The organism is Blautia sp. DFI.6.71 (assembly GCF_020593585.1).
GTDB lineage: Bacteria > Bacillota > Clostridia > Lachnospirales > Lachnospiraceae > Blautia_A > Blautia_A wexlerae.
The window spans coordinates 1-57,671 of sequence record NZ_JAJDMJ010000012.1; the positions used below are offsets into that span (position 1 = coordinate 1).

The 57,671-nt window shown below is 42.5% G+C and carries 44 protein-coding genes and 1 pseudogene (1 of these 45 running past the window's edge); 9 read left to right on the forward strand and 36 right to left on the reverse strand.

The window, feature by feature from the left end:
* Nucleotides 1–177: 177 nt before the first annotated feature.
* From tnpA to LJE12_RS07305, 3 genes and pseudogenes are all read left to right on the forward strand, one after another.
* Nucleotides 178–581: pseudogene (gene tnpA / locus LJE12_RS20565) on the forward strand (IS200/IS605 family transposase).
* A 194-nt stretch (nucleotides 582–775) separates the two neighbouring features.
* Nucleotides 776–1,939: an aminotransferase class V-fold PLP-dependent enzyme gene (locus LJE12_RS07300; RefSeq protein WP_227226601.1), complete on the forward strand. Its 1,164-nt coding sequence runs from the start codon at nucleotides 776–778 to the stop codon at nucleotides 1,937–1,939.
* An 81-nt stretch (nucleotides 1,940–2,020) separates the two neighbouring features.
* Nucleotides 2,021–2,917, forward strand: a complete 897-nt coding sequence (locus tag LJE12_RS07305) for a selenium metabolism-associated LysR family transcriptional regulator (protein ID WP_055201543.1) — start codon at nucleotides 2,021–2,023, stop codon at nucleotides 2,915–2,917.
* 3 nt (nucleotides 2,918–2,920) lie between these two features.
* Here LJE12_RS07305 and LJE12_RS07310 read toward each other — a convergent pair whose 3' ends face one another.
* The 4 genes from LJE12_RS07310 to cobI form a co-directional block, all read right to left on the reverse strand.
* Nucleotides 2,921–5,722 (reverse strand): two-component system response regulator, encoded by a 2,802-nt coding sequence (locus tag LJE12_RS07310; protein WP_172678319.1) that lies wholly within the window; start codon nucleotides 5,720–5,722, stop codon nucleotides 2,921–2,923.
* A gap of 269 nt (nucleotides 5,723–5,991) precedes the next feature.
* Complete coding sequence (locus LJE12_RS07315) at nucleotides 5,992–6,723, reverse strand: ABC transporter permease (RefSeq protein WP_008706312.1); 732 nt, start codon at nucleotides 6,721–6,723, stop codon at nucleotides 5,992–5,994.
* Nucleotides 6,724–6,796: 73 nt separating this feature from the next.
* On the reverse strand, nucleotides 6,797–7,639 hold the full coding sequence (locus LJE12_RS07320) for an ABC transporter ATP-binding protein (RefSeq protein WP_062808112.1): 843 nt from the start codon (nucleotides 7,637–7,639) through the stop codon (nucleotides 6,797–6,799).
* Nucleotides 7,636–8,331: a precorrin-2 C(20)-methyltransferase gene (gene cobI, locus LJE12_RS07325; protein WP_227226600.1), complete on the reverse strand. Its 696-nt coding sequence runs from the start codon at nucleotides 8,329–8,331 to the stop codon at nucleotides 7,636–7,638. Before cobI ends, LJE12_RS07320 begins: the two co-directional genes overlap by 4 nt.
* A 245-nt stretch (nucleotides 8,332–8,576) precedes the next feature.
* Between cobI and LJE12_RS07330 the strand changes: the two genes are divergently transcribed.
* A complete protein-coding gene (locus tag LJE12_RS07330) occupies nucleotides 8,577–9,095 on the forward strand; it encodes a hypothetical protein (RefSeq protein WP_022380025.1) in 519 nt (172 codons plus the stop codon).
* Between the two features lie 81 nt (nucleotides 9,096–9,176).
* On the opposite strand, the gene LJE12_RS07335 is transcribed toward LJE12_RS07330, so the two are convergent.
* The 12 genes from LJE12_RS07335 to LJE12_RS07390 form a co-directional block, all read right to left on the reverse strand.
* The gene (locus LJE12_RS07335; RefSeq protein ID WP_022380024.1) at nucleotides 9,177–10,487 is read right to left on the reverse strand and encodes an alpha-L-fucosidase; all 1,311 of its coding nucleotides are present in this window, start codon (nucleotides 10,485–10,487) and stop codon (nucleotides 9,177–9,179) included.
* 127 nt (nucleotides 10,488–10,614) lie between these two features.
* On the reverse strand, nucleotides 10,615–13,116 hold the full coding sequence (locus LJE12_RS07340) for a transglutaminase domain-containing protein (RefSeq protein ID WP_173696602.1): 2,502 nt from the start codon (nucleotides 13,114–13,116) through the stop codon (nucleotides 10,615–10,617).
* Nucleotides 13,116–13,862 carry a copper homeostasis protein CutC gene (locus tag LJE12_RS07345; protein WP_118616818.1) on the reverse strand — a complete coding sequence of 249 codons (747 nt, stop codon included), beginning with the start codon at nucleotides 13,860–13,862 and terminating at the stop codon, nucleotides 13,116–13,118. Before LJE12_RS07345 ends, LJE12_RS07340 begins: the two co-directional genes overlap by 1 nt.
* Nucleotides 13,863–13,960: 98 nt before the next feature.
* Nucleotides 13,961–14,722, reverse strand: coding sequence for a DeoR/GlpR family DNA-binding transcription regulator (locus LJE12_RS07350; RefSeq protein WP_118616819.1), 762 nt, complete (start codon nucleotides 14,720–14,722; stop codon nucleotides 13,961–13,963).
* Nucleotides 14,723–14,824: 102 nt separating this feature from the next.
* Nucleotides 14,825–15,799, reverse strand: coding sequence for an ABC transporter ATP-binding protein (locus LJE12_RS07355; RefSeq protein ID WP_022380022.1), 975 nt, complete (start codon nucleotides 15,797–15,799; stop codon nucleotides 14,825–14,827).
* A 3-nt stretch (nucleotides 15,800–15,802) separates the two neighbouring features.
* Nucleotides 15,803–16,792, reverse strand: a complete 990-nt coding sequence (locus tag LJE12_RS07360) for an ABC transporter ATP-binding protein (RefSeq protein WP_022380021.1) — start codon at nucleotides 16,790–16,792, stop codon at nucleotides 15,803–15,805.
* 12 nt (nucleotides 16,793–16,804) lie between these two features.
* Nucleotides 16,805–17,704 (reverse strand): ABC transporter permease, encoded by a 900-nt coding sequence (locus tag LJE12_RS07365; protein ID WP_025578854.1) that lies wholly within the window; start codon nucleotides 17,702–17,704, stop codon nucleotides 16,805–16,807.
* Between the two features lie 13 nt (nucleotides 17,705–17,717).
* Nucleotides 17,718–18,638: an ABC transporter permease gene (locus LJE12_RS07370; protein ID WP_055054016.1), complete on the reverse strand. Its 921-nt coding sequence runs from the start codon at nucleotides 18,636–18,638 to the stop codon at nucleotides 17,718–17,720.
* Nucleotides 18,639–18,850: 212 nt separating this feature from the next.
* Nucleotides 18,851–20,461, reverse strand: a complete 1,611-nt coding sequence (locus LJE12_RS07375) for a glutathione ABC transporter substrate-binding protein (RefSeq protein WP_022380018.1) — start codon at nucleotides 20,459–20,461, stop codon at nucleotides 18,851–18,853.
* A gap of 391 nt (nucleotides 20,462–20,852) precedes the next feature.
* Nucleotides 20,853–21,713 (reverse strand): mechanosensitive ion channel family protein, encoded by an 861-nt coding sequence (locus LJE12_RS07380; protein WP_008706292.1) that lies wholly within the window; start codon nucleotides 21,711–21,713, stop codon nucleotides 20,853–20,855.
* A 306-nt stretch (nucleotides 21,714–22,019) separates the two neighbouring features.
* Entirely contained in the window at nucleotides 22,020–22,313 is a 294-nt protein-coding gene (locus LJE12_RS07385) for a DUF1294 domain-containing protein (RefSeq protein ID WP_044996436.1), read from the reverse strand.
* Nucleotides 22,314–22,341: 28 nt separating this feature from the next.
* Entirely contained in the window at nucleotides 22,342–22,575 is a 234-nt protein-coding gene (locus LJE12_RS07390) for an HPr family phosphocarrier protein (RefSeq protein ID WP_025578847.1), read from the reverse strand.
* Nucleotides 22,576–22,738: 163 nt separating this feature from the next.
* Between LJE12_RS07390 and LJE12_RS07395 the strand changes: the two genes are divergently transcribed.
* Nucleotides 22,739–23,632, forward strand: a complete 894-nt coding sequence (locus LJE12_RS07395) for a LysR family transcriptional regulator (RefSeq protein WP_008706289.1) — start codon at nucleotides 22,739–22,741, stop codon at nucleotides 23,630–23,632.
* A gap of 87 nt (nucleotides 23,633–23,719) precedes the next feature.
* Here LJE12_RS07395 and LJE12_RS07400 read toward each other — a convergent pair whose 3' ends face one another.
* The 8 genes from LJE12_RS07400 to dapF all read right to left on the reverse strand — a co-directional run bounded on the left by LJE12_RS07400 (nucleotide 23,720) and on the right by dapF (nucleotide 34,010).
* Nucleotides 23,720–25,879 (reverse strand): Tex family protein, encoded by a 2,160-nt coding sequence (locus tag LJE12_RS07400; RefSeq protein WP_008706288.1) that lies wholly within the window; start codon nucleotides 25,877–25,879, stop codon nucleotides 23,720–23,722.
* A gap of 323 nt (nucleotides 25,880–26,202) precedes the next feature.
* Entirely contained in the window at nucleotides 26,203–27,483 is a 1,281-nt protein-coding gene (locus LJE12_RS07405; protein ID WP_227226599.1) for a M28 family metallopeptidase, read from the reverse strand.
* A gap of 106 nt (nucleotides 27,484–27,589) precedes the next feature.
* Entirely contained in the window at nucleotides 27,590–28,612 is a 1,023-nt protein-coding gene (locus LJE12_RS07410; RefSeq protein WP_227226598.1) for a DUF975 family protein, read from the reverse strand.
* 14 nt (nucleotides 28,613–28,626) lie between these two features.
* Nucleotides 28,627–29,835: an aspartate kinase gene (locus LJE12_RS07415; RefSeq protein ID WP_062808119.1), complete on the reverse strand. Its 1,209-nt coding sequence runs from the start codon at nucleotides 29,833–29,835 to the stop codon at nucleotides 28,627–28,629.
* A 163-nt stretch (nucleotides 29,836–29,998) separates the two neighbouring features.
* Nucleotides 29,999–31,213, reverse strand: a complete 1,215-nt coding sequence (locus LJE12_RS07420; RefSeq protein WP_008706280.1) for a homoserine dehydrogenase — start codon at nucleotides 31,211–31,213, stop codon at nucleotides 29,999–30,001.
* Between the two features lie 6 nt (nucleotides 31,214–31,219).
* Nucleotides 31,220–31,675 (reverse strand): ACT domain-containing protein, encoded by a 456-nt coding sequence (locus LJE12_RS07425; protein WP_008706279.1) that lies wholly within the window; start codon nucleotides 31,673–31,675, stop codon nucleotides 31,220–31,222.
* A 156-nt stretch (nucleotides 31,676–31,831) separates the two neighbouring features.
* Nucleotides 31,832–32,942 (reverse strand): peptide chain release factor 2 gene (gene prfB / locus LJE12_RS07430; protein ID WP_096788358.1). Its coding sequence is split into 2 segments (ribosomal slippage): nucleotides 31,832–32,866 and nucleotides 32,868–32,942, totalling 1,110 coding nucleotides; the frame shifts between segments, so codons are not numbered across the junction.
* A gap of 219 nt (nucleotides 32,943–33,161) precedes the next feature.
* Nucleotides 33,162–34,010 (reverse strand): diaminopimelate epimerase, encoded by an 849-nt coding sequence (gene dapF, locus LJE12_RS07435; protein WP_331466099.1) that lies wholly within the window; start codon nucleotides 34,008–34,010, stop codon nucleotides 33,162–33,164.
* 675 nt (nucleotides 34,011–34,685) lie between these two features.
* Between dapF and LJE12_RS07440 the strand changes: the two genes are divergently transcribed.
* On the forward strand, nucleotides 34,686–35,546 hold the full coding sequence (locus tag LJE12_RS07440) for a helix-turn-helix domain-containing protein (RefSeq protein WP_008706276.1): 861 nt from the start codon (nucleotides 34,686–34,688) through the stop codon (nucleotides 35,544–35,546).
* A gap of 129 nt (nucleotides 35,547–35,675) precedes the next feature.
* On the opposite strand, the gene LJE12_RS07445 is transcribed toward LJE12_RS07440, so the two are convergent.
* The 6 genes from LJE12_RS07445 to LJE12_RS07470 form a co-directional block, all read right to left on the reverse strand.
* Nucleotides 35,676–37,142 carry a sodium-dependent transporter gene (locus tag LJE12_RS07445; RefSeq protein WP_227226596.1) on the reverse strand — a complete coding sequence of 489 codons (1,467 nt, stop codon included), beginning with the start codon at nucleotides 37,140–37,142 and terminating at the stop codon, nucleotides 35,676–35,678.
* Nucleotides 37,143–37,424: 282 nt separating this feature from the next.
* The gene (gene secA / locus LJE12_RS07450; RefSeq protein ID WP_025578833.1) at nucleotides 37,425–40,001 is read right to left on the reverse strand and encodes a preprotein translocase subunit SecA; all 2,577 of its coding nucleotides are present in this window, start codon (nucleotides 39,999–40,001) and stop codon (nucleotides 37,425–37,427) included.
* 384 nt (nucleotides 40,002–40,385) lie between these two features.
* On the reverse strand, nucleotides 40,386–41,858 hold the full coding sequence (malQ, locus tag LJE12_RS07455) for a 4-alpha-glucanotransferase (protein WP_008706270.1): 1,473 nt from the start codon (nucleotides 41,856–41,858) through the stop codon (nucleotides 40,386–40,388).
* A gap of 375 nt (nucleotides 41,859–42,233) precedes the next feature.
* Nucleotides 42,234–42,761 carry a ribosome hibernation-promoting factor, HPF/YfiA family gene (gene hpf, locus LJE12_RS07460; protein ID WP_008706266.1) on the reverse strand — a complete coding sequence of 176 codons (528 nt, stop codon included), beginning with the start codon at nucleotides 42,759–42,761 and terminating at the stop codon, nucleotides 42,234–42,236.
* Nucleotides 42,762–42,963: 202 nt separating this feature from the next.
* Complete coding sequence (hisA, locus tag LJE12_RS07465) at nucleotides 42,964–43,731, reverse strand: phosphoribosylformimino-5-aminoimidazole carboxamide ribotide isomerase (protein ID WP_008706264.1); 768 nt, start codon at nucleotides 43,729–43,731, stop codon at nucleotides 42,964–42,966.
* A 324-nt stretch (nucleotides 43,732–44,055) separates the two neighbouring features.
* Nucleotides 44,056–44,568 carry a hypothetical protein gene (locus LJE12_RS07470; RefSeq protein WP_227226595.1) on the reverse strand — a complete coding sequence of 171 codons (513 nt, stop codon included), beginning with the start codon at nucleotides 44,566–44,568 and terminating at the stop codon, nucleotides 44,056–44,058.
* A 254-nt stretch (nucleotides 44,569–44,822) separates the two neighbouring features.
* Here LJE12_RS07470 and LJE12_RS07475 point away from each other — a divergent pair, with 254 nt between their 5' ends.
* Nucleotides 44,823–46,082, forward strand: coding sequence for a D-alanyl-D-alanine carboxypeptidase (locus LJE12_RS07475; RefSeq protein ID WP_227226594.1), 1,260 nt, complete (start codon nucleotides 44,823–44,825; stop codon nucleotides 46,080–46,082).
* 147 nt (nucleotides 46,083–46,229) lie between these two features.
* Here LJE12_RS07475 and dapB read toward each other — a convergent pair whose 3' ends face one another.
* The 4 genes from dapB to LJE12_RS07495 all read right to left on the reverse strand — a co-directional run bounded on the left by dapB (nucleotide 46,230) and on the right by LJE12_RS07495 (nucleotide 49,582).
* Entirely contained in the window at nucleotides 46,230–46,991 is a 762-nt protein-coding gene (gene dapB / locus LJE12_RS07480) for a 4-hydroxy-tetrahydrodipicolinate reductase (RefSeq protein ID WP_008706259.1), read from the reverse strand.
* Nucleotides 46,992–47,056: 65 nt separating this feature from the next.
* Nucleotides 47,057–47,950, reverse strand: a complete 894-nt coding sequence (gene dapA / locus LJE12_RS07485) for a 4-hydroxy-tetrahydrodipicolinate synthase (protein ID WP_008706258.1) — start codon at nucleotides 47,948–47,950, stop codon at nucleotides 47,057–47,059.
* Between the two features lie 79 nt (nucleotides 47,951–48,029).
* Nucleotides 48,030–48,521, reverse strand: coding sequence for a cob(I)yrinic acid a,c-diamide adenosyltransferase (locus LJE12_RS07490; protein ID WP_020993654.1), 492 nt, complete (start codon nucleotides 48,519–48,521; stop codon nucleotides 48,030–48,032).
* Between the two features lie 434 nt (nucleotides 48,522–48,955).
* Nucleotides 48,956–49,582: a single-stranded DNA-binding protein gene (locus LJE12_RS07495; protein ID WP_008706256.1), complete on the reverse strand. Its 627-nt coding sequence runs from the start codon at nucleotides 49,580–49,582 to the stop codon at nucleotides 48,956–48,958.
* 425 nt (nucleotides 49,583–50,007) lie between these two features.
* Between LJE12_RS07495 and typA the strand changes: the two genes are divergently transcribed.
* Both typA and adhE read left to right on the forward strand, forming a co-directional pair.
* Nucleotides 50,008–51,840, forward strand: coding sequence for a translational GTPase TypA (typA, locus tag LJE12_RS07500; protein WP_227226593.1), 1,833 nt, complete (start codon nucleotides 50,008–50,010; stop codon nucleotides 51,838–51,840).
* A gap of 504 nt (nucleotides 51,841–52,344) precedes the next feature.
* Nucleotides 52,345–55,002, forward strand: a complete 2,658-nt coding sequence (adhE, locus tag LJE12_RS07505; RefSeq protein WP_227226592.1) for a bifunctional acetaldehyde-CoA/alcohol dehydrogenase — start codon at nucleotides 52,345–52,347, stop codon at nucleotides 55,000–55,002.
* 89 nt (nucleotides 55,003–55,091) lie between these two features.
* On the opposite strand, the gene LJE12_RS07510 is transcribed toward adhE, so the two are convergent.
* The gene (locus LJE12_RS07510) at nucleotides 55,092–56,180 is read right to left on the reverse strand and encodes a class II aldolase/adducin family protein (RefSeq protein WP_055201049.1); all 1,089 of its coding nucleotides are present in this window, start codon (nucleotides 56,178–56,180) and stop codon (nucleotides 55,092–55,094) included.
* A gap of 80 nt (nucleotides 56,181–56,260) precedes the next feature.
* Nucleotides 56,261–57,671, reverse strand: partial view of a cardiolipin synthase gene (gene cls / locus LJE12_RS07515; RefSeq protein ID WP_055053772.1) — the 3' portion only. 149 nt of this gene lie beyond the right edge of the window; the window shows 1,411 of its 1,560 coding nt (coding positions 150–1,560); its start codon lies off the right edge, out of view — the gene reads right to left on this strand; its stop codon occupies nucleotides 56,261–56,263.

Genomic DNA, 57,671 nt, shown 5'->3' on the forward strand with positions numbered 1-57,671 from the left:
ATCACAATAAACAGACATTGTTTTATTAAGCAAAACTTTATCTGTATCAGTTGCAACTATCTGAACTTTTGCAGTTATAGTTATCTGTTCCATAAAATTTATTCCTCTCATTGATACTTCACTAGCAATAGTGTATACTAATATTTAGTGAACGTCAATAACTATCAGAGGTGATTTATGGATAATAGATATTATCGTCATAACAGACGAAAATACAGTCTGAAAGTACATATAGTTCTTGTAACCAAATACCGCAAACAACTACTACAAGGCTCTATTGCTGATGATGTGAAACAAAAGATTCTCGATATAGCTAATACTCGTGGCTACGAAATAATTGCTATGGAAACAGACAAAGACCATATACATTTTTGTTAAGTTATGATGCAACGGATAGAGTATGCGACATTGTTAAAATTGTAAAACAGGAAACAACATACTACTTATGGCAAAAGTATAATTCGGTCTTATCAAAACAATATTGGAAGAAAAAAATATTTTGGTCAGATGGTTATTTTGCTTGCAGCATTGGAGAAGTGTCATCAGCAACTATACAAAAATATATTGAGAGTCAAGGATAATAGATAACAATTTACAAGGCTCCTCCCACCGCCTAAAGGGACGCCACTGAAAAACTATTTTTATACACATTATATAGTAGATTAAAACAAATAAAAACACTTTATATTGTACTGCTTTATGCAAAATAAAGACTTTTTCAGTGGCGTCCCTAAAGGCAGTGGGAGGAGCCCATGACAAACGAAAGGATTTATTTATGAATAAAATATATCTGGATCAGGCCAGTACGTCTTTTCCAAAAGCACCATCTGTGGCACAGACAGTTTATGATTATCTGTCAGGCTCTGCTGTGAATGTGAATCGTGGAGGATACCGGGCAGCTTATTCTGTGGAGGAGCAGATTTTCGAGACAAGAGAACAGCTTCTGAGGCTCTTTCACTTTACTTCCGGAAAGGGTAAGAATGTTATTTTTACAGAAAATATCACTGCAAGTCTGAATGTTCTTCTGAAAGGACTTTTGAACCCCGGCGATCATGTACTTGTAACTGCCATGGAGCATAATGCAGTGATGCGTCCTCTTGTACAGCTGGAGAAACATGGAATTTCTTTTGACAGGATCCCATGCGCTTCTGACGGCAGTCTTCTGCTTGATAAAGCGACCGCACTCCTTCGTCCTGAGACTAAGCTTGTGGTCTGTCTTCATGCTTCTAATGTATGCGGAACTGTCATGCCAGCACAGGAAATCGGAGATTTCTGCAAAGAACATGGGCTTCTTTTTATTCTGGACACTGCACAGACGGCAGGAACCATTAACATTGATATGGAGAAATGTCACATAGACGCACTGGCATTTACAGGTCACAAGGGACTCAGAGGGCCACAGGGAACAGGTGGCTTTCTGATCCGCAATAAACTGGTAGCGCAGATTGAGCCTCTTATCAGCGGTGGAACAGGAAGCGCCTCTCATTCTGAAGAAGTACCGGCATTTCTTCCTGATCGTTTCGAGCCCGGAACTCCCAATATACCTGGGATTCTGGGACTTCATGCCGCACTCTGTGATCTGGAGAAACAGTCCATGGAAGAAATCCGCCAACATGAATTAATGCTGACACAATACTTTATAGATGGTATCCTGAATCTGGATCCTGAAGAAAAATTTCTGCGTATTATCGGTAAAAAAAATATTGAAAACCGTTGTGCAGTTGTATCCGTCCAGACCTTACATATGGACATGGCTCAGGCCGCCTTTGAGCTGGACAGTACTTACGGAATTATGACAAGAGTTGGCCTTCACTGTGCACCAAATGCCCATAAAACCCTTGGAACATATCCGAAAGGTACTCTCCGGTTTTCTTTCGGATCCGAGAATACAAAACAGGAACTGGATATTGCTTTAGATGCATTATCTGCATTACTATAGCAATCCCCGCAAATGATGCATTTATAGTAATCCTCTTAAATGCATTATTTAAGAGGATTACTATAAAAGGAGAGTTTCACAATGGAATTTAAACAATTAGAAGCATTCGTCGCTGTCGTGGACTACGGCAGCTTCTCAGAGGCAGCCCGCCGCCTCTATCTGACACAGCCTACGATCAGTGCGCATATACGTTCCCTGGAAGATGAACTGCATATGAAACTGATCATCCGTACTACAAAGAAAACAACGATCACAGCCAAAGGCTACCAGCTTTATGACAGTGCAGTCCGTATGCTGGAAATCAGAAATAACCTGCTTGAAAATTTTACAGGTGCCCACAAACATATGATAGATCTGGCTGCATCTACCATTCCTTCTTCTTATCTTTTGCCAGAACTGCTTGCTGCTTTCGGCAAAACGCACCCTGATGTTTATTTTCACTCCATACAGTCAGACAGTTCTGAATCCATCAGCCGGGTGCTGGACGGAACTGTAGATCTGGCTCTGGTAGGCCAGAATACACGTGATGAGAGCTGCGTATTTATTCCTTTCTGCCATGATGAGCTGGTCATAGCAACTCCTGTAACAGATCACTATCTTGCACTCAAGGACAGAGAAACACCCGCTATTTTTCATGATTTCCTGAAAGATCCTATTATCCTCAGGGAAAAGGGCTCCGGCACAAAAAAAGAAATGGACCTTTTTCTGGAGCGCACAGGCATCACAACAGGCAATCTGAATGTGATCGCCCGCATGAATGACCTGGAAAGCATCAAAAAGTCCATTGTTAATGGTCTGGGAATCTCTATTCTTTCATCACGCTCTGTCAATGACCTGCAGAAGACAAAGCAGATTCTTGTCTTTCCGCTGGAGGAAGCTGCCCATAAGCGCAGTTTCTATATAGTCTACAGCAAAAACAGGATTCTGAAACCCCATGTGAAGCAGTTTGTACAGTTTGTGCGAGACTATTTTATGTAACTGTTATCTGCCGGCATCCAGCAGTTTCACAAACTCTTCCTCCGGCATCGGTTTGTAAAAATAATAACCCTGGATATAATCACAGCCGTTGTCTCTTAAGAACTCGACCTGCTCTTTAGTTTCAGCACCTTCCGCTATAATCTTTATCTCCATAGTATGTGCCATTTCAATGATGAAGCGGATAATACTGCGTGTTTTGGTATTGGTTTCTATCTGCCGCACAAAACTCATATCAATTTTCATAATATCAAAGTTGTAATTCTGGAGCATTCCAAAGGAAGAATATCCGCTTCCAAAATCATCCAGGAGTAGCAGAATCCCTGCTTCTCTTAATGCTTCCAGAGTTGCATTTCTGTCTGCCTCAATGGCAGCATAGGAAGTTTCTGTAATCTCCATTCTGCACAGACCGGACGGCATGGAAGCATCTGCACATTTCTTCTCCAGCCAGTTCATGATCGTCTCATCATAGAAATCCATCCATGACAGATTAGTTGATACCGGAACTGTGATCTTATCGGACTGATAACGTTTCTTCTGAAATTCATTAACCGAATCCAGCACATACAGATCCAGTTCGGAAATATGTCCGCTTTCCTCCAGTGCAGGAATAAATACACCCGGCGAAATAAATCCCTTTTTCGGGTGGAACCACCGGATCAGAGATTCTGCTGATGCAATTTTTCCGGTCATTGCATCCACAACAGGCTGAAAATATACTTTGAACTGTCCCTGCTCAATCCCTTCCTCCAGTTCACCTGCTAATGTTGCTTTATCTATATATGTATTCTTCATGGAAGAATCATAAATCTTATATGACTGGACAAACTCATCTGTAATATATCTCTGGGCAATCTTTGCCCTGTCAATCATTCCATTCACAGACATTTTTTTCTTTTCAAGCATAAAAATCCCACATTTGACAGACAAATGAAGTGTTTTTCCTCCCCGGGTAAGTTTCTTCTGACACATTCCGGTAAGCATATCCAGATTGAGATTCTTACGTTCTACCAGACAGATAAAATGATCTGCGTCCTCACGTGCCGATACCAGAGGCTTCAGCTCTGATTTCCGGACATCTTCGTACACTTTGCGCAGCATCATATCTCCGATTTCTGTTCCAAAAAGTTCATTGACTGCCTTGAAATTCTTAATATCGAAAAATACAACCGCATATCCGGTTCTGTCTTCACTTTCTTTCAGGATCCGTTCCACATGACGGATAAAACCCTGTCTGTTATATCCGCCCGTCAGAATATCCTGTTCAAATTTCTCCGTAATATCCTCAACTGTAGCTACAATAATGTCAAAAAATTTATTGAGGTAAAAAAATGTATAGTTCTTTAAACATTTCTCCCCTTTTTTATTAAACTGATGAACAGAGAAAGAATATCTATCTTTCTCCTGCAGTTCTTTCCGAATGGTATCAAGACGCACACATTTTTCATATACAGATTTCTCATCATCCGGAACAAATTTCTTCATAACTTCAGTAACATAACCGGAATAACTGATCTCTTCTGCCAGAACCATCTCCATGGCACAGATACCCGGATGATCCAGTCTCACACAGTCTCTCTGCCCGTCAATAATCTCTATTCTGTCAAAATTCTTTCTGTACAGCATATGCGGAATCTGCTCTGAAAAATAGTTCTCTGTAATATCAGAAAAATAGATCAGTGCTTCCAGCCTGTCATAAGAAACGTTCCGGACCATCTCAACTGTGGTTCTGATCATCCTCAGACTGATTCCTTTTGCGGCATACACAGGACATTCCCATTGGATCATATCTTTTCCCTGTGTCAGACACTCCCTCAGATTATCTACACAAAATACCTTTCTGTACTGAGTTCTCACTTCTCTCTGCGGAATAGACTGACTGATCCGCTCAATATAAGAATCCAGTGGTTCATTTACATCTTTCAGCTCCAGTGAAGCAATCCTGCTGTTTGCCATAATACAGCTTCCATCCGAAATATTTACTGTAACTGAGGCAAACGCATCTTTTGCATGACGTATGATCTTATCCAGCTGTTTCAGATATTCATCATTGATATCCCGGATATACATCATGGCAATCTGGTCATCCGGTTTATATTCTGCACTTCTGATGACTTCCATACATACCCAGCGGTACTCCTGTTTTATCAGAGTTCTGTAGTTCAGGTAAATGCGTTCTCTGCCTTTCGCAAGTTCTCTTCTCAGATTATCTATACTGCAGAATTTCAAATATTCTTCCTGATCCTCTTCATAAATATACTTATAATCAGCCATCATTTTAAGGCTTTCAGAAAGACTTGGAAGCATGGAAACAGTACTGTCTTTTCCTCTTATAACTGTATAAGTATCTGTCGAGAGATTAATCTTGAGTATCCGGTGAAAAATAGATGATAACATTTTCATCGCATCCTGCAGGTCTCCCGTCATCTTATCATGCAGCTCAATCGTACTCTCAACACGATGAAAGACCGTCATTGTATCAAAGGGACGTGTGAAGTAATCACTTGCTCCCAGCCCATAAACCCGACGGATGCTATCTTCGGAAGTCTCTGATGAAATACAGATAACAGGCAGCATATCCAGCCATTGCTTTTCCTTCATAACAGCAAGTACCTGATAACCATCCATTACCGGCATGATCAGGTCAAGGAGCACCAGCTTAAAATCCTTATGGCATCTTTCAAGGATTTCAACTGCCTGCTTTCCATTTTCAGCTTCACAGATATTATATTTATCTTCCAGCATACAGGAAAGGATTTCTCTGTTTAATTGTGAATCATCAACGATTAATATCTTTGGCTTACTCATATAATGTATGCCCTTTCTTCTGTTATTATGGCTGTGTGAAAATTTAACCGGACAGATGTCAAAAACAGCTGCTCGGTTATGCATAATTCAAGTATATCATTCAAAGGATAAAAGTCAATAATTGGAAATATCGTTTTATCGCTGTTCACCGGTAATAATCGGATATACTACCAGTATATGATTCCCTGTTTTCTCTTTACAAAAATTCACATTGATATATAATACATAAACAGATCAAGGAGGAGCACAGGCTCCTCCTTGTCAGTCAGTTACAGATTTTTCTTCTTATAAATAAACCATGATGCTGCTACAGTAAACACCAGCAGATAAAGAAGCAGAATCCCAATACCGGTGTAATTCACCGCCTCACCTGATGAAATGCTTCTCATCAGATGGCTAGTCTGGGATAATGGCAAGGCTGATACAAACTTGCCTACAAATCCCGGAAGTTTCTCTGTTGAGAAAAAGGTGTTACACAAATATGCCATAGGCATAATGATATAATTGGAAAACCTCGGCACGTCTGCGTGGTTTTTTGCCAGAAAGGAGACCACCACGCCGATGGCTGAGAATACCGCTCCGTTCAGAAACATCACCAGAAAGGACCATCCGTTGAAGATCAGTCCTGTCTCAATAGGTGCTGTAAGAAGCAGTATGATTCCTCCTGCATACAGACCGCGCAGACTTCCCCCGATGATCTGTCCGGCAATAAACTGCCATAATGGTGTGGGGGAGATCATCACCTGATCAAAAGCCTTCTCATACAGTCTCTGTACGTTTAGGTTCTGCGCAATGGCGTTGAAGCTTCCGTTCATAGTTGTCAGTGATACCACACCCGGAATCAGAAAGTTCAGGTATGGCTGTCCATGAGAAGTGGTCTGGATTCCCATTCCGAATACGATCAGATACATTAGCGGTGCAATCATTGCCGCCAGTGTGATTTTATAGAAATCCCGGCGGAATTCTACCCACTTCTCCCATAATATTGTTATAATTCCCATACATTTTTCTCCAGATTATTCTAACTTTTTTCGCAACCTCCGCAGGGGACTTCCCTGATTCAGTTAATATCTGCTATTTTGAAATCAAATGCTTCCCGGCTCTTTCTACAAAGACATCTTCCAGTGTTGTCTCGCGAAGAGACGCCTGCCCTGTAAGCTCTTCCAGATACCGGATTGCTTCCTGTCGTGTATGGAAATAGTGATTCTGTGTTCCATCTGCTGTCATCTCGTCTACTGCATAAGCACCAAGACTTTCGATCAATGCTTGCGGAGTACTTACCTCCTCCAGCTTTCCATGGTCCATCAGTGCCACCCGGTTACAGAGGTTCTGGGCTTCTTCCATATAGTGAGTGGTCAGAAGGATCGTCAGATTTTTCTCATTAAGCTTACGCAGAAGATTCCACATCTGTCTTCTGGAAAGAGCATCCATACCTGCTGTGGGTTCATCCAAAAGCAATATCTCCGGATCTGTCAGTAATGCCCGACAGACCATCAGCTTACGCTTCATTCCGCCGGAAAGCTTACGGACTGTACGTTTGCGAAACTTCAGCAGGTCACAGAACTCCAGAAGTTCTTCTGTTCTTTCTTTTATCTGCTTTCGCGGCATAAAATAGAGCCGTCCCTGGTATTCCATAATCTCATCCATATTCATATCCTGACGCATAGAATATTCCTGGGTGATCACACTGATTTTTCTTTTCAGATCAGGACGTTGTCTCGTAAGCTGCTGACCGTCTATGAGGATTTCTCCCTTTGTCGGAAGAAGAAGGGTTGAGAGCAGGCTGATGGTCGTTGTCTTGCCTGCTCCGTTTGGTCCGAGAAGACCAAAAAACTCACCTTTTTCAATTTTCAGATTCAGGGAATCCACTGCTGTAAAATTGTCAAAAGTTTTCGTCAGATCTTTTGTCTCTATCATTTCTCTTCGGCTTTCTCTTTAGCAATGATCAGGGAATAATATCCTGCATCATCCGGAATTTCCTCTACACCGTTGTAAATATGTTCATCCGGCATACCACAATTCTCTACCATACGGACTTCGCGACCGCTTCTTTCAAGGATTTCCTTTACCTGATTCATTTTTCTGCCTGATTTCATCAGTACATAGGTTCCCGGCTGATCAAGTTCACTGTCAAGGCGGTGAACTGCAGGCTGTACATGAAGAGGCTGGTTCCACTCTGTAAGCGGGATATTCAGGCGTGCTGCTGTTGCGCAGAAGGAAGTGATGCCGCTTACCAGTCTTGTCTTATATCCATCTGCTTCTACTCTCTTCTGCACATATGAAAATGTTGAATAGATAGTCGGATCTCCAAGTGTCAGAAATACTACATTCTTACCTGTATCAAGTGCTGCTTCCAACGCCTTGGCTCCTTTTTCATGGTTCAGTTCCAGTTCTGCCTTATCGTGTGTCATTGGCATATAGATTGGCAGAAGTTCTTTGTCTGCAAGCTCAGGTACTGCCTGTACTGCGATCTTATATGCAACTGTTTCACGCACCTCTGCGCCCGGTACTGCAATAATATCATTCTCTTTGATCAGGCGCACTGCCTTTAATGTCATAAGTTCCGGATCTCCGGGGCCAACTCCTACTCCGTATAAAATTCCTCTCATTACCATATCCTCCTGTGATTTGCATATACATTTTTATGATATCAGAATTGCAGAAGCTGCTTCGCAGCAAAGCAATTCACAGATATTCATTTATTGTGCTCACTGTTCACTACGTTCTCAATGATGTTGCGTGCGGACAGTACTTTTTATTATACTAAAACAGGATAACTTTTTCAACAAAGTATTGACAATTAATTTCAATTGTGGGATGATGAAAATTATCGAATTTAAGTGAGGAAAGAAATATGAGAAAGATTTTTGCAGTTCTGGCAGCTTTGATCTGCTGTCTGTCAGTATGGACTTCTGTTCCTGCTGCACAGGCTTTCACTCTTGATAAAGAAGATGGGGAGTATTCCATCCAGGTAGAGCTGGAAGGCGGAAGCGGCAAAGCCAGTGTCACTTCACCGACTTTGATCACTGTGAAAAACGGCGAAGTAACTGCCGATATCCAGTGGAGCAGTTCTAATTATGACTACATGATCGTTGACGGTAAAAAATATCTCCCTGTCAATGAGGAGGGAACGAATTCTGAATTCCAGATCCCGGTTACCATTATGGATGAGAGCATGCCGGTAATCGCAGACACTACCGCCATGGGTACCCCTCATGAGATCAATTATACCCTGACTTTCTATTCCGATTCCATCGGTTCCAAAAGCCAGATGCCGCAGGAAGCAGCGAAACGTGTTGTTGCTGTTGCACTTGTTATTATCGTAGGCGGTGGGATTCTGAATTATTTCGTAAACAAGAGAAACCGATGCTGAACCAGGCAGACACCTGCATCTCAATTCGGTTAAGAAATACAAAAAAGCTGCCATACGGCAGCTTTTTTGTATTCTATAGCTTTATTCAGCCATCTCCACTTCCAGCACATAGTCTACAGGATCCGGCAGTACAGGATCCGGACCAAGGTCAACAAATGCGATATCCGGATAATCGCTGTGCACCCATAAAGTAGAGATTGGCACTTCATGTCCGTCATCCAGGGCACGTACTTTCACAATCTTATTCTTATCAAATCCAATCAGCGGCAGTGGTCCTAATGTATTCTCATAAATATGGACATAATACTTGTTTCCATTTCTGGTGATACGTCCGTAATCCGGTTTCGGGATATCTGCTGCCGGAGCGCATCCATAGATACTGTCATGGTTCTTATCCATCCAGCGTCCGATTTCCGCCAGGATCGCGGAGGATTCTTTCGGGAATTTACCTTTCGCATCAGGTCCTACATTCAGGATCATATTTCCACCTTTGGAAACACACTCTACCAGCTTCTTGATCAGCATGGAAGCAGGTTTGTAATAGTGGTCATTTGCACAGTAGCCCCAGTTATTGTTCATGGTGAAGCATGCTTCCCATACCATCGGATTCCCTTCTTTGTCACAGATTCCTTCCGGCGGGATGATCTGTTCCGGGCTTATAAAATCGCCATGATACGGTGTCGGATCGCATTCATACAGAGATCCTCTTCCCTCACCACTGACTTCCAGACGGTTATCAATGATGATTCCCGGCTGTAATCTGCGGACCATATCTATCAGTCTGGTTGCTCCCCATTTCTCGCCTCGCATATCGTCATAGGAAAAGTCAAACCACATAATATCGATTTTTCCATAATTTGTGCAGACCTCTTCCACCTGATTGTACATATACTCTATATAACGAGAAAAATCTCTGTTTTCATTACTGCATTCCGGATGGTTTCTCATAGGATGGATGCGGTCTCCGTAATGAGGATAGTCCGGATGATGCCAGTCAAGTAAGGTGAAATACAGACCGACTTTCAGACCTTCTTCGCGAAGAGCTTCCACATATTCTTTGATCAGATCTCTTCCTGCAGGTGTATTGGTAACTTTATAATCTGTGTATTTACTGTCAAATAAACAGAAACCATCATGGTGTTTTGCAGTCAGAACCACATATTTCATACCTGCTGCCTTTGCCTCTTTTGCCCACTGTTTCGGATTATAGTCTCTGGCATCAAATTCTTTCATAAACGGAAGGTATTCTTCCTCAGGCATCTCCTCTGTACTGCGTACCCATTCTCCTCTTGCAGGAATAGAATATAATCCCCAGTGGATAAACATTCCGAAACGGGCATCCTGATACCATTTCATACGTTCTTCATATTCTTTTCTGTTAAACTGATACATGATTTTTATCTCCTTTATGTAAATGCAAATTCAATATCCAATCCTTTACATCTATACAATAATGTAATCCGGCAATACCAGAAGATGCTCACAGGTGTCATCTCCGGGCATCTTATTTATCGCTCTGTTACATTAATCTAAGCAGCATATCCCCGGTTCCTACATTGTAACCGCTGGTCGCATAAATCCCATTCAGGGTTCCATTCGTCACAATAATCAGCGGAAGTTTGTCCGGATCTACGTACATACGCCTTCCCAGAGTATTGATAATCTCTGAGAAATCATCATAATAAATCTGAATATTTTTTAACTTTGCAAGTGCTTTGGACAGTGTCGGTGTCTCCAGTGCTTCTTTGCTTCTCACTACAAAAATAATCTGCTCTGCATATCCTGCGAAAGCCTCTTCCTGCTCCATCATTTCATTTAAAATATGCTCAGTAGGCTCTTTTTCTTCTTCCAGAAACATAAGGATATGTTTTCCGTCTGCTGTAAGATCAGATGCTTTCACTTCTGTACCATCCTCAGTTTTCAGCATGAATTCCGGCATGGAAATATTCTCCAGCATATCCTCCAGATCTGCTTCCCTGAGTACCAGCTCGATCTCCTTTGTCTCTCCGGGCTGAATTTCAAAATGATATTCATTTGCAAACATATTTCCATTTGGAAGTCTGTTTGAAGTAAGAATCCTGTAGTTTCCGGATTCCAACGGCAGATTCAGGATCTGATCTTCGAAATTCTCTGCTCCCAGTTTCAGTGATGTATATCTTCCATTCTCCAGTTTTGCAATACTCCAGTTCTGGAAATATTTCCACTGTACAGTCTCTCCTGCTTTCAGGATCAGAGTACAGTTCTTCTCTGTTCTTGCAAGCACAGGAACAAATCTTCCGTTTTTCATATATTCCATAGAACGATCATGTGGATTCAGTCTTGCCGCTACTCCAAGGGTTCTCGCTATTGCAACAAACAGGATTTTCTTTGACAGGAAGCTTCCTGTACAGGTCCTTATGCATCCTGCCGGTGTTGTGATCACACTGGAACGCTCTTTCTCCGGTCTGGAAACAATTGCCTTCTCGATCAGATTCCAGATTCTGGAAGGATCATCTCTCAGCTCCTGTTTCTCAGTTCTGGAAAAATGCTTCTTAATCTCTCTTCTGTATTTCTGAAGAACTTCATCATCTACTCTTGGATTTAACACATAAGATACAAAGGTATCCTTTTTCATCATACCATGATATGGGATTGCCAGCTCCAGGTGTTCCTCCAGAACGTCACTGATACAGTCAGTTCTGTCTTTCTCTGTGAGAACCCTCAGGAGATCTTCTCTGTATGAGGCAGCAATGGCTTCTTCTATCCTGTTTACCTTTTTTTCCAGGAAACGTTCACATTCCGGATTTGACCAGTTTCTTACTTTCTGCTCTCTGTGTGCATTGGCTGCTGTCAGACGCTTATTTCCCTTCGCCTTCTGTTCTAAAGTCGGCATGTCTGTGTTTACAGGTGCATCATGAGGAGCAAATATATCTGCTGCTGTCCACTTTTCTGATTCGCCGTCATTTCTTTTATCCTGCGATACCAGACAAAGTTCACAGTTATCTTCTTTCTCAGTGTTCATAACTGTTTCCGCATAGAACCACTCGCCGTCAGAACACATTCTTGCGGAAATATGCAGACTCCCAAGTCCTGTTGTCAGTCTGGCGGTTCCCTTACTGTCTGTTTTCTTCTCTGCGATCGGTGCATACTCTGAATAGTTCAGCACCTCAAAGGAAACCTCAGCTCCCTCTGAGGGTAACCCCTGCGCATCCTTTACTGTTACTGTAATTTCTTTGGTTACTGCATACCTCTTCAATTCATTCAGCATGGTCACCATACCATCTGTGCCGATCACCTCACCTTCCGGGATTTTGGTGTCAAACACACGTGAATGGATCATCATTGCTCTGGAAGAAGCGTTTGTAAACCATCCTTTATTCAGGATTTCTTCGGGCTCACAGGCTCCGAGGAAGTACCATTTGCCGTCACACCAGATCTCTACCCAGGCGTGATTGTCATCGCAGTGAGACCACTTCGGCGCATATACCTGACGGGCAGGTACGCCTACGCTTCGCAGTGCATTTACAGTGAATACAGACTCTTCACCACATCTGCCATTTCCTCTGCGGTATACAGAAATCGCAGATAAAGTACGGTCATCTGTACAATGATAAGTAGCTTCTTCGGCACACCAGTAATTCACTTCTAACGCTGCTTCTCTGAAGTTCATTCCCTGTATTCTGCTTCCGATTTCTGCGCGGAAATAAGTTCTGCACTGTGCGATCTCCTCCTCATTTACTCTGTGAAACAGCACATAATTCAGGAAGATTTCTTCAGGAAGGTCTGCGACCTGCGGATTCTCTTTCCAGAGCCTCACACCATTCTCCGCATAGTCCAGAAATACTTCAAACGGATAATTGCCAATGTCACTGTACGGCATAAACGCATATAAATATTTACATGCAAGTGCCACTTCCTCTGTACATTTCTGTAATTTTTCGTCTACAGGCGCAAAAACCCGGGGCAGGTTCTTTGCCTGCTCCAGGTAGTTCTCTTCAATTCGGCCCCTGTTCTCTTTTAAAAAAACTCTCGGTTCTGCCATTATAATTCCTCCAGAACTTTCTTTGCGGCACGGATATTATCTACATCCGTACGCCATATCTCATATTCACTCAGCATCGGAAGTCCCATATTGACCCCATCCTTGCGAAACTGCATCTCACTGTCAATGACTCTCTTTCCGGTCATATGATAAGCCCTGACTCCTGTAAGCGGATAAAGCTGGCGGATCACTTCTGCTCCCACGCCGCTTCCTGCCTGGATCGTGATACGTCCCTGACTCTTCTCTACCAGTTCCTTCAGCAGATCTGCCCCCTGCAGACATACATTACGCTGACCTGAAGTAAGGATCGTATTGATTCCCAGTGAGATTGCCTGTTCCATTGTTTCTATTGGATCCACACATACATCAAAAGCTCTGTGAAGAGTCACCGACATATCCCCTGCCGCCTCCATCAGCTCTTTCATCTGTTCCATGTTTAATGTGCCATCCGGCCTCAGCACCCCAAATACAACACCTTCGGCACCCATTTTCCTGAAATCTTCCACTGCATGCTTTATCAGGGAAAATTCTGCATCTGTATAGCAGAAATCTCCAAAACGCGGACGGATCAGAGCATGGATCCTGATATCCGAACGCTTTCTTATTTCATCAAAAAGCCACGGTCCCGGAGTGGTTCCGCCGATGATCAGGTTACCGCAAAGTTCCAGTCTGTCTGCGCCTCCTTCAACCGCTGCCATAGCAGATTCTACAGAATCTACACAGGCTTCCAAAATATATTCTTTCACGTACTTGCCTCCATCTTTTTTCATTTAAGCCAGACAGATCATCCTTTCTGCTGACTGATTTAACCAGATCAGATAAGTCCCCCGAAGACTTACCTGCATCAGAACAATTTCACCCCGGCTCTCTCCAGTGTACTCACGATCGTATCATCTGGAAATTCATCCGTAACAATTCCGCTGATATCATCGAAGTATGCATATTTATAGGAATCATTGAAATAGAATTTATCCCTTTCCATAACAACATATTTATGTCTGCTGCTGTGCACGGCTGCTTTCTTTGTCAATCCGTCCTCTACCCCCAATGTAGTAATTGCACAATCAGTCATATCCACACCGCAGCTTCCTATAAATGCACGGTCAAAGCTATACTGTTTGATCACTTCTATCGTTGCAGCTCCCATAAATCCGTTTACTGTCTGGTACATTGTTCCCCCTGTACCGATTGCGGTAATGGATGGATTTGTGGCAAGGATCTGCAGGATATCTATCATATTGCTTACCACTACCACACGCATATTTGACGCAGCAAGAAGCTTTGCCAGTTCAATATTTGTGGTAGAAATATCAAGGAAAATCGTTTCGTTATTCTTGATCAGTTTAAATGCTTTGGCTGCAATTGTTCTCTTTTTGTCAAGGTTAAACTGGCGTCTGTCTACTACGTCTCTTTTCAGCGGATAATCCTGTGAAAGGATTGCGCCGCCGTAAGTTCTCTTTAACTTACCGGCGTTTTCAAGAGTCTTAAGATCTTTTCGGATACAGTCTTCTGTGACCTGAAACATTTCACTCAATTCCTTAACCTTGACTTTTCCGTTTTCACGAAGGCATTTCTCTATTGCGCTTTGTCTTTCCTCAGTAAACATAGCCCCCTCTTTCCTCATCCATTCATGATAACCTGTATCTTTCAGTGAATCCTGTTTTCTTCACTGTTCATCTTCAGGTGTAATATTGTTATTTCGGAATTCCTATTCTGTAAGTTCCGGATAATGACATTTTACAATATGGCCCGGTGCAATTTCAACAGGTGTCGGCACCTGTGTCTTACATTTTTCTGTACAATGTGGGCAGCGTGTATGGAACAGACATCCGCTTGGCGGATTACTCGGACTTGGAAGATCACCTTTTAATGTAATACGCTCTTTCTTCACTTCCGGATCCGGGATCGGAACTGCGGAAAGAAGTGCTCTTGTATATGGATGTCTCGGGTTTGCATACAGTTCTTTCTTCGGAGCTGTCTCTACGATCGTACCCAGATACATAACACCGATCCTGTCTGAAATCATCTCAACGACACTCAGGTCATGGGAAATGAACAGATAGGTAAGATTAAAGTCTTTCTGTAACTGCTGCAGAAGATTTAATACCTGCGCTTGGATAGAAACATCAAGGGCAGATACCGGTTCATCTGCAATGATCAGCTTTGGCTGCACTGTCAGTGCTCTGGCAATTCCGATACGCTGGCGCTGACCACCAGAGAATTCATGTGGATAACGCTCTCCATGAGACGGACTTAATCCTACAGTGCCGAGAAGTTCATGTACTTTCTTAAGACGCTCTCCTGCACTCATATTTGTGTGGATCAGAAGTGGCTCACCGATGAGATCCTGAACTTTCATTCTCGGATTTAGGGAACCGTACGGATCCTGGAAAACCATCTGAATATCAGAACGCAGCGGACGCATTTCTTTCTCGGAAAGTCTGGAGATTTCTTTTCCTTCAAACCAGATCTCACCGGAATCCGGTGTGATCAGATGATCGATCAGTTTACCTGTCGTAGATTTCCCGCATCCGGACTCACCTACCAGAGAGAAAGTTTCACCCGGATAGATATCGAATGATACATCATTTACAGCATGGACAAATTTCTTCTTGCTGAACATTCCTCCGTTTGCCTGGAATGTTTTCTTCATATTCTTTACTGATAATAACGGCTCGCTCACAGGTTACGCCTCCTTTCCAGTTTTGTTGAGCAGATGGCATCTGCATTTTCTGGTGCCTGCTTCGTTGATATCTGCAAGCTCCGGCTCCTGCTGATGACAGATATCCATTGCATATTTACATCTCGGTGCAAACTTACATCCTTTCGGCATTACGGACAGATCCGGTACGCTTCCCGGAATAGACGGAAGAGATTCCACACCACTTCCAAGTTTCGGTACAGAACCAATCAGCCCCTGTGTATATGGATGTTTCGGATCTGCAAAAAGTTCCTGCACAGGCGCTTCTTCTACAATTCGGCCGGCATACATAACAACAACTCTGGAACACATTTCAGCAACAACACCAAGGTCATGTGTGATCATCAGAATACCTGTATTCTTCTTTGCCCTGATGTCCTCCATCAGCTCCAGGATCTGTGCCTGAATGGTAACGTCAAGGGCTGTAGTCGGCTCATCCGCAATAAGAAGCTCCGGCTCACAGGACATTGCCATAGCAATCATAACACGCTGGCACATACCGCCTGAAAGCTGGTGCGGATAACTCTTTAATGTCATATCCGGTTCAGGGATACCTACTGATTTCAGTACTTCGAATGCTCTGTTGTGCGCTTCTTCTTTTGAGAAATTGTTATGGAGCAGGATTGCTTCTGTCAGCTGTTTCTCAATTCTCATACATGGGTTCAGAGAGTTCATCGGCTCCTGGAAGATCATGGCAACTTCACGTCCTCTGATCTTTCTCATGCCTTTTTTATCTTCTTTGAGAAGATCCTTGCCATTAAGCAGGATCTCACCGTTGGAAATCTTACTGTTACGTGCCAGAAGTTTCATAATGGAAAGGGAGGTTACGGATTTACCGCATCCGGACTCTCCTACCAGACCAAGAATCTCACCTGGCTGAATGGAGAAACTTACATTATTAACTGCTGTCACCCATGTTTTATCTCTTTTAAACTCCGTACGGAGGTTTTTTACTTCTAATAATTTTTCTGCCATGGTTTCTTCCTCCTAGTTCATCTTTGGATCCAGGGTATCTCTGAGACCGTCGCCCAGCAGGTTGAATGCCAGAACTGTAAGGAAGATCAGAATACCAGGGAACAGTACCATGTGAGGAGCTGTATTCAGATAGTTACGTCCTGTGGAAAGCATGGAACCCCAGTCAGGCTCTGTAACATTTGCACCGAATCCCAGGAAGCTTAAGGATGATGCAGCAAGGATTGCAGTGCCTACACGCATGGTAAAGTTAACGATCATAGACTGGATCGTACCAGGGAAAATATGTACAAACAGGATTCTTGTGTTTGAACATCCCAGGGAACGGGCAACCTCTACATAAGGAGCCTGCTTTACGGAAATCGTCGCGCTTCGTATGATTCGTGCGAAGGACGGCACTGTAAATACCGCAACTGCGATCATAACGTTTACCATACCCTGTCCGATGATGGCAACAACTGCGATAGCCAGCAGGATATCAGGGAAAGCGAAAAGTACATCACAGCATCTCATAATCAGGGCATCGATAATTCCGCCGTAGAAACCTGCGATCAGTCCGAGAACAACACCGATAGCCGTACCAATGATCGTCGCTGTCAGCGCGCATGTAAGAGAAAGTCTGGTACCAACCATCAGACGGGAGAAAACATCCTGTCCGTATTCATTGGTTCCCCAAATGTGGGCTGCGCTTGGCCCCTGCATCATAGCTGTGTAATCCGGTGCCTGCGGATCATACGGAACTACATATGGTCCAATGATCGCCATTAAGATAATAAAAACTATAAATGCCAGAGAAATCACTGCTGTTTTTCTCTTCATGAATTTCTTGACAAATTCTTTGAACTTGCTCTGTGCCTTAGGGAGTTCTTCGGCAGCAGCAAGGTTAATATTTGATGTTGTGTTCTTATCTGCCATCTTCTCTCCTCCTCTACTCATAACGTACTCTTGGGTTAATCACGCCATAAAGAACATCTACGATCAGGTTGATCAGGATATATTCTGTAGCAAAGAACAGCAGTAATGCCTGAACAACTTTGTAATCTCTCATCTGGATGGAGTCTACCAGAAGACGTCCAAGCCCGGGGATGGAGAATACTGTCTCTGCCATAACAGATCCGGAAAGGAGACCACCGATCTGAAGTCCGGCTACTGTTACGATCTCGATCAGAGAGTTCTTAAATGCATGGCGCATAACAACCAGTGATTCAGAAAGACCTTTGGCGCGTGCGGTACGCACATAGTCCTCACGCATGGTTTCAAGCATGGAAGATCTGGAAAATCTGGCAAGTACGGCCATGATTCCTGCTCCCATTGTAAGTGATGGAAGAATATAGCTCTTCCAGGTTTCCAGTCCACTGGTTGGAAGCCATCCCAGGCTTACTGAGAAAAGCTGGATTAATTCCAGACCTAACCAGAAACTTGGAACAGATATACCTGCGATTGCTATGATCATACCTACATAATCAAGAATTCTGCCATGAAATACGGCAGCGATAATACCAATCGCAATACCGATGATCGCAGCCCATATCATGGATGAGAATGTCAGCATGATAGTTGGTTTCAGTCTTGGTGCGATTGTCTCTGTTACGGTTTTACCGTTTTTGATAGAGCTTCCCAGATCTCCTGTAAAAAGACCTTTCATATATTTGCCATACTGTACAAGTAGTGGCTCATCCAGTCCCAGCTGTTCACGTACAACTGCCACATCTTCCTTTGTTGCATCCTGACCGGCTACCAGTCTTGCCGGATCACCGGGAATCATATGGATAAACATAAATACTACGAATGAGATAACCAGAAGCAGCGGGATCGTGCTTATCAAACGTTTACCTAAATAACGTCCCATATTTTTCCTCCTTATCATTTTCTTACCTGTTGTTTATATTTGATGCTTTATAGTCGGAGAACTGCCATAGTGAATCTTATGGCAGTTCTTCGGTTTGAACATCTTTGTCCTGTATTCACACTGCTGTATCGGCAGTATTTTTATGGAATTGCTGCAATTTCAGATCAGGCCGCCAGATTTATGTTCTTCGCAGCCTGTTCTCAAACAAATTACTACTGTGCTAAAGTTGCATTTGCGAAGTTAAATGCTCCATCCGGAGATACATATACGCCAGACAGATAAGATTTTGTAGAATAGATGATCTGGTCATTGCCAAGGAATAACCATGGGCATGCTTCCCATGCGATCTTCTGAGCATCGCCGTAGTATTTAGCCTGCTCTTCTTCGTTAGCTGTTGCAAGACCTTCGTCCATATCTTTATCAAAATCAGCATCGTTGAAGTATGCTGTGTTTGCACTTGTAGGAGGGCACATTGTGCTGTAAAGCAGGGAACGTAAAGAACCATCCATTGTGAAGTCAGATGCAGACCAGTTTACATACCACATATTGATCTCAGCATCTTCTTTGTCAACATAAATCTTGTCACTTACAGTTGCAGGCTCCATTGGCTGAACGTCAACTTCGATACCGATCTGAGCAAGCTGCTGGGAAATAAATGTCATACCTTTGATTTCCTGTGTTGTGTTATCGCCCCACAGAGTAAGTTTGAATCCGTCTTCGTATCCGGCTTCTTTCATAAGTTCTTTTGCTTTGTCTACATCATATGTGTAAGCTTCCTGCTCTTCATATCCGCCGATGATAGATGGAACTACAGATGTAGCCGGTTTTCCGTATCCGGAATACATTAACTGGATGTATGCATCTTTGTCAATCGCATAGTTCATAGCCTGACGTACTTTTACATCAGAAAGCTGTTCCAGATCCATGTTCAGAGTTACATATCTCATGATGTTAGAGTCTGTTGTAAGGATATTTACATCGTCTGTTCCTTTGATTGCTTCGATCTGGTCAGACGGTGTAGGATAGATGAAGTCTGCTTCACCTGTCTGAAGCATAGCTGTACGTGCACCTGCTTCCGGAACCTCTTTGATTGTTACAGTGTCAACGCCCGGTTTGTCTCCCCAATAATCATCATTGCGCTTAAAGCTTGTGTGGTCTCCCTCTTCCCATTCTGTACATACATATGGGCCGGTTCCGCATGGATGGTTCATGATATCATTGCCATACTCTTCAAGAGCTGCAGGGCTGATGATACAGAACTGTGTCAGACGGTTGATAAATGGTGCCCATGCCTGTGTCAGTTTGATAACCAGTGTGTAATCATCCGGTGTTTCAATGCTGTCTACACGAGGTGTTTCAGATCCGTCTTCGTTAGTTACGATAAATGTTCTTCTTTGGCGAAGGTTGTTGTCTTTGTTAACTACACGATCGTAGTTTGCTTTAACTGCTGCTGCATTGAAGTCTGTTCCGTCCTGGAATTTAACGCCCTGACGAAGTTTGAAAGTATAAGTAAGAGAGTCATCGGAAACTTCCCATGATTCAGCAAGTTTGCCTGTTAATTCCTGGTTCTCATCAAAAGAAACCAGTGTCTCGTATACACCACGTGTAGCAGAGATTGCGTTTGTATCCGGAATGTTTGCCGGATCCATGGAGCTTACGCTTCCTTCGATTGCGATCACCAGATCATTGTCGGATGATTTGGAATCTTCATTTGTGGCTTTGAGAATATAGCCGTCATCATCTGCTGCAAATGCTGTAGCGGACATGGAAACTGTCATTACTCCTGCAAGAGCTGCTGCCATAACTTTTTTGTACATTTTCATAGTTTTCTCTCCTTTTCTTTCTGTACATTGTTACTTAGTTACAATCACGAAGTTAATTTTGGGTACAAAAAAAGTGTTTTTATATTTTTGCGTCTTTGCAATGTATAAAAATCGTGCAGCAATCCATTTACTTACATGCGCCTTTGCATCTTCATAAAAACACTTAGTTGTTTAACTTGACTCCAGTATAGCAATCTGTTGTCCTATTGTCAATTATTTTGTCGTATTTTATATTATTTTGGTGGTATTATACCAATATCTGACAGTGAAATTGGTATAAATCACCATCGTTCAAGGATTATTTATTCTTGTTTGGTATTATTTGGCTATAATCTGTACAAACAATAAATCCTCTAAACCTTATAGTTGGTTCAGAGGACTTATGTTGTTATCATATCTGTTTCTTCACATGAACCTGTAACTGATTGTACGGGATTTCAATTCCGTTTGCATCAAATGCTTCTTTGATCAGTTCATTAAGCCGCCACCTGGCAGGCCAGTATTTCTCCGTAGCCACCCACACACGCAGGCCCATGACCACTGCGCTCTCTCCAAGCTCATCTACAAACACCACCATTCCCTGGTCGTCTTTCGTATCTTCATCATTATGAAGGATTTCTTCTAGGATTGCTTTTGCTTTCTTAATGTCTGAATCATAAGAAATTCCTACTTTGATCTCCAGCTTACGAAGATCTCTGGCAGTTACATTTGTAATAATGCTGCCGGACAGCGTTCCATTTGGGATTACAATGTGTTTGTTATCTATGGAAATCAGAGTTGTATAACAGATTTCTATTTTGTATACAGTTCCTTCGCACCCATTCTGCTGTGCGATAATGATATAATCCCCCACCTGAAATGGTTTGAAGATCAGAAGCATGATCCCGCCTGCGATATTTGCAAGGCCGCCCTGCAATGCAAGACCTACCGTTACACCGGCAGTACCAAGCAGTGCTGCAATAGAAGATTCCTTTACACCAAAATGAGTGGCAATGCTAAATACCAGCAAAATGTAAAGTACAATTCTCAACAGCGACCCTGTAAACTGGATCACACCTTTGTCTACAGACGCACGCTCCATGGACTTCTTTATGAAAGAAACAAACCACTGGATCACTTTGCGCCCGCCCACAAATACCAGCAATGCCATTACTACTTTCAATCCCAGTTTCGTCAAAGCCGGAAGATAGTCTGAAAAATACTGCTTATAGCTGTAATATAAACTTTTTGCCTCCTGAATTTCCTGTTCCAATATTTTTCACCTGCTCTCTTATATTTTGTCATGTATTATTTTTCTGCCCTGCTTTCACTTAACAGGCAGCTTTTCATATAATATCAGGGTTAAAAGATGTCTTTCCCCTGACTTGATATCTACGAATTACTCCGCTGCTTTGCAGATCCCGCAATTCTCATATAAGAGTAGCATAACATACCTCATTCTCTGTAACAATCAATTTTATTCGGGCAAAAAAAGAAAGTGGACAATATATCCGCTTTACTGACACAGGATTTCACGCTCTGATGAGCTAAAATCAATATGCATTATTTATAAGGATTGCTATAAGCGCAGAATAATCCCCTCATTTCCCAAAAACAGAAAATAAATAATTAGTTGAATAATCAGTATCGCCGGAACTCCTGTCTTAAATTTCGGCTTTCTTGTTTTATGATGAAATACCTTCATACCGGCCAGAGCTCCCACCGACCCTCCGATCACCGCCAGAAATATCAGCTGCGCTTCCGGTATGCGCCACTGTCCGGCTTTTGCCCTGCTTTTATCCAAGCCATAGATAAAAAATGTGACTATATTAATGATAATCACATAAATATATAGAAGATTTGTAGATGTCATCTGCACCTGTGAATTCCTTTCTTTAATCTTAACATGCCAGACCTGCGATCACTGATTCAAAATCTTCATCATAGCCATCATATTTAAGTTCCAGAGGTTCTTCCACGCCAAGACTTAATACTCCGAGAATAGATTTGGCATCAATAAAAATTTTTCCTTTAAATACAATATCAATATCAAATGGACATCTGACTGCCGCACTGACCAGTTTCTTTGCTGCCTCCACGTCATTGATCTTAATTGTCTTATTCGCTGTTGTCATATTCGGTAATCTCCCTTTCCTTTTGGTCTCCGTCCTATTGTCAGGACTTTTATATTGATTTTTTGACCCAGTCGTATTATACTGATTCACACATTGATATACAAACGTTATTTTTCTATATCAGATATTCTATTTTTATATAGCATAAGGAGCCGACTGTATCATGATTCTTGATTATTATCGTATTTTTTACTATGTTGCCCAGTATAAGAGTTTTTCCAAAGCAGCCGACGTTATGGGAAACAATCAGCCTAACATTACCCGGTGTATGAATATTCTGGAGAATGAGCTGGGATGTAAACTTTTTATCCGTTCCAATCGCGGAGTACAGCTGACCATTGAAGGAGAAAGACTTTTTGAACATGTATCAATTGCAATAGAACAGCTTGTATCAGGAGAAAATGAACTTCTCAAAGATAAAGGTCTGGAAAGCGGACTTGTAAATATTGGTGCCAGTGAAATCGCACTGCGTTTATTCCTGCTGAACGAACTGGAAGTCTTTCATCACCGTTATCCACATGTAAAGCTGAGGATTTCTAATCATTCCACACCACAGGCAGTTCAGGCACTGGAAAACGGTCTGGTAGACTTTGCAGTAGTTACCACACCTGTCGCTCTGAAAAAACCACTTCAGAGAATTCCCCTCTATTCTTTCCGCGAGATTCTTATAGGCGGAGAGGAATATGCAGAAACAGCTTCCAACAAACACTGTCTTCAGGATCTGCAGGATATCCCTCTGATCGGGATTGCTCCCGGAAGCAGTACAAGAGAATTATATACACAGTATTTTATGCGCCATAATCTTCCCTTCTCACCTGATATGGAAGTGGCAACTACTGACCAGATCTTCCCTATGGTGCAGCACAACCTGGGAATCGGATTCTTCCCTGAAGAGCTTGCTGCTGAACATATTGCTCAGGGGAAAATCGTCCAGATTCCCATTGAAGAGCCTCTTCCTGAACGAAAGATCTGTCTGATCCGCAATGTAAAAAGGCCACAGAGCATTGCAGCACGCAGCCTTGAAGAACACCTCACATCACACCGGGAAACAGAATAACTGTTACTGCAGACAGCAGTACCCCCAAAAACAGGGATCACTCCTGCAGATATCCGGTCTGCAGTGGTAATCCCTGTTTTATTGATGTTATTTATTTAATCCTTTCATGGATAAGCTGATACGTTTTTTCTTCATATCAACTCCGATTACTCTTACATCTACGATATCCCCTACACTCACCGCTTCCAGAGGATGTTTGATAAATCTCTCTGTCATCTCGGAAATGTGCACCAGACCGTCCTGATGTACACCGATATCTACAAATGCACCGAAATCAATAACATTACGGACAGTTCCCTTCAGCACCATTCCTTCTTTCAGATCTTTCATTTCAAGAACGTCTGAACGAAGGATCGGTTTCGGCATGTCATCACGAGGATCACGGGCCGGTTTCTCCAGTTCCTTTACAATATCACGAAGTGTGATCTCACCGATTCCCAGTTCTGCTGCCATTTTCTTATAGTCTTTTACCTGCAGGGAAAGTCCAAGGAGATTTCCTGCCACAACATCATTTGGCTTATATCCAAGTTTTGAAAGAAGTGCAGATGCTGCTTCATAGCTTTCAGGATGTACACTTGTTGCATCCAGAGGATTCTTTCCACCGGAAATACGCATGAAACCTGCACACTGTTCAAATGCCTTCGGTCCTAGTTTCGCTACTTTGAGAAGTTCTTTTCTGTCTGTAAACTGACCGTTCTCTTCTCTGTAAGCTACGATATTTTTGGCAATTGCTTTGCTGATACCGGAAATATACTCAAGCAGAGATGCAGATGCTGTATTTAAATCTACACCAACTTTATTTACACTGTCTTCTACAACGCCGCTTAATGCTTCATCCAGTTTCTTCTGGTTCATATCATGCTGATACTGACCCACACCGATAGATTTCGGATCGATCTTAACCAGTTCTGCAAGCGGATCCTGTACACGTCTTGCAATGGAAGCTGCACTTCTCTGTCCTACATCAAAGTTCGGGAATTCCTCTGTAGCCAGTTTGCTTGCAGAATACACAGATGCTCCTGCCTCATTTGTGATAACATACTGCACCTTTTTTTCCGGGATTTCTTTGAGCATATCTACGATCACCTGCTCGGATTCACGACATGCTGTACCGTTTCCTACTGAAATAAGGGATACACCGTATTTTTCGATCATACCTTCCACTGTATCCTTGGCAGCACGGATCTTTTTCTCAGTAGTCGGAGCTGTGGGATAAACAACTGTTGTATCCAGAACTTTACCTGTTGCATCTACAACTGCCAGCTTACAGCCTGTACGGAACGCAGGGTCCCATCCAAGTACGACTTTGCCAGCGATTGGAGGCTGCATCAGAAGCTGTTCCAGATTCTTGCCGAATACATGGATCGCGCCGTCTTCTGCCTTATCAGTAAGGTCACTGCGGATTTCTCGCTCGATAGCCGGTCCGATCAGACGTTTGTAACTGTCTTCTACAACTGCTTTCAGAATCGGAGTTGTATTCGGGTTATCTTTTTTGATCACTCTCTTATTCAAATAACGAAGGATGTCTTCCTCCGGTGCATTTACTTTAACAGTGATAAATTTCTCTTTCTCACCACGGTTTAACGCAAGAATACGGTGTCCTGCCAGTTTCCTGACCGGCTCCTCGAATTCATAATACATCTCATATACGGACTGAGTTTCCGCATTCTTTGCTGTGGAAGAAATACTTCCGTTCTTTGTTGTCAGGTTACGGATGTAGATACGATAGTCTGCTTCATCGGAAATACGCTCTGCAATAATATCTTTAGCTCCATTCAATGCTTCTGCAACATTCTTAACACCCTTTTCTTCGGAGACATACGCCCTGGCTTCCTCTTCTACCGGCTTGTCTGTCATCTGCAGAAGAATGATATCTGCCAGTGGTTCCAGACCTTTCTCTTTGGCAATTGTCGCACGGGTACGACGTTTCGGGCGATATGGTCTGTATAAGTCCTCTACTACAACCAGTGTCTGGGCATCCAGAATCTGTTTCTTCAGTTCCTCAGTCAGCTTGCCCTGGTCTTCGATGCTCTTTAATACCTGATTCTTCTTATCTTCCAGATTTCTCAGATACGTCAGTCTCTCAAAGAGTGCACGAAGCTGCTCATCATTAAGGGAACCTGTTGCTTCTTTTCTGTATCGGGAAATGAATGGGATGGTGTTGCCTTCGTCAATTAATTTGACTGCGGCTTCTACCTGCCATTTCTCCACCTTCAATTCCTGTGTGATTACCTGAATAATATCCATTATTTGTTTCTCTCCTCTTGTTGCTTGTGTGCCAACAAGTTGATTTCTCGAACAATCTTGCGTCTAAATTTCTTATTTCCGCGTTGTCGTCGGTCGCCGTAGCCACCGCTACGCCTCCTTCCTCCGCCTTGAAATAAAAAAATTTATCCTGCAAGATTGTTTCAAGAATCAACTTGTCGGCACGCTTGTCAGAATTCAGATTGATTTTTTATCATCAAAAACGCTCTTGTGATAGGGTATCAATCTGGCAGTGATTTGTCAAGTGCGGGATTTTGGCATACATATGTCAAAATCCCACAGGATAACAGCGTATAAAAAGTAAATTACCCAAAATATTCATTAAGCTGTGCAATAAATTCCTCCGGAACCTTCCGTTCAAACGGAAAGCCTTCAATATTTCCCAGTCTGTCTGCAATATAGCCGAGCAGAACTGCACTTCTCTCCAATGACCAGTCTGACAGCAGTGCAATGGTGTCGTGACGGGTATGCATGCCAAACCCATCTCTGTTCAGAGTCATTGCAGGGATTCCTTTCCATGCAAAAGCATTGGAATCACTTCCCCATATCTGATTCTTCGTTGACATTCCGATACCGATTTCATGAGCCATATATGTGAGTATACTGCAGACAGACGCATCACCGGTGACCCCTGCTACAGTTCCGCCTACAAGCTGTCCGGCAAGATCTACATTCATGTTAAAACGATGTGCCGAAAGTTCATTTTCATGAATTTTGATATAATTCTGACTTCCCAGCAGACCTTTCTCTTCTGCGCCAAACCATATGAATTCCATTGTTCTGCGTGGTCTGTGTGCATGGAAATATCTGCACAGTTCCATAATGATCGCTGCTCCGGACATATTATCATACGCCCCCGGTCCCTCCGGAACAGAATCATAATGTGCAGTCAGAGTCAGGATTTCCTCTGCCTTATCTGTCCCCTCGATACGTGCCACTACATTACGGGATGTACGTGTTACTATCTCCTGCTCTACAGATAAACATACCTGAGATGCACCTTTCGTCACCAGTTCGATGGCATCTTTGTAATGAATGCTTACGCCAGGAATCCTGTTATCATAATTGACAGCTTCTCTTCCTGCTTCTTTTTTCTCTTCTCCCGGCAGATTCTTTGGCAGAGCGTATGCACGTGGAACCAGATCCACGCCTCCATCTAACGGAGAACCTGCAATACTGATGAATCCCACAGCACCGGCTTTCACCAGCTTCCGGTACATATCTTTTCTCACTGGATCATTTACCATAACAATCTTTCCGCTGACATGTGCAAGGCTGATATCATCACCGTTCTCTGCATACGCAAATGGTGCTTCCAGCCCGTCCTCTGCTGTGTTTCCGCATCTTCCATATCCGGTTACTGTGTATTCTTTTGTGTATGGCTCTGTTACTTTCAGCTTTGCTTTTTTTATCTGAAAGGTATCAAAAGAAAATTCTTCCAGATGACTCTCCACGCCAAAACTGTCCAGAGTTTTCTGAATCCTTTCTACTGCTTTTTCTTCTCCTGCAGTTCCTGCCTCTCTGATATAATCAAAATCTGCCAAAAATTCCAATTGACGCTTTCCACTGATCTCATTTGTATTCATAATCGTAAAAACCCTTTCTCTTTTCTTGAATTGCTATAGAAAAGACCTTTTTCTTCTGATAACGTATATCATAGCAAAAAGGTCTTCAATTTAATAAACTGTATTTTTATTTCAGACTGTCAAAATATTCATCCCATGGTTTCGGTTCGTTGTCTTCTTCCTCTTCTTTTGGTGATGAATCATTCTGCTCTTTTTTATCATCCATATCTGTCTGAACATTCTGTATTTCTGTGCTGTCCGTAATATTCTGTTCATCTTCGTTTTCATAAGAAACCGGTTCTTCCGGCATACGCCAGAACTGCTGCGGATGCGTCTGTTCTTCCTGTGGCTGTTCACTCTGTGAATGGCTGTCAAACATGGGATTCACATAGTCTCGTGCTGCACGTTCTTCTTCCTCTTTCTGCACTTTAAGCTCCCCTGTCAGATCACGATAGAACATTACTTCTGTCATAGCCATATATGGAAATATCCACAAGAGTGCAATATAGAATGTAAAAACAGAAAGAAACATCAATGGGATAAAGCTTATCTTCAGCATCAGATATCTTCCGAAGTTTCCATGCATCATCTCCAGACTCTCTTTCATAGCCTCTGTACTTTTCAATTCCGGCTTATCTGCCAGAATATAATAAGTCATCTCCAGAGGAATAACCAGAATCTGATAAACAATCATTCCAACGATCATCAGAACAACACCTGTATACAGCCAGGTGATCAGCACCTCCACAGAAGCATCTTCACCCGGAAGATTCGCATTACTGTAAATCGTATAGGGCAGCATGGTAAGCAGATTCAGTACTGCCATAAAAAATCCGGCAACGATCACTCTGTCCGGGTGATGTCTGTAAAAATAAAACAGCTCATTCAATGAATATGCTTTCCCTCTGGCAATATTCAGATACATATAATTCATACCTGCCGCTACCACATTGATCAGCAGAGTCAGAATAAATGTAAATGCATACGACAACACAATATCAATTGTTTCCTCTCCCGGAAATAAAGCCGAGGATATCATGCTGCTGATCAGAGCCAGTGCCTGAACTGCAACAAATGCCAGAATCAGTATCCCATATTTTCCTGACATGGCCTGCTTCGCATAGTTTTTTAATTCACGTCTCGATGTCATGTAATTCTCCTAAATCAGTCTGCCAGACCAAAGGCATCATGTACTGCATTCATTGCGCGCACGCCGTCCTTTTCATTGATCAGAACTGTCACACGAATCTCGGATGTAGAGATCATGTTGATGTTTACGCCCTCATTATAGAGGCTCTCAAACATCTTTGCAGCTACTCCGGGATTACTCATCATTCCTGCACCTACGATGGAAAGCTTCGCAATATTTCTCTCAGAATGAAGCTCTGCAAATCCAAGTCTTGCCTGATTTGCATCCAGAACTGCAACTGCATCATCCAGATCATTTCCATCGACTGTGAAGGAAATGTCCTTTCTGCCCGCACGTCCGATAGACTGCAGGATCACATCTACATTAATATTCTTCTTCGCAAGGGTATCAAATAATTTAAAAGCTACACCCGGCTCATCCTTTAATCCGATTACCGCAATTCTCACTGCATCTGTATCCAGCGCAACACCGCTGATCAACATTCTCTCCACTGTAACTTCCTCCTTTACCACAGTTCCTTCACTGTTGTTTAAACTTGAACGTACCACAAGCGGCACGCCATATTTCTTCGCCATCTCCACAGAACGGTTGTGAAGCACACCTGCCCCGAGAGTCGCAAGGTCAAGCATTTCATCGTAAGTGATCTCTTTGAGCTTTCTTGCTTTCGGAACCTTACGCGGATCTGCTGTGTAAACACCATCTACATCTGTATAGATTTCACAGGCATCTGCATGAAGAGCAGCCGCAAGAGCAACCGCTGTTGTGTCAGAACCGCCTCTTCCAAGAGTCGTATAATCATCATACTTGTCAACTCCCTGAAAGCCGGTAACTATTACAATCTTTTTGCTGTCCAGCTCTCTTCTGATACGCTCTGTATCAATTCTTTTTAAACGTGCATTTCCATGACTGCTTGTCGTATGCATGGAAACCTGAAAAGCATTCAGGGAAACCGCAGGAACTCCCAGTTTATCCATCGCCATTGCCATCAGTGCAACAGACATCTGTTCTCCGATGGTAAAGAGCATATCCATCTCTCTTTTCGGCGGTTTCTCATTGACATCCCTTGCCATAGTGATCAGTTCATCCGTATATTTCCCCATTGCGGACAGAACGACAACCACGTCATTTCCTTTTCTGTACTCTTCTATACAGCGGTTGGCAACATTAAAGATACGTTCTTTATTTGCAACCGATGTACCGCCAAATTTCTTGACAATCAACATTGTTTTACTTCCTCCATAATAAGTTTACAGGAAAGAGAAGATTCTCATATCTTCCCTTTCCTGTTCTGTTTACAGTAATCACTGTACAAATATTTATCTGAAGTATTGTATCAGTGTCCACCTTATCAGGCACACTATATGATACACGAAATCTGTCAGTTTATCAATCTTTAACTCGAATCTTTGCAAGTACCTGATCTCCGATCTGAGCCAGTTTCTCTTCAAATGCTCCCTGTGTCATTTCATCAGTGATAAATGCACATTCCTGTGGAAGCTGTCCCAGGCTGATGATCTCAACATCACCAAATACCTTCTTCGCTTCTTCTGCTGCTTCTTTTTTGATTCTCACGAAAAACTTTCCTGTCACTTCATCCAGTGGTTTCAGTACTGCCGGAGTGCTGTTCCAGTTTGTCACAATGTTAACATGGAGATGTTTTGCGGCATCCACAATATCACCAACTACAGCACTTGCTGTAGGCAGTTTACCTGCACCGCTTCCATAGAACATGGCATCTCCAAGCATATTTCCATGTACAAATACTGCATTAAACACATCATTTACACTGTAAAGAGGGCTGTTCTGGCCGAGCATAAACGGTGCTACCATTGCATAACAGGTTCCATCTGCCAGTCTGCGGCTGGTTCCAAGAAGTTTGATGGTTCTGCCAAGCTTCGCAGCATACTCCATATCTTCAGGTGTGATCTTTGTAATTCCCTCTGTATAAATATCTTCAAAATCAAAATATCTCTCATAAGCAAGAGAGGAAAGGATTGCAATCTTACGGCATGCATCGTATCCTTCCACGTCGGCGGTAGGATCTGCCTCTGCATAACCCTTCTGCTGTGCTTCCTTTAATACAGTGTCAAATTCACAGCCTTCTGTGCTCATCTTATAAAGCATGTAGTTGGTAGTTCCGTTCAGGATACCTGTTACTTCGTCAATCTCATCTCCTGTAAGGGAAGAATTGATGACACGAATGATCGGGATTCCGCCGCCACAGCTTGCTTCAAATAAGAAGTTAATGCTCTTTTCCTTTGCAATATCCATCAGCTCGCGGCCATGCTTTGCAACCAGAGCCTTATTGGAAGTGCAGACATTTTTTCCTGCCAGAAGTGCCTTCTTTACAAAAGTATAAGCAGGCTCCACACCGCCCATAACCTCTACTACAATATCTACTTCCGGATCACTGACGATCTGTTCATAATCATGGACCAGAACCTTCTCTACCGGCTGTCCCGGAAAATCACGAAGATCCAGAACATATTTTACATGAAGTTCCTGTCCGGCACGTCTGGAAATGCTCTCTTTATTTTCATTTAATACTTCAAATACACCGCTTCCAACTGTGCCATATCCTAAAATTGCTACATTGATCATTTTCTTTTACTCCCTGCCTAATATTTTCAGATAATGAATTCCTTCATTCTGTTCAATCGTCTCTACCATTGCTTCTGCATCCCCCTCGCCCGGAAGAATGTCCACACTCAGAGTAAGTGTGGCAATCCCATTGATAGGAATACTCTGATGAATGGTGAGAATGTTTCCATGAAACCGTGCAATCGTCTGCAGGACAACCGACAAAAGCCCCGGTTCATCGTCCATCTGGATAATAAAGGTGATCGTCTTTCCCCTTGTCTCTTCATGAAATGGAAAAATATCATCTTTGTATTTGTAGAAAGAGCTTCTGCTGATTCCTGTGCGCTCTGCTGCATCCTGTACAGTGTCCACTTTGCCGGAGTCCAGAAGCTTCTTTGCCTCCACCACCTTCAGCAGGACTTCCGGAACTGCTCGTTCCCTCACTACAAAATATTTCTTTTTCTCTGTTACTGGTTTCTGCATATCAATTTACCTGTCCGTTCTTTAAAGACATTTGTTTTTACACACTGGATATATTATCACACCACACAAAAATACGCAAGAAATATCTTCTGCAGAATCATTATGGCGCACACACGAAAAAGGCTGTCCTGATTTCAGACAGCCTTTTTTATTCTTTTATTTCTTCAGTGCGATCCATTTCAGATATGCATTGATGAAAATGTCAATTCCTCCGTCAAGCACTGCATCCACATTTCCGGTCTCCTCGTTTGTACGATGATCCTTTACCATGGTATATGGCTGCATAACATAAGAACGAATCTGATTTCCCCATCCGATATCTGTCACCTCACCGCGGATACCGGAGAGTTTTTCCTCTGCCTCCTGCTGCTTGAGAAGATACAGCTTGGCTTTCAGCATCTGCATGGCTTTATCTTTATTCATGTGCTGAGAACGTTCATTCTGACACTGTACCACGATTCCGGTAGGATAATGTGTGATACGGATGGCAGATGATGTCTTGTTGATATGCTGACCGCCGGCACCACTGCTTCGATAAGTATCAATACGGATCTCATCGTCATTGATCTCTACATCCAGATCCTTCTTGATATCCGGCATAACATCACAGGATACAAAAGATGTCTGTCGCTTACCTGCTGCATTGAAAGGAGAAATACGCACCAGACGGTGAACTCCCTTCTCTGATTTCAGATAACCGTAAGCATTTGTTCCGTTTACCTGGAAAGTAACCGATTTGATACCTGCCTCATCGCCGTCCAGATAATCCAACACTTCCAGGGTAAATCCTTTCTTATCTGCCCAGCGGCTGTACATACGGTAAAGCATACCGCACCAGTCACAGGCCTCTGTTCCGCCTGCACCTGCATTCAGCTTAATGATAGCATTCTCACTGTCATATTCTCCGGAAAGAAGTGTCTTGATACGGATATTGTCAAAATCCTTCTGAAACTCATCCAGCATTTCCTGAATCTCAGGAATCAGTGCAGGATCGTTCTCCTCATATCCCATCTCGATCATGGTTTCCATATCTTCCATCTGTGTAACCAGATTCTGATAGGTCTCCATGTCATCTTTCATGTCTTTTAATTCTTTCATTTTCTTCTGGGAAACTTCTGCATCATCCCAGAAATCAGGCGCTTCCATTTCGCGCTCTAATTCTTCGACCTTCTGCTCTTTGTTAGCCAGGTCAAAGTGAATCCCTCACTTCCACTAATGGTTCTGTATAAGTCGCAAGAATACTCTTGAACTGGTCTAATTCAACCACAGCTTCACCCACTTTCTTATTATAAATATTCTCTGTCGGACTCCCTGTGGATAACCGACTGAATTGCTATAAATTAATTCGTTTAAAATAATAACATATCTTTAATCAAATTACAAACAAAGAATTACCCACAGCGTGAGATGATCATTTATCGTAACAATCATTTCACACTGTGGGTAATCAGACTTTACACTGAATTACGCATAAAGTCTGTGTAATTTATGAGAAGAAGCTCTCTGCAACACTTATATCTGCAATATATCCCACTGTTCCTGTCATATAGATAGTTCCGTCCTCTTCCATATCGATCTGTATCATTCCGCCCGGCTGATTTACATTAATACGGGATTCTACCAGCCCCAGCTTATAGGCTGCCGCTGCTGCCGCACAGCTTCCTGTTCCGGAAGCCTTTGTATATCCGGAACCTCTTTCCCAGATTTCAATCTCCAGATTTCCCTTGTCGACCTGACGGCAAATCTGCAGGTTCATTCTCTCCGGAAATTCATCTGCATTTTCCACATAAGGTCCCAGATTCTTTACAGCTTCTGCACTTACATTGTCTGTAAAAATAATGCAGTGTGGATTACCAACTGTCAGGCAGGTAGCCTTGTATTCTTTTCCATGGAATACGAAATTCTCCTTAATTACTTCACGAACTTCACCGGAAACAGGGATATCGCTGGAAATAAAAGATGGTTTTCCCATGTTTACTTTAAATTCCGTTGCCCGGCTGTTCAGGCATTCCACATGAATCGTGCCTGACATAGTTTCAATGTCAAATTTTTTCTCAGTAATATATTCATTATCCATCAGATATTTGGCAAAAATACGCACGCCGTTTCCACTGATGGCAGATTCACTTCCGTCTGCGTTAAAAATACGCACACCCAATTTCCCATCAATTTCTACCGGTCCATAGAGCACACCGTCAGCGCCAAGCCCAAATCCTCTCTGGCAAAGAAGTGCAATCTTCTTTCCCTGAAGCTGTACCTGATTTTTCTTCGGATCAAGAATCAGATAATCGTTTCCAAGTCCCTGATATTTACTCATAATAATTGTATTTGCCATAACCATATCTCTCCTTCTGATTTATAATCCCGGATACTTCCCGCTTTTGTATCTGCACCGATAATCAATTGTCGGGCAATCTTCCCAACTCACTTCGCCACTTGTCTGAGTCCCCACCCACTGCTTATTGCTCTTCGCAACCTCCGCAGGGGACTTACTTGATTCGGTTAAATTTTGTGTCAGGTAATTTTCTCATATCACATCCTGACTTTATATTCATTATATTTTATTGTTTTTACCATGTATATAGAGTAAAATGCTTAAAACATTGCAAAAAATGCTCTGTAGGTATTACAAAAAAGACCATTATATCAGTTCTCTGATATAACAGTCTTGCAACAACATCACTCCTCTCTGTTCAGTTTTCTATTTCTTTACCCTATTTCGAAATAGTTACAAAGTTTTTACGATTACTTTGTAATTGTATGATACTATTATCGTGTAATAATGTCAATATCTTTGTAGCATATTTTCTCAGAAATTATAAAATATATTCGTTACTATTTGTTACATTCTTAGTAATAATTGTACATTTGCGCATTAAATGATATGATTATACCATGAATCAAACTTTTCCCTCCGCTTATTGCTTTCCACTGCTTATTTCTTTTCACAATCTCCACCGGGGACTTGCTTGATTCGATTAAATAATCATTGCAGATATCGGAGGCAGATATGTTATTATCAGAACAGTTCTATCAGACAGAAAAAACAGGATACCTGAACGAACAATTCCGACTTTTTCATCTTAAAGACCAGACCAGAAAGGAATTCTCTTACCATTATCATGATTTTCACAAGGTAGTTATCTTCATCTCCGGCAAAGCTGCTTATCATATAGAAGGAAAAGCTTATCAACTGAAACCATGGGACATTCTTCTGGTAAACCGCCATGCCATCCACCGCCCGGAGATTGATCCATCTGTTCCATATGAACGTTTTATTCTCTGGATCCAAAACGATATTCCCTGGCAGGAACTGCTGAAATGCTTCCAGAAAGCAAATGACCGAAGCTATAATCTGGTACGTCTGAATTCTGCTCTTCAGGAAAAGATGAAAGACATCCTGTTTGAACTGGAAAATTCTGCAAAATCCGATGAATATGGAAGGGAAATCCTGACACAGTCACTTTTTCTTCAGTTTATGGTTTATCTGAACCGTATCTTTCTGGAAAAGCAGTACATTTTTGATAAAAAATCCTACACCTTTGACTCGCAGATTGCCAGTATCCTTCAGTATATCAACCACAATCTGAAAGAAGATCTGTCTGTAGAAACGCTTTCTGCCAGATATTATGTAAGCAAGTACCATCTGATGCGGAAGTTCAAACAAGAAACCGGCTATACCCTTCATAATTATATTGTAAACAAGCGGCTTCTTATGGCACGTACTCTGATCTCAAATGGAATGCCTGTGACAAAAGCAGCACAGGAAAGCGGGTTCGCAGAATACAGCACTTTTTCCCGGGCATACCGTAAACAGTTCAAAACCAACCCCAGCGAAGAACTGCCTCATTATAGCAATCCTCTAAAATAATGCATCCACTACCTTTACACAACAATTCCACAACAAAAAAAAGATGTAACCATGTCTGAAAGAATCTTTCTTCTCAGACATAATTACATCTTTTATTGTTCTCAGGTCGGGCAGATATTTGCGCTCCGCTTACTGTTTCACTTTCTTCTTCGCTGTCGCACAGTAGAATACGAATCCCAGCAGTACCAGTGCCACGATCATCCATCCGGCCAGTGCTGCTGTTCCCAGACCTGCAAATTTATCATAGTAACCTTTCAGATAGATCACAATGATAATCGCCGGAATTCCACAGGCAACATAATTTTTCAGACATTTCGGGAATTTCATGCCTGTACCGGCATTCACCTCTGCAATGAAATTGTCCCATCCCCATCCGTTCTTTCTGGTACAAAACAGAAGGTAACCAAGACTTCCAAGAGGAAGAAGGTTATTAGAAACAATAAAGTCTTCCAGATCCATGATGTTGCTTCCATCTCCGAATGGCTGGAATCCGGAAAGTACATTGAATCCAAGCACACATGGAATACTTAAGATCATAACAAGAACTGCGCAGACAACAACACTCTTTTTACGGTTCCAGCCAAACAGTTCCATATTAAACACGATCAGGTTCTCAAATACAGCAATGATCGTTGAAACCGCAGCAAATGTCAGAAACAGGAAGAACAGACTTCCCCACAAAGCCCCTCCGCTCATCTTTGCAAAAATATTGGGCAGAGTGATAAAGATAAGGCTTGGACCTGCATCCGGCTGGATTCCATAGGAGAAGCATGCCGGAATAATGATAAATCCTGCTGTCAGCGCAACAAAGGTATCGAGTACGGTGATGCTTACCGCCTCTCCGGTAAGGCTTCTGGATTTGTCCAGATAACTTCCGAAGATCAGCATGGCACCAATACCAATAGATAATGTAAAGAATGACTGACTCAATGCCGCAAATACTACATTACCAACTCCTGCTTCCTTAATCTTCTGAAAATCAGGAATCAGATAGAAGCGGATTCCTTCTCCCGCGCCTTCCATCATTATTGAATGAACCGCAAGGATCACCATAATGATAAGCAGTGCACTCATCATTACTTTGGAGATTTTTTCAATACCATTCTGCAATCCCATGAAACAGACTGCAAATCCGATCAGACAGATGATCACCATCCATAACATCATCGTCGGTGCATTTCCCAGCATATCGGAAAAAGACTGTGTTACTGCTTCCGGAGTCGCTCCAACGAAATCTCCCCGCAGACTCTTCACACAATAGTAGATCATCCATCCTCCTACTGTTGTGTAAAACATCATCAGCATATAACATCCAATAATACCAATAAATTTCAATGGCTTCCAGCTGCTTCCTGCAGGTGCCAGTTTGTCAAAACATTTCGCAACACTTGTGTGGCTTCCCCGTCCTACCGCAAATTCTGCTACCAGAACCGGAATACCGAGAATAACCAGAAAACATAAGTAGATCAGGATAAAGGCCGCGCCTCCATATGCCCCGCAGATATACGGAAACTTCCACACGTTTCCAATACCGATGGCACATCCTGCTGACACCAGGATAAAACCAAGGCGTGAGCCGAAAGACTCTCTTTTCATACTGTTTTTCCCCCTTTATGGAATTGTTATGTGACTGTTCATCAATCATAATCACATAGCTGTGGATGTACTGAACAGTTCAGACAGATATTCACAATCTGCCAATTCAACGCGCTAACGTGTTTTTGCGCACGATAAAAGGGCCTCATGATTCAGCCCTTTTATTTTGCAGCAGACATGATCTGCTCACAATGTTCTGTTTACAAAATCATTACTGCCCGCTCTGTAGTAATGAACTCACCACTTACAGAAATGGGAATCTTCTCAACTGAGATAAACGAGTCAGGCCTTATTCTTACGTCCACAGCACTGTTTGTATTTCTTACCGCTTCCACATGGGCAGGGATCGTTCGGATATACTTTGATTTCTTTTCTCTGAACCGGTTTCTTAGGACCGGCACTGTCATCCTTGTTTGTTCCGGTAACTTTAGCTACCTGTTCACGCTCGATCTTCTGCTCTACATGTACATGGTACAGCATACGAAGAGTATCTTCCTGAATGGATGTGATCATCTCGTTGAACATATCAAATGCACTCATTTTATATTCAACAACCGGATCTCTCTGTCCATAAGCAGCAAGTCCGATACCCTGACGAAGGATTTCCATATCATCAATGTGATCCATCCACTTGCTGTCAATGCATTTCAGAAGTACAACTCGCTCTAATTCACGAAGCTGCTCCGGTTCCGGGAACTCTGCTTCTTTTTCTTCATAGAGCTTCACTGCCTCTTCTTTCAGTTCATGTCTGATCTCATCGCGTTTCTTGCCTTTTACACTCTCAGCTGTAAGCGGTCTGATCGGAATGATCGGAGTAAGAACACCGTTAAATTCATTCAGATCCCACTCTTCAGAATCTACATCATCAGAGAAACACATATCAACATAGGTATCCACTGTATCCTGGATCATCTTATAGATTGCTTCACGCATATTCTCACCGTCGAGAACCTGACGACGTTCTTTGTAGATGATCTCACGCTGTTCATTGTTTACCTGATCATAATCAAGAAGATTCTTACGGATACCAAAGTTGTTAAACTCAATCTTCTCCTGAGCTTTCTCAATTGCATTGGAAAGCATCTTGTGCTCAATCTGTTCATTCTCTGCAACACCAAGAGATGTAAAGATCTTCATCAGTCTCTCAGAACCGAACAGACGCATCAGGTCATCTTCCAGGGAAATATAGAAACGGGATTCACCCGGATCTCCCTGACGTCCGGAACGTCCGCGAAGCTGATTATCAATACGTCTGGACTCATGACGTTCTGTACCGATGATCATCAGACCACCTGCATTTCTTGCCACATCATCCAGCTTGATATCTGTACCACGACCAGCCATGTTAGTGGCGATCGTAACTGCTCCTGCCTGACCTGCCTGTGAGACAATCTCTGCCTCAAGTTCATGAAACTTGGCATTCAATACATTATGTTTGATTCCCTGTCTCTTCAGCATACGGCTGAGAAGCTCGGAAGTTTCAATCGTAATGGTACCGACCAGTACAGGCTGCTGTTTCGCATGAGCTTCCACTACAGCATTGACAACTGCGTTGAATTTCTCTTTCTTTGTCATATAAACAGCATCTTCATGGTCAACTCGGATAACCGGTCTGTTAGTCGGGATCTCTACAACGTCCATTGCATAGATATCACGGAATTCTTTCTCCTCTGTGACAGCTGTACCGGTCATACCGCCCTTCTTATCATATTTATTAAAGAAGTTCTGGAAAGTGATGGTTGCCAGAGTCTTGCTCTCACGTTTGATCTTAACATGCTCTTTCGCTTCGATTGCCTGATGAAGACCATCTGAGTAACGGCGTCCCGGCATGATACGTCCGGTGAATTCATCAACAATAAGGATTTCATCATCTTTAACTACATAATCCTGATCCTTATGCATCAGGTTATGGGCGCGAAGTGCAAGTGTAATATTATGCTGGATCTCCAGATTCTCCGGATCTGCCAGGTTTTCAATATGGAAAAATTTCTCAACCTTATGAACGCCCTGCTCTGTAAGGTTTACGATCTTATCTTTTTCATTTACAACGAAGTCACCTGTCTCGATAACTTCTTCACCCATGATGGCTGCCATCTTGGTCATCTCATGGCTGGCTTCACCGCGCTCTAACTGCTGAGCAAGGATATCGCAGGCCTCGTATAACTTGGTTGACTTACCGCTCTGTCCGGAAATGATCAGAGGGGTACGTGCCTCGTCGATAAGAATGGAGTCGACCTCATCGATGATACAGTAGTGCAGATCTCTCTGTACCAGCTGTTCTTTATAGATGACCATGTTGTCACGCAGATAATCGAAACCGAGTTCATTGTTCGTAACATAGGTAACATCACAGTTGTATGCAGCACGACGCTCATCCTGCTTCATATCATTTAAAACAACACCGACTGTCAGGCCAAGAAACTCATGAATCTTTCCCATTTCTTCCGCATCTCGTTTAGCCAGGTAATCGTTGACTGTTACGACATGCACACCTTTGCCTTCCAGTGCATTTAAATATGACGGAAGTGTGGCGACAAGTGTTTTACCTTCACCTGTTCTCATCTCTGCGATACGTCCCTGATGGAGAATGATACCACCGATAAGCTGCACACGGAAATGTTCCATTCCAAGAACACGCTTGCCTGCTTCACGTACAACCGCAAATGCCTCAGGAAGCAGATCATCCAGTGTCTCTCCCTCTTCAAGACGTTTCTTAAATTCTCTTGTTTTTCCTCTGAGTTCTTCGTCGCTTAACTTCTGCATGTCCGGGCGCAGGCTCTCAATTTTCTCAACCAGAGGCATGATACGCTTAACCTCTCGCTGGCTGCGGGTCCCGAATACTTTTGAAAACATATTCATATTAGGTTTTACTCCTGTTTATTTCTTTTTTATACAAGCATTGCTGCCATATAACAATTGCTACTGTGCGGAATAATTTCTGTTCACTCCGTCCATAGCAGACATGTCAGCAGCATGCGAACATTACAAACGCTTACTATAATACACAATACTTGTATATTCTAACACTTTCCGTTATGGAAAACAATGAATTTTTCATGAACAAACCAAGAAAATTACGGAGTCACCAAAATTTACGTTACTGTTCACTCCGTTCACAGTAACGTAGCCAAAATTCATTCCAGATTGCCTGCGGCAATGGAATTTTGGCTTGTATGTCTCGGGATTTTGGCATATTCATACCAAAACACCTCGCGGGATAGTGGTGTGTGAACAGTAACAAATTTATCGCTTTGTATCCACGATCAGTCTGCCAAATTTCTGCAGTTCCTTTTTGGCCTGTATAAAATCCGGTAAATGCCACTCCCAGTTCGGAGAACCAATGGTTCCCGGTGTGTTGATATGGCCCTCTTTTCCAAGTCCAAGAATATCTGCCAACGGAATGATCGCATATTCTGCCTGATTCTGCATGGTATACTGCAGGAATCTGTCCTTGACAGAGCCCTGTGATGCTCCCGCCTTCTTTAACATCCTGCGGATTTTTCTTCTGGCTGCGGCACTCATATTTCCATACCACTGCATGATCGTATCATTGTCATGCGTTCCTGTGTAAAAAATCATGTTTTCCACATCATGGAAGGTATCTCGGGCATATTTTCCACCTGTTTCTATGGAGAAGATCAGGATCTTCATTCCCTTCAGATGATAATGATCTTTCAGCATCAGAACCTCCGGACGAAGCAGCCCCAGATCCTCTGCTACCAGATCTAATCCCGGAATTTCTTTCTGAAGTGTATCAATGACCTCATATCCCGGTGCCTCGATCCATTCACCGTCAATAGCAGTCGGGCAGTCTGCCGGAATTTTCCAGTATGTATCAAATGCCCGGAAATGGTCGATCCTTATAATATCAAACAATTTGTTGCTATAGCCGATTCTGTCCACCCAGAATCTGTAATCCTGTTCCTTCATATGCTCCCAGTCATAGATCGGATTTCCCCATCTCTGCCCTGTAGCACTGAAATAATCAGGCGGTACTCCGGCGATGAAGATCGGACGTCCATCTGTATCAAGAAGAAAGTTATCTTTTCCACCCCATACGTCTACAGAATCCTGTCCCACATAGAAAGGAACATCTCCCATAATCTGGATTCCGGCATCGTTTGCAGCCTTCTTCACCTTCATCCACTGTGTGTAGAAAATATACTGAAGAAACATCTGATACTGTGCCTCTGTCTCCACCTCTGCCGGTAACTTCTGTCTGTTCTCCGGCCAGGTTCTATATTCTTCCGGCCAGTCATTCCAGCATTCTCCGTTATTTGCTTTCTTTAATGCGCGGAACACACCATACTCATATACCCATTCCTGTGAAGCAAATTCTTTATATGCTGTTTCTTCCTGTCCCTTTTTCTCTGTAAAAACATCAAACGCAGTTCTTAAGAAAGGCTCTCTGTACTGGCGGACAGCCTCATAATCTACTCTTGTAGCTCTCTCCTGAAATTCCTTTGGATGTTCCTTTAACAGACCTTCCTCTGCAAGCGCATCAAGACTGATATACAACTCATCCCCTGCACAGGAGGAATATGGCTGGTATGGGGAATTACCATAGCCAACCGGATTCAGTGGCAGTATCTGCCATATCTTTACATGATTCTCCTTTAATAACTCGATAAATTGGAATGCAGATTCTCCAAGTTCTCCGGCACCAATACGGGACGGAAGTGCGGAAACTGGCATTAATACTCCGGCTTTTCTCATGATTTTTGTGCTCCTTCCTTCTTTTTACACTTCTTCATTTATAAAATTTCGGTAACTATTCTTCAGCAATCCATTCCAACAGAACGTTCCACCAGAATATACAAGTCAATATTCCATTGCCGCAGACAATCCGGAATGAATTTCAACTTGTAATTTTTTAACTGCTGATTAGTTACAAATTTCATAATATCTTTTGATATTTTAACATATTTAGGCCACTGCGTCAAAGCATTCCTTATGCGCTAAAGGTATATATTTTTCCTGACAAAAAAGCTCCCTTACAGGAGGCATTTTTTCTCTCTGTAAGGAAGCTTTTCTTTATGAAAACTTTTTTATGGCTGTCTATGTTTCATATTTTTGATCTTATAAGCAGATTTAGAATTCCGGTTCGATCAGACCGTAAGTATTGCCTTTACGTTTGTAAACTACATTTACCTGCTCTGTCTCTGCATTGTAGAATACAAAGAAATTATGTCCGAGCAGTTCCATCTGTACGCATGCATCTTCCGGATACATTGGTTTGATTCCGAATTTCTTGGTACGGATGATCTTAACTTCTTCATCCTCATCGTAGTCCTTGTCCAGATATGCTTTCTGGAAGTTGGCTGCTGCCTGCTGTTTGTCTACGATTTTATTTTTGTACTTGCGAAGCTGACGTTCAATGACTTCCTCTACCAGATCGATTGATACATACATGTCATTGCTTACCTGTTCGGAACGAATGATATTTCCTTTTACAGGGATTGTCACTTCAATTTTCTGTCTTTCTTTTTCAACACTTAAAGTTACTACAACTTCGGTGTCAGGAGTGAAATACCTTTCCAGTTTACTGAGCTTGTCCTGGACTGCTGTCTTAAGACCTTCTGTAACTGTAATATTTTTTCCGCTGATGATAAACTTCATGCTTCCATCCCCTTTGCTGTTTGATGAATCTATTATAACACACATTTTTGAATTTTAACACTATTTTATTAAAATTTCACATTTTTTCTGTTTACTTCAGAAATAACTTTAAAGTTCCTTTGTCATTATGGGGAAATAGCAAAAATTCTGTAATTGTTCTGTACATTCTCACTGTGATTCCTGAGATTACTATAAAAATCAGTTAAAGTTTAATCAGTTCTGAGAATGAAATATTTCCGCCAAAAAGATCCAATGCACTGCCTACTGTGACATCCAGTCTGTCTTTTCCATATTTTCGCAGATCCTCAATATCCTTCATGGAGCCAACTCCACCTGCGTAAGTAACCGGATTTCCTTTATACTCCCCCAGCAGAGATGCAAGTTCTGTTTCAACTCCGCGTGCCTTTCCCTCCACATCTACTGCATGGACCAGAAACTCATCGCAGTAACTTCCCAGTTCTTTCATAATATCCAGTGTCATAGTGACATCTGTAAATTTCTGCCAGCGGTCTGTCACAATATAGTATTTTCCATCTTTTCTGCGACAGCTCAGGTCAAGAACCAGTTTCTCTTTTCCCACAGTCTCTTTCATTTTGTTCAGATTTTCCCAGGAAATCCTTCCATCTTTAAATACATAAGATGTAACGATTACATGACTGGCACCTGCACTAAGATATTCCCCTGCATTTTCCGGGTTCACTCCTCCGCCGATCTGTAATCCTCCCGGATAAGTATGTAATGCAAGAATCGCCTGTTCTTTTGTTGATTCATAGTATGGGGAGTCATGACCATTTAACAGAATTACATGTCCTCCTTTTATCCCTGCCTTTTTATATAATTCTGCATAGAAAGATGCATCCTGCTCAGATACAAAATTCTCACTTGCCTGATCCTGTACGTCCGTAAGGCTCCCACCTACAATCTGCTTTACTTTTCCATTATGTATATCAATACATGGGCGAAATTTCATGAAATCCGTACCTCCATATCCGTTATATGTACTCTCAGAATCTTTTTGTACTTATAGCAAGCCTCTTAAATTAATGCATTTGAGACAGTTCAGCAGAGTGCGAAAGACAAGGAAGATATCTGCAGGCGTGCTGACGCAGGATTTCAGTTACTGTTCACTCCGTTCACAGTAACGGATTTCACGCTCTGATGAGCTGAATCAATATGCATTATTTACAATGATTGCTATAGTTAGATGCAAAAACAAATGCAATAAAAACTTCGGGAGTACATTATTTAAATTTTACCAATTTAACACGATAATACCATAAATTATTCCTGATGTCTATCTTCCTTCTGCTGCGTTGCCTACAGCATCGCCTACATCTTCTACAGCATTACCTACCCCTTCGCCCAGATCTTTGACGCTGTTTCCCAGTTCACCGGATACTGTACCGTCACCGTTGTTGTTTTCATCAATTCTGGTATTATCTGCAGTGTTATCTGTTGCATTGCTATTCTGTTTTGTCTCATTTTCTGCAGCTTCATCCTCTGCGACAGTTCCATTGTCTGTGACGGTTCCACCATTATTTACATTTTTATCTGCCGCATTGTTTCCTGATGTGCTATTTCCATTTGTATTGTTTTCTCCTGCGTTATTTTCCATGTTATCATCGTTTGCAGCATTATTATCCGTCATATTTTCTTCGTTTGTGTCTACCTCATCAGCTGCTTTATTTGCATTTCCACATGCTGTGAACATGCACAGTGACATAATAAGTGCTGTACCTGTCAGAATCTTTTTTACCTTTATTCCCATATTCATCTCCTGTTCCCGGAAAGCATTCTGCCGGTCCATGCAGCAGAACCTCTCCGTCTTTTCATGTTTTTATATTATGTTTTTAATATGTACCAAAAACTCAATACTATTCTGGAAAAAATTTACTTTTCATGCTATGATTTAAATAACACAAAATAGATTACTCCGTACATATATACTCCCACAATCTAGCGTACCGACAAGTTGCTATAGCAGGATTTCACTCATTAATGAGATGGATTGACTGCAGTATTTTACGGAATATCTATAACTCATATTTACAGGAGGTTATCATGAAAAGAAAAAGGAACCATTCACTTCGCAGCTTTGTTTTCATATTTCTGGCTGCACTTTTCCTGCTGTTTACCTGCAGTGTTTCTACTATCTATGCATCCACACTTCAGAAACCTGATATCGCAGCATCGGGAAAATTTGTAAAAGACGGCGATTACTGGATTTACCGCTATGATGATAAAACCATCGCCAAAAATGTATTTCTGAAAATTGACAAAAAGACCTATTATTTTAACAAACTCGGACACCGCTGGTGCAGCTGGCATACGATCAAAGGCAAAAATTATTATTTCGGAACCAGATCTCAGGGATATCTGATAAAGAATTCTCTTATCAAATATAAAGGAAATTATTACTATGTCGGTAAAGACGGTACCATGGTTACCGGATGGTACACTGACAAATCCGGAAAGAAATACTATTTTGGCAAAGACGGAAAAGCAGTTACAGGAAAACACAAGATCAAGGGAACTTACTATTACTTTAACCAGAATGGTACTGTCACCCACACCGGATTAAATTATTCCCTTTCCTCTGACTGTGCACTTCTCATGAATGCAGATACCGGTCAGATTATTTATGGCAAAAATGAAAATGTTGCTCATGCCAACGCCAGCACAACCAAGATTATGACCTGTATCCTTGCACTTGAAAACTGTAAATTAAACGAAAAAGTAAAGTTCTCCCCTTACGCAGCATCTATTGAACCCAGCAAGCTTTATGCAAATGCAGGAGAAATATTTTATCTGAAAGATCTGCTTTATTCCCTGATGCTTCCCTCCCACAACGACACCGCAGTTGCCATTGCCGAACACGTCAGCGGTTCCACTGCAAAGTTTGTTAAATTAATGAATAAAAAAGCAGCAGAGATCGGATGTACGAATACACATTTCGCAACCCCAAATGGTCTGGATGCAGGGTATAACCATTACACAACAGCTTCTGACCTGGCAAAAATTGCCCAGTATGCGATCAAAAAGCCTATGTTCCGCAAACTGGTGAGCACCGGCTATTATTCTTTCTCTAATCTCAACACCGGCAGAAGCTATTCTATCGGCACCACCAACGCCCTGCTCGGCAATGTTCCGGGAGTTCAGGGTATGAAAACAGGCTATACCAACAAAGCAGGCTATTGTTTTGTCGGACTTTCTTATTCCGCAAGGGGAAACACCTATATTTCTGTTGTCCTGGGTGCAGATTCATCTTCTGCCCGCTGGCAGGATTCCAGAACATTGCTGACTTACGCATATAATCATTGATCAGAATTATTATAGCAACATACAGGCCAATATTACAAAAAAGGAAAGTGTTCTGAAACATCAGATACACTTTCCTTTTATATATTTTATTTCACTGCTATGAAGATACTGAAAATTACCAGTTATCAATTTTTACTGCATTCCTGATTATTTTGCACTGATAACATCGCTCATATCATATCTTCCTGCCGGTTTGCCTGCAAGGAATTTCGCAGCTTCAACAGCACCCTTTCCAAATACAGCTTTGGAATATGCAGTATGCTTAAATTCAATCACTTCATCCGGACCTGCGAAGATCACTTCGTGTTCTCCTACGATTGTTCCACCGCGGACTGCTGAGATACCGATTTCCTTATCATCCCGCATCTCACGTCTCTGGCTGCGGTCATAGATATAATGATACTGGTTATCCATTGCCTCATTAATGCTGTCAGCCAGTGCAAGTGCTGTTCCGCTTGGTGCATCCAGTTTCAGTCTGTGATGCTTCTCAACAATCTCCATGTCAAATCCTGCTGTTGCCAGAACCTTTGCCGCATCCTGAAGCAGTTTCATCAGAGTATTGATTCCAAGAGACATATTTGCAGATTTCAGAACTGCGACATTCTTAGATGTCTCTTCCACCTTTGCGAGCTGCTCCTCGCTTAAACCGGTTGTACATAATACAACCGGGAGTTTGCGTTTCTCACAGTAAGCAAGAAGTGCATCTGTTGCTTTTGCAGAAGAGAAGTCGATAAGGGCATCTGCCTCTACCTGACATTCTTCCATATTTGTATATACAGGGTAGCTGTTCTTTCCCTGATCTGCCACATCGATACCTGCTACGATCTCAGCATCCGGATCCTTCTCCACAAGTCCGGAGATTACCTGACCCATGTGACCGTTACAGCCATGCATAATAATCTTTACCATTTGTCTATTCCTCTCAATTCCAGTATATCGGCAAGTTGATTTTCCGAACAATCCTGCGGTTATATTTATGCAAGTTTAATTCCGAAATTCTTCAGTTCTTCAGCAAGTTTTGCCTTGTTTGCATCTTCCATCTCGGATAATGGCATACGAAGTGGTCCCACTTCTTTACCCATCAGATTCAGAGCTGCTTTCACCGGAATCGGGTTTACTTCACTGAACAGTGCATGAATTAACGGGATTGCCTTTAACTGGATTTCCGCTGCACCCTTTGTATCTCCTTCAAGGAATTTCATAACCATATCATGTGTTTCCTTAGGAGCTACATTAGAAAGTACGGAAATTACTCCAAGTCCGCCAAGTGAAAGGATCGGAAGTACCTGATCATCATTTCCGGAGTAGAGTTCAATGCAGCCATCAGCCATGGACATCATGGTTGCAATCTGTGAAAGATCTCCGCTTGCTGCTTTGATACCAACAATATTCTTAACATTTTTAGCCAGAGCTACTGCTGTTGCAGGCTGAATGTTACAACCTGTACGGCTCGGAACATTGTACATAATGATCGGTGTTTCCGGAACTGCCTCTGCAATAGCTGTATAATGAGCGATCAGTCCTTTCTGAGTCGCCTTGTTATAATATGGAGTGACTATAAGAAGTGCATCTGCACCGTAAGAAGCAGCCTCCTTTGACATCATAATTGCAGTTTCCGTACAGTTGGAACCTGTACCTGCGATAACCGGAACACGTTTGTTTACCTTGTCGATTGCAAACTTAATTGTCTTAAGATGCTCTCCATGCGTCATCGTTGATGATTCTCCTGTTGTTCCGCAGATAATGATCGCATCTGTACTGTTTGCAATCTGATACTCCAGAAGTTCCTCCAGTTTATCATAATTAACCTTGCCATCTTCATACATAGGGGTTACGATTGCAACACCTGCACCTTTAAAAATTGCCATTTGCCTTCCTCCTTTATTCTTCTGTAATTTCCATACAGATTACTGCCCATTCATAAACAATAATCAGGTTTTATACACCTTATACAATCTCTGTTGTCAGTGTAGTTATGCTGTCTGCATATTTACGCAGGCTGTCCGGTAACGTCCGTCCCGTAAGCAAAATATGCATACTCTCGTCCTTCATCTTCAGGATATCACCGATTGCCTCTGCAGTAGTGATCCCATAATCCGGAAGTGCAAGAATCTCATCCAGGAGCAGAAAATCGCATTCCTGCGTTGCGATCACTTTGCGCGCAAAATTCAAAGCATTGAGAATATTGGTTTTCTCCTCTGCCTTCTCCTGCTCATTCAGTTCCTCATATCCTTCATCATGCTTCTCAAAACGGAATATCTTAATATCCAGATTATCCAGTTCCTCCAGAAAATCCAGTTCCCTGCGCTCTCTTCCTTTCAGAAACTGAATAATAATGACGCTTTTACCCTGTGCGGAAGCTCTCAGACACTGACCGATCGCCAGAGTTGTCTTTCCCTTTCCCCCGCCACAGTAAACCTCTGTAAATTCTTTTTCCATAACAAACAATTCCTCTTATCGTTATTGAAATTGTACCTTCTTCTCTGTGTCATTACAGACATGATAAACAGCAGTCTGTTTTCGACTTCTGCGATGAGCTTCCGGCATATTCACGCCGGAATGCTTCGTGGAACAGCAGGCTGCCATAGTTATCTGAATACGCTTATATTACCGCAGTTTATGAAGAATTGCAAGTGTTACTGTTTACAGTAATCGTTACTGTTCACTCCGTGTTACTGTTCACTCCGTTCTCAGCAACACGCTTCGCGATGCACAGAATCTATGCTAATCGCATAAATTCGCGCGGTATGTCTCGGGTTTTCTGTGACCTTTGCTCACAAAAAACACCTCGCGGGATATCACCAGTGAACAGTAACCACTCCGTTCACAGTAACGTGTCCAAAATTCATTCCAAATTGCCTGCGGCAATGGAATTATTCCATATATTCCAGCTTGCTTACAGATACTTCATACGCAACTCTCTTCTCTGTTTCATTTTCCCCGATCCGTTTCATATATTCTCTGCTCTGGATACGTCCCCAGATCAGGACATGACCGCCAACCTCAAACGCAGATGCATAGCGGGCATTTCTGCCCCAGCAGATGCATGGTATGTAATCTGATTTTCCATACGGACGATTTACTGCCAACAGCACATCCGCAATTTCTCTTCCAAGAGGAGTTTTACGGTACACCGGAGGCTTACAGATATATCCGTCCAGAAAAATCTGATTTACCGGAACTGTTTCATCCTCTTCTTCCACAAACTTCAGTTCTCTGCTGAATACTGAAAGCACGAGACGGTTGTGCTTCTCCTCATGGCGGTTATATGAGCGGAACTGTCCATGGATTTCCACATATTCTCCGATATAATCCTGCGTTACATCCACCAGCCGTTCAGAAACCATCACCGGAATCCTGTCTTCCGAATCACTGAGCCTTTTGACCAGCAGCTCAGTCATATAGAAGCCTTCTCCAAAGACCTGATGACTGAATGTAAAGCCTGCTGCAATTTTGCCCATCATAGATACCTGATTGTTTTCAATAATTTTATCTGCCATAATGTGGTTCTCCTTCCCTGTAGAGCACCTGTGTCAGAATCCCTGCCTGCAATGCAGACCGTAAATCGTCTCTGCTTTTTCAGCGATCCCGCATATGCTCCTCTGTACCTTGTATTGTTCTTTATAAGGTTATGTACAGGCATTCTCATTTAGAACCAGAATCTGCAAAAATAAAAAAAATTATTTTAACACCTTGTAATCTGGCGAAAATGTGGTAAACTGAAAATTCGGGTAACTTATTGAAGAAAAAAACACATAATAATAGGAACAAATTCATCTGCAAGATTATATCGTGCTTGAAAAATGCTTTTGCAGCAAAATAATCCTGCTGATAACACATGAATATTAACAATTCCGGTAACTGTTCAGCCAGTGTGCCGAACAGTTACCCATTCAAAGCTTAAAGAGGAAAGGAAAATCATTTTATGAGAACAAAACGTGAAGATGTCCGTAACGTAGCCATTATCGCCCACGTTGACCATGGTAAAACAACTCTGGTTGACCAGCTTCTGAAACAGAGCGGTGTATTCCGCGAAAATCAGGAAGTTCAGGAACGTGTCATGGACTCCAATGATATTGAGCGTGAGCGTGGTATCACTATTTTATCCAAGAATACAGCTATTCATTACAAAAATACAAAAATCAACATCATTGACACACCAGGACATGCTGATTTCGGCGGCGAGGTAGAACGTGTACTTAAGATGGTAGACGGTGTTATTCTTCTCGTTGATGCTTTCGAAGGTGCTATGCCTCAGACAAAATTCGTTCTTAAGAAAGCACTGGAACTTGACCTTCATGTAATCGTATGTATCAACAAGATCGACCGTCCGGAAGCCCGTCCGGATGAAGTTGTAGATGAGGTTCTGGAACTTCTTATGGATCTTGGTGCTTCTGATGAACAGCTTGACTGTCCGTTCCTGTATGCTTCTGCCAAAGCAGGACATGCTGTGATCGACTTAAACGACACTCCTAAGGATATGGCTCCGTTATTTGAAGCAATTCTGAAATATATCCCGGCTCCGGAAGGAGATCCGGAGGCAGATACTCAGGTTCTGATCAGCACGATTGATTACAATGAATACGTTGGACGTATCGGTGTTGGTAAAGTTGAAAACGGTACAATCGCTGTTAACCAGGAACTGACTCTGTTAAACCATCATGATCTGGACAAACGTAAGAAAGTTAAGATCAGCAAGCTCTACGAGTTTGACGGTCTGAATAAGGTTGAAGTAAAGGAAGCTACTATTGGTTCCATCGTTGCTATTTCCGGTATCGCAGACATCCATATCGGTGATACTCTCTGCGGCGGAGAAAACCCGGAGGCAATTCCTTTCCAGAAGATTTCCGAGCCTACCATTGCCATGAACTTCATCGTAAATGACAGTCCGCTGGCAGGCCAGGAAGGTAAATACATCACATCCCGTCATCTTCGTGACCGTCTCTACCGTGAGCTGAATACAGATGTCAGCCTTCGTGTAGAAGATACTGAAACAACAGAAGCCTTTAAGGTTTCCGGACGTGGAGAACTTCATCTGTCTGTCCTGATCGAGAACATGAGACGTGAAGGTTATGAATTCGCAGTAAGTAAACCGGAGGTTCTGTACAAAACAGACGAGCGCGGAAAGAAACTTGAACCTATGGAAATCGCTTATGTAGATGTTCCGGAAGAATTTTCCGGTACTGTGATCCAGAAGCTGAGCGAACGTAAAGGTGAGCTGCAGGGTATGAGTACTGCCAGTGACGGTACTGTCCGTCTGGAATTCCACATTCCTTCCCGTGGACTGATCGGATTCCGCGGTGAGTTCCTTACTTCCACCAAGGGTACCGGCATCATCAATACCATGTTTGACGGATATGCTCCTTACAAGGGAGATTTCCAGTACAGAAAACAGGGATCTCTGATCGCTTTCGAGGCTGGCGAAGCTGTTACTTATGGTCTGTTCGCAGCCCAGGAGCGTGGTACTCTGTTTATCGGACCTGGTGCAAAGGTTTACAGCGGTATGGTTATCGGACAGAATGGTAAAGCCGAAGATATCGAGCTGAACGTATGCAAGACAAAACATCTGACTAACACACGTTCTTCTTCCGCTGATGATGCACTGAAATTAACTCCACCAAGAGTTCTCAGTCTGGAACAGGCCATCGATTTCATCGACCAGGATGAACTCCTTGAGGTTACACCGGAATCTCTCCGTATCCGTAAGAGACTGCTGGATTCCAGAGAACGTAAGAGAGCCGCTTTCAGAAAAGCCTGAAACAAATAGAAATTTAAGAAAAATTAAGCCTCGCAGATTTTGCGGGGCTTAATTTTTCTTAATCATTACTGTTCACTCCGTTCACAGTAACTCTTAATCTCCTGCAAACATATGGAAAAACATAAATCCTTCTACAAATTATATTGTTATATTTTCACGAAATTCCAAGTTAGTATTTGTTAACTTTTTCATATGCTTTGTAATTGATAAATAATTAACAAAGTCATATAATAGCATCATCGAGGTTGTTAATTTATTAACGTTATTTTTTTAACTTTCTCTCAGTTGCCAACAGAACATATATTGTTAAATTTTTCTCATATATTCTGACAATTGATATTTTATTCACATTATTTACGTGATTATGCACAATTTTCACCATAATATTTCGTTATGCTCATATTAATGTTACTGTTGACCAAATAATCAGTTTATTTATATAATAAAAACATAACAGGTCACGGTAAATACTTTTAACGAAAACACAAACAGGAGGATTCCCAAATGGCAAAAAAAGAGAACACTATCCCAACCATCATCGACACCCCTGAAGCTCTTACTGCAAAGATTGCAGCCATGAAAGAGGCACAGAAGATTTTCGCAACATTTACCCAGGAGCAGGTAGATAAGATTTTTAAAGCTGCCGCTACTGCTGCTGACAAAGCACGTATCCCGCTTGCTAAAGATGCTGTTGAAGAAACAGGAATGGGTATTGTAGAAGATAAGGTTATCAAGAACCATTACGCAGCCGAATATGTATACAACGCATATAAGAATACCAGAACCTGCGGTGTGATTGAAGAAGATACTGCTTACGGTATTAAGAAAATAGCTGAGCCGATCGGTCTGATTGCTGCTGTTATTCCTACAACCAACCCAACATCTACTGCAATTTTCAAAACTCTGATTGCACTGAAAACACGTAATGCAATCATCATCAGTCCGCATCCCCGCGCAAAGAAATGTACCATTGAGGCAGCAAAGGTTGTTCTGGAGGCAGCTGTAGAAGCCGGTGCACCGGAGGGAATCATCGGATGGATCGATGTTCCAAGTCTTGATCTGACAAATCAGGTTATGCGTGAAGCAGACATCATCCTTGCTACAGGTGGTCCCGGAATGGTTAAGGCTGCCTATTCTTCCGGAAAACCTGCTTTAGGTGTAGGTCCCGGAAATACTCCTGTTATCATTGATGACAGTGCAGATATCCGTCTGGCAGTTAACTCCATCATCCATTCCAAGACCTTTGACAATGGTATGATCTGTGCTTCCGAACAGTCTGTAACTGTTCTTGAGAGCATTTATAAGAAAGTAAAAGAAGAATTCCTTTACAGAGGATGTTACTTCCTGAAACCGGATGAATTAGAGAAAGTAAGAAAAACTATCCTTATCAATGGCGCATTGAATGCAAAGATCGTAGGACAGAAGGCTGCCACTATCGCTGAGATGGCCGGTGTTGCAGTTCCTCCTGAAACAAAGATTCTGATCGGTGAGGTTGAATCTGTAGACATCAGCGAAGAATTCGCACATGAGAAGCTTTCCCCTGTACTTGCCATGTACAAGGCCAAAACTTTTGACGAAGCGATTGCCAAAGCTGAACAGCTTGTAGCTGACGGCGGTTATGGACATACCTCCGCTCTCTACATTGACACAAGAGAAAAGGAAAAAATGGAAAAACACGCAGCAGCTATGAAGACCTGCCGTATCCTCATCAATACTCCATCTTCTCAGGGCGGTATCGGCGACCTTTACAACTTCAAACTTGTTCCGTCCCTGACTTTGGGCTGCGGTTCCTGGGGTGGCAACTCCGTATCTGAGAACGTAGGTGTAAAACATCTCATTAACATCAAGACCGTTGCTGAAAGGAGAGAAAATATGCTCTGGATTAGAACACCGGAAAAAGTTTATTTCAAAAAAGGCTGCCTGCCGGTTGCTCTGGATGAACTTGGCACTGTTATGCACAAGAAACGCTGCTTTATCGTAACAGACTCTTTCCTTTATAAGAATGGATATACTAAAAAGATCGAAGATAAATTAGATCAGATGGGAATCGTACATACCTGCTTCTACGATGTAGAGCCAGATCCATCTCTCGCTTCTGCAAGAGCCGGTGCTGCTGCAATGAGAATGTTCGAGCCTGACTGCATTATCGCAATGGGCGGTGGTTCCGCAATGGATGCCGGCAAGATCATGTGGGTTCTCTATGAAAATCCGGACGCCAACTTTGATGATATGGCTATGGACTTTATGGATATCCGTAAGAGAATCTTCACATTCCCGCATATGGGTAAGAAAGCTTACTTTATAGCTGTTCCAACATCTTCCGGTACAGGTTCCGAGGTAACACCTTTTGCTATCATTACTGATAAGACTACAGGTATCAAATGGCCTCTGGCTGATTATGAATTAATGCCTGACATGGCTATTGTTGATACAGATAATATGATGAGCGCACCTAAGGGACTGACCTGTGCTTCCGGTATCGACGTTATGACTCATGCACTTGAAGCCTATGCTTCCATGATGGCATCTGATTATACAGATGGTCTTGCATTAAATGCAATCAAACTGGTATTTAACTATCTGCCACGTGCATACAAAGATGGTTCTGATGTAGAAGCAAGACAGCATATGGCAAATGCTTCCTGCATGGCTGGTATGGCTTTCGCAAATGCTTTCCTTGGCGTAAACCACTCTCTTGCTCATAAGCTGGGAGCTTTCCATCACCTTCCACATGGTATTGCAAATGCTCTGGTTCTGCTTCATGTTCTGCGCTATAATGCAGCCGAAGTTCCAGCTAAGATGGGTACCTTCCCACAGTATCAGTATCCGCACACACTTGCACGTTACGCTGAGATTGGCCGTTCTGTAGGTCTGACAGGCAAGAACGACAGCGAAGTATTTGAGAAGCTTCTCCAGAAACTGCAGGAACTGATGGATACTATTGAGATCAAACATACGATCAAAGAATACGGCGTAGACGAGAAGTACTTCCTCGAAACTCTTGACGAAATGACCGAACAGGCATTTAATGACCAGTGTACCGGTGCCAACCCGAGATATCCATTAATGTCTGAGCTGAAGGAAATCTATCTGAAAGCTTACTATGGTGAGGGAAATATTCCTGAATCCGGGAAAGCCAAAGAGAAAAAAGAAGAGAAATAAGATTTGCTGAAAATAAACCTTTTCCTTTAAAAATATAGTGTTTAAACCAACAAAATGGGGCTGTCAAAAAAAGACAGCCCCTTATTATATTATTTCTTACTGCGATATGCTTCTGCTTCCCAATGTGTGATAAAGTATGTAATATCATCCGTCATATGAAGCGGACCGCCAAAGCTTTCTGCATATACTGCAAGCTTAATGGCATCTTTTACAAGAAGCTGTGCTTTTGCAGCTTTTCCCTTATCATCTTCCATGATAAAGGCACCGACTCCCTGTACCAGGATCAGTCTTGGCTCTTTGTCATTCTCTGCCATAAATGCATCCAGCGCAGCTTTTGCCTGGTCAATATCCTCTACAAATAACGGATATGGTCCGCAATATACAATGTGATCCGGTGTAAACGGCTTCAGAAGCGGTGCAGCCGCTGCTTTATCTTTTACAAAATGATCAGCTTCTGCTACAGGTACAACTTCTACTGCATGTCCCAGTAACCGGGAAAGCTTCTCTGCTGCCTGTTCTTTTTCAGATGTAACAGCATCACTGACATCAGCAGTTCTCTTTACCTGTTTCTCTAATTTACTGATCACGCCGTCAAATAATGCTCCAATTTCCTCTACAGTATTTGCTGCAACGAAAATTCCATGATTCTGGAGCAGAAGAACCTGAACATCTTTTCCGTATTCTTCTTTATAAGCATTCATTTTCTCATAGCAGATACGTGCAAGCGTATATCCGGGTTTGCAGATATCGATCCAGAGTACATCTTTTCCAAGGAGCTGTTCGCTGAGTTCCTTTGCGCCTTTTCCGCAGGTCAGTCCATTGACAAGTGTAGGATGAACATGCAGTACATAAGTATAGGCAAATAAGTTATGAAGCAGTGCTTCTACACTTGGACGTTTTGTTTTGTCAGCATCTGTTACTGCAGCCATAACATCTGCAAGATACAGCGATTCACGTTTGACATCGTCTTCCGGATAATCTGTTTTCATGATCTCATTCAAACGTGCTCTGCTCATTTCCACAAATTCCTCTGCCTTAATTGTGGCAAGCTGTGTACCGGAGCCTTTTACATACAATGTGGTGTCATCTTTTACAGAAGTATTGCCACCGCCTGCAAGAACATAGGCAGGGTTGCTTCCATAAGTATTTGACATTTTTACTAAGGTTGAAAGATCCATAGTTAAAATTCCTCCCATATTTATAATAGTTTTGCTGTTCCCCATTCCATTGTACACGATATTCTGCTTTTTTCCAAGTGTTATAATAATCCCGCAAATAACCTCATAAACAGCTGTCCCAATCGCAGATATGCGCTGCGTCCGGTACTGTACTGTTCTGTGACTTCACGGCATTCATCCATTGTTGCTGCAAGATCATTTCGGATATCCAGAACTGCCTGGCAGTCTGCCATAAAGCAGCCGTTTTCAAAATGATGATACAGACTTCTGTAATCCAGATTTATGGTTCCGCAGGTTGCCATACAGTCATCTGCCACACTTATCTTTGCATGACAGAAACCAGGTGTCCATTCATAGATACGCACTCCATGCTTCACCAGTCCATGGTAAAAGGATCGTGTGATATTGTAGATCATCTTTTTATCCGGAATACCAGGTGTGATGATTCTCACGTCTACCCCGCGCTTGGCAGCCAGACACAGAGCATGGCTCATTTCATCTGTGATGATCAGGTACGGAGTCATAAACCAGCAATATTTTTCTGCTTTGTTCACCATACTGATATACACCTCTTCGCCTACCTGTTCATGGTCCATAGGACTGTCCGCATAAGGCTGGATAAAGCCTGTCTGCTTTGCCTGATAATCTGTCTGAACCAGAAATCCGGTAAAATCACTGTCATTTTTATCCTTATCACTGACAGCATTCCACATCTCCAGGAATGTTACTGTCAGGGAACGGACTGCCTCCCCCTCCAGACGGATACCTGTATCCTTCCACTGTCCATAAGGATGTGTGAAATTAAAATATTCGTTGGCGAGGTTGTAACCGCCGGTAAATCCCACTTTTCCATCGATTACTGTGATCTTGCGGTGATCCCGGTTATTCAGGAACACATTCAGACCCGGAGTAAAAGGGTTGAACACTCTGCAATGGATTCCCACATTTTCCATTTTCTTAATGAAGTCTGTATTGATAAACCCAATGGAACCCATGTCGTCATAAAATACTCTGACTTCTACGCCTGCCTTTACGCGGTCTTCCAGAACTCTCTGGATTTTATGCCAGGCCTGTGCATCCTCAATGGCATGATATTCCATAAAAATGAATTTCTCTGCCTTTGCCAGATCTGCCAGCTGAGCCTCCAGCCCTTTGACTGCCTCATCATAATAAATAACATCTGTATTCTGATAGACCGGATAGGAGGCATTTTTCTGTATATAATCAGAAATATTGCCTGCCTTCGGGATTTTCCTGCCAAGCGTTTCCCTGCACTCACTGTCATTGGGAAGCAACGGCAGAAGTTCCCTGTCGATCTGGTCATAACGCTCCCGCATTTTACGGGTACCGCCATTGAGACCAATCAGTAAGTACAATCCCACTCCCAAGATAGGGAATACAAGGATCAAAATAACCCAGGGCATTTTCATAGATGAAGTCTGGTCTGACGCATACAGCTTAAGAACCAGTACACCTGCAAGAAGCCTTGTT

Excerpts from the sequence above, each read along its gene's own strand:
- LJE12_RS07445 (WP_227226596.1), bottom strand. The coding sequence starts at position 37,142 with ATGAAAAGAGAGTCTTTCGGCTCACGCCTTGGTTTTATCCTGGTGTCA.
- LJE12_RS07340 (WP_173696602.1), bottom strand. The coding sequence starts at position 13,116 with ATGGCAGAACCGAGAGTTTTTTTAAAAGAGAACAGGGGCCGAATTGAA.
- secA (WP_025578833.1), bottom strand. The coding sequence starts at position 40,001 with ATGAATATGTTTTCAAAAGTATTCGGGACCCGCAGCCAGCGAGAGGTT.
- LJE12_RS07395 (WP_008706289.1), top strand. The coding sequence starts at position 22,739 with ATGATTCTTGATTATTATCGTATTTTTTACTATGTTGCCCAGTATAAG.
- LJE12_RS07350 (WP_118616819.1), bottom strand. The coding sequence starts at position 14,722 with ATGTTTACTGAGGAAAGACAAAGCGCAATAGAGAAATGCCTTCGTGAA.
- LJE12_RS07490 (WP_020993654.1), bottom strand. The coding sequence starts at position 48,521 with ATGGAAAAAGAATTTACAGAGGTTTACTGTGGCGGGGGAAAGGGAAAG.
- hpf (WP_008706266.1), bottom strand. The coding sequence starts at position 42,761 with ATGAAGTTTATCATCAGCGGAAAAAATATTACAGTTACAGAAGGTCTT.
- LJE12_RS07320 (WP_062808112.1), bottom strand. The coding sequence starts at position 7,639 with ATGATAGAGACAAAAGATCTGACGAAAACTTTTGACAATTTTACAGCA.
- LJE12_RS07335 (WP_022380024.1), bottom strand. The coding sequence starts at position 10,487 with ATGTATCAGTTTAACAGAAAAGAATATGAAGAACGTATGAAATGGTAT.
- LJE12_RS07415 (WP_062808119.1), bottom strand. The coding sequence starts at position 29,835 with ATGTTGATTGTCAAGAAATTTGGCGGTACATCGGTTGCAAATAAAGAA.
- LJE12_RS07300 (WP_227226601.1), top strand. The coding sequence starts at position 776 with ATGAATAAAATATATCTGGATCAGGCCAGTACGTCTTTTCCAAAAGCA.
- LJE12_RS07440 (WP_008706276.1), top strand. The coding sequence starts at position 34,686 with ATGTTATTATCAGAACAGTTCTATCAGACAGAAAAAACAGGATACCTG.
- LJE12_RS07370 (WP_055054016.1), bottom strand. The coding sequence starts at position 18,638 with ATGGGACGTTATTTAGGTAAACGTTTGATAAGCACGATCCCGCTGCTT.
- LJE12_RS07420 (WP_008706280.1), bottom strand. The coding sequence starts at position 31,213 with ATGATCAATGTAGCAATTTTAGGATATGGCACAGTTGGAAGCGGTGTA.
- LJE12_RS07510 (WP_055201049.1), bottom strand. The coding sequence starts at position 56,180 with ATGGATCTTTCAACCTTAGTAAAAATGTCAAATACTTATGGAAGCAAC.
- dapB (WP_008706259.1), bottom strand. The coding sequence starts at position 46,991 with ATGGTAAAGATTATTATGCATGGCTGTAACGGTCACATGGGTCAGGTA.
- hisA (WP_008706264.1), bottom strand. The coding sequence starts at position 43,731 with ATGAAATTTCGCCCATGTATTGATATACATAATGGAAAAGTAAAGCAG.
- LJE12_RS07495 (WP_008706256.1), bottom strand. The coding sequence starts at position 49,582 with ATGGCAGATAAAATTATTGAAAACAATCAGGTATCTATGATGGGCAAA.
- malQ (WP_008706270.1), bottom strand. The coding sequence starts at position 41,858 with ATGAGAAAAGCCGGAGTATTAATGCCAGTTTCCGCACTTCCGTCCCGT.
- LJE12_RS07405 (WP_227226599.1), bottom strand. The coding sequence starts at position 27,483 with ATGAATACAAATGAGATCAGTGGAAAGCGTCAATTGGAATTTTTGGCA.
- dapA (WP_008706258.1), bottom strand. The coding sequence starts at position 47,950 with ATGGCAATTTTTAAAGGTGCAGGTGTTGCAATCGTAACCCCTATGTAT.
- dapF (WP_331466099.1), bottom strand. The coding sequence starts at position 34,010 with ATGGCAAATACAATTATTATGAGTAAATATCAGGGACTTGGAAACGAT.
- cobI (WP_227226600.1), bottom strand. The coding sequence starts at position 8,331 with ATGAGAGGAATTTTATACGGAGTAGGAGTTGGCCCCGGAGATCCGGAA.
- LJE12_RS07475 (WP_227226594.1), top strand. The coding sequence starts at position 44,823 with ATGAAAAGAAAAAGGAACCATTCACTTCGCAGCTTTGTTTTCATATTT.
- LJE12_RS07375 (WP_022380018.1), bottom strand. The coding sequence starts at position 20,461 with ATGAAAATGTACAAAAAAGTTATGGCAGCAGCTCTTGCAGGAGTAATG.
- LJE12_RS07360 (WP_022380021.1), bottom strand. The coding sequence starts at position 16,792 with ATGGCAGAAAAATTATTAGAAGTAAAAAACCTCCGTACGGAGTTTAAA.
- LJE12_RS07310 (WP_172678319.1), bottom strand. The coding sequence starts at position 5,722 with ATGAGTAAGCCAAAGATATTAATCGTTGATGATTCACAATTAAACAGA.
- adhE (WP_227226592.1), top strand. The coding sequence starts at position 52,345 with ATGGCAAAAAAAGAGAACACTATCCCAACCATCATCGACACCCCTGAA.
- LJE12_RS07410 (WP_227226598.1), bottom strand. The coding sequence starts at position 28,612 with ATGACATCGAGACGTGAATTAAAAAACTATGCGAAGCAGGCCATGTCA.
- LJE12_RS07365 (WP_025578854.1), bottom strand. The coding sequence starts at position 17,704 with ATGGCAGATAAGAACACAACATCAAATATTAACCTTGCTGCTGCCGAA.
- LJE12_RS07330 (WP_022380025.1), top strand. The coding sequence starts at position 8,577 with ATGAGAAAGATTTTTGCAGTTCTGGCAGCTTTGATCTGCTGTCTGTCA.
- LJE12_RS07305 (WP_055201543.1), top strand. The coding sequence starts at position 2,021 with ATGGAATTTAAACAATTAGAAGCATTCGTCGCTGTCGTGGACTACGGC.
- LJE12_RS07315 (WP_008706312.1), bottom strand. The coding sequence starts at position 6,723 with ATGGGAATTATAACAATATTATGGGAGAAGTGGGTAGAATTCCGCCGG.
- LJE12_RS07390 (WP_025578847.1), bottom strand. The coding sequence starts at position 22,575 with ATGACAACAGCGAATAAGACAATTAAGATCAATGACGTGGAGGCAGCA.
- typA (WP_227226593.1), top strand. The coding sequence starts at position 50,008 with ATGAGAACAAAACGTGAAGATGTCCGTAACGTAGCCATTATCGCCCAC.
- LJE12_RS07400 (WP_008706288.1), bottom strand. The coding sequence starts at position 25,879 with ATGGATATTATTCAGGTAATCACACAGGAATTGAAGGTGGAGAAATGG.
- LJE12_RS07385 (WP_044996436.1), bottom strand. The coding sequence starts at position 22,313 with ATGACATCTACAAATCTTCTATATATTTATGTGATTATCATTAATATA.
- LJE12_RS07470 (WP_227226595.1), bottom strand. The coding sequence starts at position 44,568 with ATGGACCGGCAGAATGCTTTCCGGGAACAGGAGATGAATATGGGAATA.
- LJE12_RS07425 (WP_008706279.1), bottom strand. The coding sequence starts at position 31,675 with ATGCAGAAACCAGTAACAGAGAAAAAGAAATATTTTGTAGTGAGGGAA.